Origin of the sequence: Burkholderia sp. AU38729 (assembly GCF_020419725.1) — a bacterium.
In the GTDB taxonomy this organism is placed as follows: domain Bacteria; phylum Pseudomonadota; class Gammaproteobacteria; order Burkholderiales; family Burkholderiaceae; genus Burkholderia.
The window spans coordinates 1-57671 of sequence record NZ_JAIZQO010000018.1 but is presented as its reverse complement, the minus strand read 5'-3'; the positions used below and the strand labels follow the sequence as shown (position 1 = coordinate 57671).

Here is a 57671-nt window from a genome sequence, read left to right as displayed (position 1 = left end):
CGAGGGACAAGGGACGAAGACGCCTTGGCTGCTACTTCTTGGCATGCCTGCCGGTTCTAAGCGCCTGTAGGCACCGGGAACACGCCACACGTTACAAGGAAAGTGATATGCCGATGTTAATCCAGCACATTGATGCAATTGCGCGCGCCATGAAGCGCGATGTCGTGTTTGCAACCTTTCCTGCATGCGGACTATCCCCGGAAGGGGAGACAAACGACTGGGAGAACTACGAACCACGCGAAGAACTCATTGCGTGGCTGGACGAAAACGGGATCAGTTGGATGCCGTGCGCATTCTTTGCGGATGAACGAACGCTGATCTTCCCGTATGACGGTCGAATCTACATTGACGTTCCGTACGATCTGCTAGACAGGAGCTATCAGAAGGTCTCAGCACACCTGGAAAATCCGGACGGCACACCCAGAATTGTTGGGGTAAGGTTCTGGTACGTGCCGATCGACATGGCGATGAAGAACAAACACCACGACGATCCCGGCTACTGGGAGAAGCGCGCGGAAGAGTGGTAACTCCATCGCTACATTGCCCGATGAACTGGGCATCAACGACGATGAACCAGCATAAGCAACGGGGCGATGACGCAGTGGCATCCCTCCGTACCGTCCATCCGGGCCGTGGCCGGTCTGGCAGCGCATCGCCAGCGCCGCCGCACGACATGCACCGAACTGACTTGTCCTATCGATCCTTCGGATATCCGGCCGAGCTCCCGGCCATCGTCCGGTCTTTTGCCGGTCTTCCCGGCCACCGCATAGCGTATTTTTACGCCACCTGACCAAGCCCCTGTCATTGATCGGGCCAGCATATCCAGCGCAGCGACGTGCAACCCGCTTACATACGGACTTCCACCGCCTGCCAAGGTGTGAACCTTAGCCCCCTATATTTCCTTGCTTTAATCTGCCCCTTATTTTTGCCTTACGTTCTCTTAATCCGTAGGTCGAGTGTTCGAGTCACTCACGCCCCACCAGGAATTCCGAAGCCCGGTTAGCGAAAGCTAACCGGGCTTTTTCCTTTTCCGCCGTCGCACGCGCAGCGCGCGCCCTGTCGCAGTACGCCACCACACGCCCGCTCCGCATCGTTTCCGCTAGAATCGTCCGACAAATATCACACGACCGGCGCAGGCACTGCCGTTTGCCCGCCGGCACTGAGAGAACATGGGACGTCAGACATGGAAGCATGTAACCGAGACGCGACCATTCAGAGGGCCTGGTTGCGCCGATATCGGCGAGTCCGTCGGGACACGCCGTTCCCAAGATCACACCGGCATCCGCAGTGCGACGCACGAACCGGATCCGGCCATGCCGGGTAAGGACGCGCTCGTCGCGCTGGCGCTCGGCGTCGTACTGCTCGTACTGGCAGGCGTAATCGCCGTCACGGCCGGCCAGGCGACCGGCCACCTCGTGCGCACGCCGGGCACGGTCGTCCGTATCGTGCAGGACAGCGACGCGATGCGCGCGTACCGGCCGATCGTCGCGTATCTCGCGAACGACGGCCAGCGCCGCGAGGTCGCCGGCAATACCGCGTCGACCATCCCCGCCTACGACATCGGCGAGAACGTCGACGTCCTGCTCGATCCCGTCCATCCCGAGCGCCCCGCGCTGATCGACGATTTCGCGCAACGCTGGTTTCCGGCGGCGGTGGCGGCGCTGCTCGCCGTCGCGTCGTTCGCGATCGGCGCCCTGCTGATCGCCGGCAAGCGCCACCGCATGCAATCCGATGCGCCGCCCACCCGCGCCGAGCGCAAGCAGGCGCGACGCCGCTGGGATATCGCGATCGTGCTGATTCCGATCACGATCGGCACGGGCTTCATTGCGGGTGCCGGTGCGGCCGGCCTGCGTCAGTGGCAGATCGCCCACCACTACGCGCGCTCGACCGGCCACGTCGTCGAGATCGCAAAAAATGCACGGTCAGCCCGCTCGCGCACGTCGCTGTATTCGGCGATCGTCGCCTTCACGACCGACAGCGGACGCCAGATCACGTTCGCCCAGGGCGCGGCGGCGTCGCATCCGGGCCTGCAGGAAGGCGAAGCGGTCAACGTGCTGTACGACCCCGTCACCCCCGAGCGCGCGGTCGTCGACCGCTTCTGGGATCGCTGGGGCCTCACAGCCATCCTGCTCGCAATCGGGGCGCCGTTCCTCGCGGCCGGGCTGTTCGTCGCCGCGACGCTGTGGCCGGACCATCGGTCGCACGAAGTCGCCCCATGACGCTCGCGCGCCGGCCGCGCATCGCCTGCCACGACAACCGGTACGGCGCGCGCGTCACCGCTCCCTGAACGCCTCCACCTTCGCGCGGTTCCCGCACGTGCGCATGTCGCACCAGCGGCGCCCGACGCCACGGCCGCGATCGACGAAGAACCACGTGCACCGGCCGCACTGCCTCACCCGCGCGAAATCGTCGCTGCGCAGCAGTTGCTCGAAGCCGAGTGCAGCCGCGTCGACCCAGCGCGACGCGGCGCGCGCGTCCGGCCGCCACGCGAACCGGCCGTCGACCGCCTCGAACGCGCTGCGCCCGATCGCCTCGCGAATCGCGACGGCGAGCCGGTCCGCCGCGCGCGCGCCGGCCGTGCCGCCGCCTCCGGCCGTCAGGTGCGAGATCGCCGTGTAGGCATCCTCGCGAAAGCGATGCAGCGCCGCCAGCGCGTCCGCGTCGTCCTGCCGCGCATGACGCAGCAGCCGCGCCAGATCGGCCGGCGCCAGCAGCCCCGATCGCTCCGCCCACGCGTGCACGGCCGGCCAGTCGACGAGCTTGTCCGCGTCGCGCGTCTTGCCCGTATCGGCCACCGTGTTGAGGAAATCGAGCGACGGATGGCCGCCGACGAAATCGCCTGAACCCCATGCGTGCGCGGCCCGCGCGGGCTCGTGTCGAGTAACCATTTATTTTCACCTATCGGTTTCACACCCGGACAATCGAGAGTAACCTGTTAACAACCAAAACAGGTTAGCACGGAGATGCCGATGCTCGAACTCGCCAATCACTTCATTTTCGAAGGCCACCGGATTGCCTGGGGAACGATCGGCGAAGGCCCGCCGCTCGTGCTCGTGCACGGCACGCCGTTTTCGTCGCAGGTGTGGCGCCGGATCGCACCGTGGCTCGCGCGGCGTCATCGCGTGTTCTTCTACGACCTGCTCGGTTACGGTCAGTCCGACATGCCGGACGCGGACGTGTCGCTCGGCCGCCAGAACCGGCTGTTCGGCGCGCTGCTCGACGAGTGGAACATCTCACGCCCCCGCGTACTTGCTCACGACTACGGCGGCGCAACCGTGCTGCGCGCGCACTTCCTCGACGGCGTCGCCTACGCGGATCTCACGCTCGTGAATCCGGTCGCAATCGCACCGCAGGGTTCGCCGTTCGTGCGTCATGTCGCGCAGCACGAAGCCGCATTCACCGGACTGCCTGCGTATGCGCATCACGCGCTCGTGTCGGTGTATCTCGGCAATGCCGTCGCGCGGCCGCTGAGCGACGACGCGCTGTCGATCTACCGCGCACCGTGGCTCACGCCCGACGGTCAGGCCGCCTTCTATCGCCAGATCGCGCAGATGCGCCAGCGCTACATCGAGGAAGCCGAGGCGCGTTACGCGCCGCCGGACTTTCCGGTGCGTATCGTGTGGGGCGAGGACGACGCGTGGATTCCGCTCGAACAGGGGCAGGCGCTCGCCGATCGCATCGCGAACGGCCGGCTGATCAGGGTGCCGCGCGCGGGCCACCTGGTGCAGGAAGATGCGCCGGAGGCGATCGTCGCGGCGGTGCTCGACGCATCCGGGCAAGATTGACGCCCGCTGTCGCGCATGTCGCATGTCGCGTGCCGCGTCAGAACACCGGCACGCCCTGCGCGAGCGTCGAGATGAACTTCGCGGTGCGCGGATCGCGCGGGTCGCCGAACAGGTCGCGCGACGCACCGGCTTCGACGATACGGCCTTCCGCGAGAAACACCGCGTCGTGTGCAATCGACGCGGCCAGGCGCAGGTCGTGCGTCGCCATCAGCATCGTCGTGCCTTCCCGTGCGAGCTGGCGCAGCACCTCGACCACTTCCACGGACAGTTCCGGATCGAGCGCCGACGTCGGCTCGTCGCACAACAGCACCTGCGGCGACGGCGCGAGCGCACGCGCGATCGCGACGCGTTGCTGCTGGCCGCCCGACAGCGTGCCGGGCCACGCGTCGGCCTTGTCCGCGATGCCGACCTTCTCGAGCAGCGCGAGCGCGCGTTCGCGGGCTCGCCCGCGCGGCCAGCGCTGCACGGTGACGAGCCCTTCCATCACGTTCTGCACGACACTCAGGTGCGGAAACAACTGGAAGTTCTGGAACACCATGCCGGTCTGGCGGCGCACCGCGAACACGGCGTCGCGCGCCGGCCGCTGCGCCGGCGAAAACTCGATGCGGGCGTCGCCGACCGTCAGCGTGCCCGCCTCGGGCACCTCGAGCAGGTTCACGCAACGCAGCAGCGTGCTCTTGCCGCTGCCGGACGGCCCGATCAGCGCCGTCACGCTGCCGGGCTGCAATGCGAGGTCGATTCCCTGCAGCACACGATGCGTGCCGAACGACTTGTCGATGCGTTCGAGCCTGATCATCGCAGTTCCGCCTGGAACAGCGCATGACGGCCGAAGCGGATTTCGAGGCGACGCTGCAGCGTGGACAGCACCGAACTGAGCAGCAGATAGACCAGCGCGGCTTCCGTATAGAGAATCATCGGCTCGTAGGTCACGGCCGCGATCCGCTGCGCGGCCTGGAAGATTTCCGGCACGGTCAGCACGGCCGCGAGCGACGTGTCCTTCACGAGCGAAATGAATGAATTCGACAGCGCCGGCAGCGCAACGCGCGCGGCCTGCGGCAGGATCGCGCGGCGCAGCGCCTGCGGGCGCGTCATCGCCATCGAGTACGCGGCTTCCCACTGCCCCTTCGGAATCGATTCGATCACGCCGCGGATCACCTCGGCGTTGTACGCGCCGACGTTCAGCGAGAAGCCAATCACCGCGGCCGTCAGCGGATCGAGCACGATGCCGACGCTCGGCAAACCGTAGAAGATCACGAACAGCTGCACGAGCAGCGGCGAACCGCGAAACAGCCAGATGTAGAAACGCACGGCGGCCTGCGCCCAGCGCGGCCCGAACAGCCGCGTGAGCGCCGCGCCGAAGGCGAGCAACAGGCCGATCGCGAACGACGCGAGCGTGAGCGGTACCGTAAACACGAGCCCCGCGACGAGCAGGGGCCGCAGCGATTCCGCCATCAGGTGAAGCCAGGCCGGCATCGTTCAGCCTCGCGTCACGGTTGCGACACGTCGCGGCCGAAATACTTCTGCGAGATCTTCGCGTAGGTGCCGTCGGCCTTGATGTCCGCGAGCGCCTTGTCGATCGCGGCCACCAGCGCGGGGCTGCCCTTGCGCAGCAGCACGCCCGATGCGTCGCTCGCGCCGCCCGTGTCGGTCGCCGCGATCTTCAGTTTCGCGTCCGGCTTGTGCTTGCGGAAATCGAGGTACGACAGCGAATCGTTGATCGTCGCATCGACGCGCCCCGAGCTCAGCAGGTCGATCGATTCGTTGAAGCCCTGCACGGGCACGACGTCCGCGCCGTGCGCGGCCGCGAGCTTGCCGAAATTGCTGGTCAGCGTGTTCGCGGATTTCTTGCCCTTGAGGTCGTCGAACGAGCGGATCGTCGTGTTGTCGGCGCGCACGATCAGCACCGCGCGCGACGTGATGTACGGCGTCGAGAAATCGTATTTCGCCTTGCGCGCGTCGGTGATCGACACTTCGTTGACGACCGCGTCGTAGCGGTTCACGTCGAGGCCGGCGATCAGCCCGTCCCACTTGCCTTCGACGAACTGCGGCTTCACGCCGAGGCGCTGCGCGATCGCGGTCGCGATGTCGACGTCGAAGCCCGTCAGCTTGCCGGTTTCGTCGTGGTACGTGAACGGCGCGTACGTGCCTTCGGTACCGACCCGGAACACGCCGGACGACTTGATCTGCGACAGGTCGTCGGCAGCCAGTGCGCTCGTGACCGAAACGGCCTGCAGCATGGCGACGACCAGGATGGAGCGAAGGAATTTCATGGTGCGGACCCCGAATGATTGGAGGGAATGATCCCGCGGCACACGCATGCCGTTCGAGAGGTCCGCGAATTCTACCGACGCGTCGATGCGCGGCAAAAACGCAAATCGGCTATCGATATGAGCCGATAGAATAACGCGCGCACCGGCCGCGAAACCGGTGCGCGCGGCTTACACGTCACTTACCACGGCAGCGAATACGTCTTCGTATTCGTGAAGCTCTTCATCGCTTCCTGCACGCCTTCCTTGTAACCGAGCCCCGAATCCTTCACGCCGCCGAACGGCGTCAATTCGAGCCGGTAGCCCGGCACCTCGCGCACGTTCACGCTGCCGACTTCCAGCTCGGTGATGAAGCGCGTGATGTGGTCGAAGCGGTTCGTGCAGACCGACGACGACAGCGCATAGTCGGTGCTGTTCGACATCCGGATCGCGTCGTCGATGTCGCGGAAACGCATGATCGGCGACACGGGGCCGAAGGTTTCGTATTTCACGAGCGGCATGTCGGGCGTCACGCGATCGATCACCGTCGGCGAATACAGCGCGCCGTTGCGGACGTTGCCGACCAGCAGCCGCGCACCGCGCGCGATCGCATCGTTCACCTGCTGCTCGCAGAACTTCGCGGCGGCCTCGTCGATCACCGTGCCCATGTCGACCGACGGATCGGACGGATTGCCGTACGACCACGCACGCGTTTTCTCGACCACCAGTTCCGTAAAGCGATCGGCCACCGCCTCGTGCACGAGCATCCGCTTGATTGCGGTACAGCGCTGGCCCGAATTCTTGTAGGAGCCCGACACCGCGAGCGTGCTCGCTTCGTCGAGATCGGCGTCTTCCATCACGATGATCGGATCATTGCCGCCGAGTTCGAGCACCGCGCGCCGGTAGCCCATCCGCGACGCGATCGATTTGCCGATCGACACACCGCCCGTGAACGTGATGAGATCGATCGCCGGGTTCGTGATCAGCTCGTCGGCGATCTCCTTCGGGTCGCCGGTGAGCACCTGCAGCATCTGCGGCGGCAGGCCGGCTTCGTACAGGATGTCCGCGAACAGGTAGCACGACAGCGGCACCTTCTCCGACGGCTTCACCACGATCCGGTTGTTGGTCGCCACCGACGGCACGATCTTGTGCGCGACCTGGTTCATCGGGTGATTGAACGGCGTGATCGCGGAAATCACGCCGAGCAGCGGATCGCGCTGCGTGTACACGCGGCGCTTTTTGCCGTGCGGAGTCAGATCGCACGAGAAGATCTGCCCGTCGTCCTTCAGCACTTCACCGGCACCGAACGTCAGCACGTCGGCCACGCGGCCGGCTTCGTACGTCGAATCCTTGATGCACAAGCCGGCCTCGGCCGTGATCAGCGCTGCAATCTCGGCGGTGCGCGAACGCACGATATCGGCCGCACGGCGCAGGATCGCCGCGCGATCGTGGCGCGTGAGCGTCGGCCGGTAGGCACGTGCGGCGGCAAACGCGCGCCGCACGTCGTCCAGCGTCGCCTTCGGCACGGTGCCGACCAGCGCGCCGTCGTACGGGTTGCGCACTTCGATTACCGCGTCCCGGTGAATCTGTTCCCCATCGATTCGCAGTGCTTCGCGACGAATCTCGCGGACGTCCGTCGATGCTGCAATGGCATTCATGAGTGTGTCCCCTTACGGATGCGTGCGCATCACTGCAGATGGTTGAGCGCGATGTCGATGATGTCGAAGTTGCGCAGCCGCGCGCGGCCCGAGACATCGCCGGCGACCGGCTTGCTGAAGATCAGCGGCACGATCTGCTCGGAGATCCCGCCGTGCGAGCGCAGCGGCACGTCGAGGCCCGACAGGTCGTGCTTGATGCGGCGCGTGCCGAGCACGACGTCCTGCTTCGAGATCACGATCAGGTCGCCCATCCGCGCCGGCGGCAGCTCGAAGCGCGCGCACCCCTCGACGCCCGTCAACACGACCTCGATGCCGTCGACCGCGGCGAGCCGTGCGCGCAGCGCTTCGGTATCGGCCGACGCCGGCACGTAGACGGTCGCGAACGAGCCGAGCGCGCCGTGGTGCACGACGTACGGATCGGTGATCGGCAGGATCACGCGCGCCGCGTCCTCGCCGAGCCACTCGTCGAACAGCTCCTGCAGGTAGATCACGTTCGGCTCGCCGGTTTCATCGTCGTGCTTCGCGTTCATCCCGTGGTCGGCCGTGATCGCGACGATCGCGCCGAGCGCGTCGAGGCGCTGCAGGTAGGTGTCCATCATCGCGTAGAACGCATTCGCGCCTTCCGTGCCGGGCGCGCACTTGTGCTGCACGTAGTCGGTGGTCGACAGGTACATCAGGTCGATCGGGCGCGTCTCGAGCAGGCGCACGCCGGCCGCGAACACGAATTCCGACAGGTCCGCGCTGTACACGCTCGGCGCCGGCTTGCCGACCAGCTCCAGCACGTTGTCGATGCCGTTTTCCTCGATGCTTGCCTCATCGGCCTTTTCCGACGAGAAGCAGATGCCCTTCAGCCCCTTGCCGAGCAGGCGGCGCAGCTTGTCCTTCGCGGTGACGACCGCGACTTTCGCCCCTTGCTCCGCGAAGGTCGCGAGCACGGTCGGTGCGACCAGGTACTTCGGATCGTTCATCAGCACTTCGGCGCCGGTGTCGCGATCGTAGAAGTAGTTGCCGCTTATCCCATGCACCGCCGGCGGCACGCCTGTCACGATCGACAGGTTGTTCGGGTTCGTGAAGCTCGGCACCACGCATTCGCCCTTGAGCGCCGTGCCCGGCTTCAGCAGCGTGCGCAGGAACGGCGCGACGCCGGCCTCGGCCGCTTCTTCCAGATATTCGTACGCGCAGCCATCGACGCACACGACCACCACGGGCCGGCTCATCCAGTTGTAGCGGCGGCCGTTCACTTCCACGGATACAGGCGTTTCATTCATGACGTTCATTCCTTTCAGGTCGAAGGGGTGAGCCGTCGGCGCCCGCGCCGCGCCGAAGGGAGGTGTTTTCCATGCTTGACATTAAAATTGATGATTTGTAGATTGTCAACAACATGCAGAGAACAGAAAGCAAAACAACGGTGCAGCAAGAGGGCTGGTCTCCACTCATCCGCCGCGTGCCGCGGCGCCACAGTCAAGGGGTCTGAAGATGAACGAAGTGCCGGTAAACAAGCGTTTGAACGCATGGGCGGCGGGCGCGGCCCGCTTCGCGCTGGCCGCAGCGGTCGCGCTCGGCGCGGTGCAGGCGGCGCACGCGAAGACGTCGCTGCTCGTCTATACCGCGCTGGAAGACGAGGCGATGAAGCCCTACAAGGACGCGTTCGAGAAAGCGAACCCCGATATCGAGATCCGCTGGGTGCGCGACTCGACCGGCTCGGTCACCGCGAAGCTGCTCGCGGAGAAGAACAACCCGCGCGCGGACGTCGTGCTCGGCCTCGCCGCGTCGAGCCTCACGCTGCTCGACCTGCAGGGCATGCTGATGCCCTACACGCCGAAGGACTTCGACCAGCTCACGCGCAAGTACAGCGACGCAAACACGCCGCCGCACTGGGTCGGCATGGACGTATGGGGCGCGACGATCTGCTACAACCGCGTCGCCGCGCAGGCGAAGGGCATCCCGAAGCCGACGTCGTGGGAAGACCTGACGAAGCCCGTCTATAAAGGCGCGATCGTGATGCCGAGCCCGGTTTCGTCCGGCACCGGCTACCTCGACGTGACCGCGTGGCTGCAGACCTTCGGCGACGACAAAGGCTGGAAATTCATGGACGCGCTCGACAAGAACGTCGCGCAGTACGTGCACTCGGGCTCGAAGCCGTGCACGCTCGCCGGCACCGGCGAATTCCCGATCGGCATCTCGTTCGAGTTCCGCGGCCACGAACTGCAGTCGCAGGGCGCGCCGATCGATCTCGTGTTCCCGAAGGAAGGGCTCGGCTGGGACATGGAAGGCACCGCGATCATGAAGACGACGAAGCAGCCCGACGCCGCGAAGAAGCTCGCCGACTTCATGGCGAGCAAGGAGGCGAACCAGATCACCGCGCGCTGGTGGGCGATCGTCGCGTACCCGGGAGTCGCGCGCAAGCTCGCCGGCATCCCCGACAACTACTCGGACCTGCTCGTGAAGAACGACTTCGTATGGTCGGCGAAGAACCGCCAGTCGATTCTCGATACGTGGCAGAAGCGCTACGGCGCGAAAGCGCAGCAGTAACGTCGCGACCCGCCGCGGGGCCGCGCCGCGCGCCGCCCCGCGCCACCCTTTCCATCGTCGAATCCGGCCCCCGGGCCGCCCCAGCATGGAGGCGCGCATGGCACCTTATCTGAGCGTAGAACGCATCGAGAAGCGGTACAACGACACGCAGGTCCTGACCGACATCAACCTGAGCGTGATGAAGGGCGAAATGATCTGCTTCCTGGGGCCGTCCGGCTGCGGGAAGACCACGCTGCTGCGGATCATCGCGGGGCTCGAGACGCAGAACGCCGGCCACATCACACAGGACGGCCGCGACATCTCGCGGCTGCCGCCGCAACTGCGCGACTACGGGATCGTGTTCCAGTCGTACGCGCTGTTCCCCAACCTCACGGTGTACGACAACGTCGCGTACGGGCTCGTGAACCGCAAGATGAAGCGCGACGCGATCCACGAGCGCGTGCACACGCTGCTCGCGCTGGTCGGCCTGCCCGACAGCCATCGCAAGCATCCGGGCCAGCTGTCCGGCGGCCAGCAGCAGCGCATCGCGCTGGCACGCGCGCTCGCCACCTCCCCCGGCCTGCTGCTGCTCGACGAGCCGCTGTCGGCACTCGACGCGCGGGTGCGCGTGCGGCTGCGCCAGGAGATCCGCGCGCTGCAGCAGCGGCTCGGCGTGACGACGATCATGGTCACGCACGATCAGGAAGAAGCGCTGTCGATGGCCGACCGCATCGTCGTGATGAACCACGGCGTGATCGAGCAGATCGGCACGCCGCTCGAAATCTACCGGCAGCCGGCGTCGCCGTTCGTCGCGGACTTCATCGGCCGCGTCAACACGATTCCCGCCGAAGTCGCGCAGGACGGCACGCTGCGTGCGGGCGCGGTCGGCCTCGACTGTCGCCATGGCACGGCACGCCCGGCGCAAGGCGCGGCGGTGTCGGTCTACGTGCGGCCCGAGGACCTGCGCATCCGCGTGCCGGGCGAGACGGCCGACAACGTGCTGGCCGGCCGCGTCGAGAAGCTCGAATTCCTCGGCGCGTTCTGCCGCGTGAGCTTCCGGATCGACGGGCTCGACGGCCAGGAGATCGTCGCCGATCTGTCGTATCACGACGTCGACCGCACCGGCGTGCAGGCCGGCGCGCGCATCGACCTCGCGCTCGATCGCGAGCATGTCCGCGTGTTCCCGAGCGCGAAGGAGCGACTGCAATGAGCACCGTCCTGACCGAGCGCCGCCGCGGCGCCTCCGCCCCCGCCGACGTGCGGCAGATCACGCACTGGCACGACCGCATCGCGCAGCTCGCGCTCGTCGCGATGGCCGCGCTGATGTCGATGTTCCTGCTGCTGCCGCTCGCGCTCGTCGTGCAGAAATGCTTCGTCGATGCGGACGGACGCTTCGTCGGCGCGCACAACTTCGTCGCGTATCTCGAGGACAGCGGCGTGCTGCGCTCGATGCTGCATTCGCTGACGGTCGGCGCCCTCGTCACGTCGATCGTCGTGCCGATGGCGTTCACGTTCGCGTATGCGCTGACCCGCTCGTGCATGCCGCTGAAGAACGCGGCGCGCACGATCGCGCTGTTGCCGCTGCTCGCGCCGACGCTGTTGTCCGCGGTGTCGTTCATCTACTGGTTCGGCAACGCGGGGCTGCTCAAGCCGCTGCTGCACGGCCATTCGATCTACGGGCTGCCGGGCATCGTGCTGAGCATGGTGTATGCGTCGTTCCCGCACGTGCTGATGATCCTCGTCACCGCGCTGTCGCTGGCCGACGGCCGGCTCTACGAGGCCGCCGACGCGATGGGCACGAGCCGCATCCGCAAGTTCTTCACGATCACGCTGCCGGGTGCGAAGTACGGCTTGATCAGCGCGACGATGGTGGCGTTCACGATGTGCATCAACGACTTCGGCGTGCCGGTCGTGATCGGCGGTTCGTACAACGTACTGTCGACCGACATCTACAAGCTGATCATCGGCCTGCAGGATTTCAACCGCAGCGCGGTCGTGAGCCTGATGCTGCTGTGCCCGGCGCTCGTCGCGTTCGGCGTCGACTTCTTCATCCGTCGCCGCCAGCAGTCGCAGCTCGGCGCGCGCTCGACGCCGTACCAGCCGAAGCCGTCGCGCGGCTTCGACGCCGCGATGCTCGCATACTGCGGCATCGTGTGCGCGTTCTTCATCGCGGTGGTCGGCATCTCGGTGTTCGCGTCGTTCGTGAAGTTCTGGCCGTACCAGATGACGCTCGGGCTGCAGCACTACGAGATGGGGCTGATCGGCGCGGGCATCTTCGACGCGTACAAGAACAGCCTGCGGATGGCCGCGACGGTGGCGCTCGGCGGCACGATCGTCGTGTTCGGCGGCGCCTACCTGATCGAGAAGACGCGCGGCGCGCGCTGGCTGCGCGGCTTCATCGCGCTGTGCGCGATCCTGCCGATGGGCGTGCCGGGGCTCGTGCTCGGCATCAGCTACATCTTCCTGTTCAACGCGCCCGGCAATCCGCTGAACGGGCTGTACGGGTCGCTGTGGCTGCTCGCGATCGTCACGGTGGTGCACTACTACGCGTCGAGCCACCTGACCGCCGTCACCGCGCTCCGGCAGATCGACAGCGAGTTCGAGGCCGTGTCCGCGTCGCTGAAGGTGCCGTTCTACAAGACCTTCGTGCGCGTGACCGTACCCGTGTGCCTGCCGGCGATCCTGCTGATCGCCCGCTACCTGTTCGTCAACGGGATGACGACGGTCTCGGCCGTCGCGTTCCTCTACTCGCCCGACACGCAGCCCGCGTCGGTCGCGATCCTGAACCTCGACGACGCGGGCCAGATGGGCCCGGCCGCCGCGATGGCCACGCTCGTGCTCGCGACCTCGTCGTTCGCGTGCGTGCTGTTCGCGTGCGTCTCGCATCGACTGTTGCGCCGTACGCAGGCGTGGCGCAATCCGCATCGCCGTTGATTCTTTGACCGTATTCACGTGACGTCCCGACTTCATCAAGGAGACACCATGACGCTCGCCGCCCAGCCCATCCTGCTCACCCCCGGCCCCCTGACGACCTCAGACACCACGCGCGACGCGATGCTGCGCGACTGGGGATCGTGGGACAGCGACTTCAACGCGATCACCGCGCGCTTGCGCGAACGCCTGCTGCAGATCGTGCACGGCGAAGGCACGCACGAATGCGTGCCGCTGCAAGGCAGCGGCACGTTCTCGGTCGAAGCGGCCCTCGGCACGCTCGTGCCGCGCGACGGCCACGTGCTCGTGCCGAACAACGGCGCGTACTGCCAGCGCATCGCGAAGATCTGCCGCGTGCTCGGCCGCCAGCTGACGACGATCGACTACAGCGAGGATCGCCGCGTCGATCCGGCCGACGTCGAGCGCGCGCTCGCCGCCGATCCGACCATCACGCACGTCGCGCTCGTGCACTGCGAAACCGGTGCCGGCGTGCTGAACCCGCTGCACGACATCGCGCAGGTCGTCGCGAAGCACGGCCGCGCGCTGATCGTCGATGCGATGAGTTCGTTCGGCGCGATCGACATCGATGCGCGCACGACGCCGTTCGACGCGGTGATCGCCGCATCCGGCAAATGCCTCGAAGGCGTGCCGGGGCTCGGCTTCGTGATCGCGAAGCGCAGTGCGCTCGAACGCTGCGAAGGCAACAGCCACTCGCTCGCGATGGACCTGTACGACCAGTGGGTCTACATGCAACGCACGACGCAGTGGCGCTTCACGCCGCCGACGCACGTGGTCGCGGCGCTCGATGCGGCCGTCGCGCAATACGTCGACGAAGGCGGGCTCGCGGCGCGCGGCGGCCGCTACCAGCGCAACTATCGCGCGCTGATCGACGGGATGCTCGCGCTCGGCTTCCGGCCGTTCCTCGATCCGGCGATCCAGGCGCCGATCATCGTCACGTTCCATGCACCGGACGATCCGAACTACGACTTCAAGCGGTTCTATCAGGAGGTCAAGCAGCGCGGCTACATCCTGTATCCGGGCAAGCTGACCGAGGTCGAGACGTTCCGGGTCGGCTGCATCGGCCACTTCGGCGAAGCCGGCATCCCGGGCGCGGTCGCCGCGATCGCCGACACGCTGAAGGCGATGGGCGTGCGTCGCGTGTCGGCGGAAGCGGCAGCGTGACGTGACGTGATGTAACCCGCCGCATGCACGTTCGCATGCGGCGGCCGTCATTTTTTCGGGCCGCGCGCGGCGCGCCCCTTTTCGACGAACCCTCCCATGCGACCCTTCTGGATCGAACAAGCGCTGTTCAACGACGGCGATCTCGCCCCCGCGCTGCAAGGTGCGACGCAGGCCGACGTGTGCATCGTCGGCGGCGGCTTCACCGGGCTCTGGACCGCGATCCAGGCGAAGCAGCAGAACCCCGCGCTCGACATCGCGATCGTCGAGGCCGACCTGTGCGGCGCGGGCGCGAGCGGTCGCAACGGCGGCTGCCTGCTCACGTGGTCCGCGAAATTCCTGACGCTTCGGCGGCTGTTCGGCGAAGCCGAGGCGATCCGGCTCGTGAAGGCATCCGAAGCGGCCGTGCAGCACATCGCCGATTTCTGCCGTGCGCACGACATCGATGCGGAGCTGCGGCTCGACGGCACGCTGTACACCGCGACGTCGCGTGCACAGGTCGGCACGCTCGCGCCGGTGCTCGACGCGCTCGCCGCGTGCGGCATCCACAGCTACGAACCGCTGCCGCCCGCCGAAGTCGCGCGCCGCTCGGGGTCCGCCCGCAACCTTGACGGCGTCTATTCGCCGATCGCCGCGACCGTGCATCCCGGCAAGCTCGTGCGCGGGCTGCGCCGCGTGGCGCTCGCGATGGGCATCCGGATCTACGAGCGCACGCCGATGCTCGACTTCACGCCCGGGCTGCCGGCCGTCGTGCGCACGCCGTCCGGCAGCGTGCGCGCGGGCAAGCTCGTGTTCGCGATCAACGCGTGGATGGCCAGCCGATTTCCGCAGTTCGAGCGCACGATCGCGGTCGTGTCGAGCGACATGGTCATCACCGAGAAATGCCCCGAGCTGCTCGAGAAAACCGGGCTCGCGGACGGCGTGTCGGTGCTCGATTCCCGGATCTTCGTCTACTACTACCGCACCACCGCCGACGGGCGGCTGATGCTCGGCAAGGGCGGCAACACGTTCTCGTGGCGCAGCCGCATCGCACCCGTGTTCGACCGGCGCTCGCCGTACGAGGCGCAACTCACGCAGAGCCTGCGCGAGTTCTTTCCGTCGCTCGCGGGCGTGCCGGTCACCGCGAGCTGGAACGGGCCGTCGGATCGCTCCGTCACCGGCTTCCCGTTCTTCGGCCGCCTCGACGACGCGCCAAACGTGTTCTACGGCTTCGGCTACTCGGGCAACGGCGTGGGGCCGACCTACATGGGCGGGCAGATCCTGTCGTCGCTCGTGCTCGGCCTCGACAACGCATGGACGCGCAGCCCGATCGTGCGCGGCCCGCTGGGTCATTTCCCGCCGGAGCCGATCCGCTATGTCGGCGCGCACGTCGTGCGCAATGCGATCCGCCGCAAGGAACGCGCGGAGGACGAGAGCCGGCCGCCGGCGGCCGTCGATACGTGGCTCGCGAAATTCGCGAGCGCGGCCGGGAAGGCTGACAAGGCGTGACGATGCGTTGACCTGCGGGATTTGAATGACCCGAAGCCGCAATGAAAAAGGGACGCTGCGAAGCGTCCCTTTTTCATTGCGCCGTACGCGGCAACCCGCGCGAGCGCCGCCGCGCACTTACGCGCGCACGGGCTTCTCCCGCGCCGACTTGCCGGTCGAGGGCAGCCCCTGCTCATGCGTGCGGCGCATGCGCGCGAGACCGTGCGACACGTGCTCGCGCACGAGCGCCACGGCCTGCTCCTCGTCACCGCCCGCGAGCGCCTGCACGATCTTGTCGTGCTCGGCCGCGGACACGGCGATCGCATCCTCCTCGGCCTCGATCGCCGCCTGGCGCAGCAGGCCGAGCTGGCGCACGAGCCGGCGGTAGGTATCGGTGAGATGCGTATTGCCGACGCCGACGACCATCGCGTCGTGGAACTGCACGTTCAGCTCGGTATAGCGCGTGACGTCGTGCGTCTTCGCGGCATCCTTCATCGACTGGATGATGCCCTTCAGCACCTTCAGCGTGTCGGGCGAGATGCGCTTCGCGAGCGCGCGCGCGACCGACTCGTCGAGCATCGCGCGCACTTCGTAGATCTCCTCGGCCTCGCGCAGCGGCACGACGCGCACCGTCACGCCGCGGTTCTTCTCGTTGCGCAGCAGGCCGGCCTGCTCGAGCGCGCGGAATGCCTCGCGCACGGGGCCGCGCGACACGTTCAGCTTGGTCGCGATCTCGACTTCGTTGAGCTTCTCGCCGGGCGCGTATTCGCCGGAGACGATCGCGCGCTCGAGCATGTCCTGGACGATCATCGCGAGCGACTGGCTTTGCAGGAGTTCGATGGCGCTGAGCGCGTTCGGGGCTGTCATGGTCGGGCAGGCAGCAGGGCTGCGGTAGAAAACGAGGGCGCCATATCGGCGAATGATCCTTGTATACCCTCGGCCCGACACATTGTCAACAGTTTTCAGTTTCCAAAAACCAATTCCGCCTGCCGGAATGCCTCCGAAGCGCGACCGGCAGGCAGCGCTCGCGCGGCGGGCTGACTTCGCCCGCCTCGCGCGACGCGTGGCGGCCGTCAGGCCGTCGGGTGCTTCACCGGCCCCGGATCGCTTTGGCTCGGCCGGCCCGTCTCGACGTGGCCCGCGAAGCGGCGCACGACCTTGTCGTCGCCGCCGCGCAGCGTCGTCGCGGTGATCGTCAGATCGTACCAGCCGTGGCTCGACGACAGCTCGAAGTGATCCTCGATGCGCTCGCCCGGCTCCAGCGTGTAGGTCCGCGCATGCTTGTGGCTGTATGCGTTGTCGACCGTCACGCGGCACGTCGCGCGCCCGCTGTTGCGCAGTTGCAGGTACACGTGGCGGTTACGCACGTCGTAGCCGATCCGCGCTTCGGGGTTCGCATGGCGGCCGTCCGCCGCGAGCCGCGTGTTGCCCTGGAACTCGCACAGATAGCCGTTCGGGCCATACGCCGCGAGATGGTAATCGCCGCGCGCGGCCGACGTGTTCCACGTGTCGACGAAGCGGTCGTGCGCGGACACCGCATAGCGGCGCGGGGGCGTCGTCGGGTTGCGGCGGTCGTACACGTAGAACGCGGCGCCTGCATCACCGGTGTTCGCGAAGTCGAGCGACACGCTGTCGTCGTGCCCGCTCACGCGGCTGTGCACGAACAGCTCGTACGGCAGCGCACGTGCCGGACGCGTGCCCGGCTCCTGCGTCGGCATCGACTGCTGCGCGGGCACCTGGTACGCCTGGCCGGCCGTCGCGATGTGCTGCGGCACCGTGAAGCTCACCGTGCGCGTGTCGGGGCGCGCGGAGAAGTCGAATGCCGACGTGAGGTCGCCGCAGATCGACCGGCGCCATGCGCTGATGTTCGGCTCCTTCACGCCGAAACGCGCTTCGAGGAAACGCAGCACCGACGTATGGTCGAACGTCTCCGAGCACACCCAGCCGCCCTTCGTCCACGGCGAGATGATGATCAGCGGCACGCGCGGCCCGAGGCCGATCGGCTGGATGCCGCCCGGGTCGGCGCCCGGCACGAGCGGGCTCATTTCGCCCGGGTACTTGTTCAGGTCGAGCAACTCGTCGCCGAGATTCGACAGCAGGTTCGACGACACGATGCCCTGGCCGCCCACGCCGCTCGTGACCGGCGGCACCGGTGGCACGACGTGGTCGAACAGCCCGTCGTTCTCGTCGTAGTTCAGGATGAACACCGTCTTCGCCCACACTTCCGGGTTCGACGTGAGCGCCTCGAGCACCATGTTGATGTAGAACGCGCCGTCCGTCGGCGATGCCTGCGGGTGCTCGCTGTACTTGTACGGCGATACGATCCACGACACCTGCGGCAGCCGGTTCGCCTGCACGTCGGCCTTCAGCTCGGCGAGCGTGTGGTCCGACGCGCCCTTGTCGACCAGCGGGCCGCTCGCGCCTTCCTTCACCTGGAAGCGCTTGAAGAACATCAGCGAGTTGTCGGTGTAGTTGTCGGTCGGGTCGCCCGGAATGCCCGTGCCGCCCTGGTACACCTTCCAGCTGATCTTCGCGTTCTCGAGGCGTTCCGCGTAGGTCGTCCACGTGTAGCCGTTCACGTCGTCGCGCTCGCCGATGCCCGGGCCGTTCGGCGGGTTGCCGTAGATGTTGCGCGGGTCGACCGTGCCGGTCCACAAGTAGATGCGGTTCGGCGCGGTGTCGGCATGCGCGGAGCAGAAGTACGAATCGCAGATCGTGAACGCGTCGGCCAATGCGTAGTGGTACGTGAGATCCTGGCGCTTCAGGTAGCCCATCGTCAGCACGTCCTGCTTCTGGTTCACCCACTGGTCCCACTGGCCGTTGTTCCAGGACAGGTGGCCGCTGCTCCAGCCGTGGTTGGTGCCCGGCTGGAATTCGGTCGTCTGCTTCGGATCGAGGTAGAACGGCAGCACGTACGGCGCCGACGGATCGAGGCCGCGCGAATGGTAGTTCTTCGTGAACACCGAAGCCGGCGGCTGCTGCCACACCGGCGCACCGCTCGGCAGCAGGTGCGGGCGCGGGTCGTTGAAGCCGCGCACGCCGCGCAGCCCGCCGAAATAGTGGTCGAACGAACGGTTTTCCTGCATGAAGATCACGACGTGTTCGACGTCGCGGATCGTGCCCGTGCGATAGGCGGCCGGCATCGCCAGCGCATTGCGGATCGCGGGCGGGAAGCCCGCGTAGGCGGCCATCGCGCCGGCCGACTGCGCGGCGAGGCGCAGGAAATCGCGTCGATTGTTCGAGGACATGAAGAGAACCCTGTTGTCGGTAGGAGTGGGGCGCCGGTCGAGCGGGGCCGGCGGTGGTGCGTTGCCGTTATTACCCCGCATCGGCGTGTCCCGGCCGTGACCGGTTACCGCAGGTTTCTTTGGGTTACCCCCAGGAATTTTTTCGAAGCGGCGCACGACGCGTCTTTCATCCGGCCGACATACGCGTGCGCTACGCTGACGCGCGATACAGAGGGGAGAAGCCGAGTCGTGTTCGATCAGCTGAAGGCGTTCCACGCGACCGTCCGGCAGGGCAGCATCACGCGCGCCGCGCGCCACCTGGGCGTGAGCCAGCCGACGATCGCCGCGCAGATCCGGCAGGTCGAGCAGGTGTACGGCGTCGAGCTGTTCTACCGCAGCGGCCGCAAGCTCGAGGTCACCGAGACGGGCATCGAGCTGCTGCCGCTCGTCGAAAAGATGATCGCGCTCGAGGCGCAGGCCGACATCATGCTGCGCAACGTCGGCGGCCTGTTCGAAGGCCACCTGCGGATCGGCGCGACGGGGCCGTACTACATCATGGACGCGGTCGGCCGCTTCTCGAACGCGCATCCGTCGATCGCGCTCACGTGCCGGATCGGCAACTCCGAGGAGATCCTGCAGGCGCTGCAGGAATTCCGCATCGATCTCGCCGTCTCGTCGCAGCGCAACGATGCCGACGGCCTCGAACGCAAGGTGATCTCGACCGACCCGCTCGTGCTCGTCGTGCATCGCAATCATCCGCTCGCGCGCTTCGACGCGATCGATCCGGCGCAACTCGCCGACGTGCGGCTGCTGATTCGCGAGGAAGGCTCGGTCACGCGCCGCTGCACGGAGGCGATTCTCGACGCGGCCGGTGTCGCGGCCGTCTCGGTGGCCGAGATCGGCAGCCGCGAAGCGATCCGCGAGGCGATCCTGCACGGCGTGGGCGGCAGCCTGTTTCCGCTCGGCGAGGCCGAACGTCATCCGGATTTGCGCGTGATCGCGCTGCGCGGCGTCGACACGACGATCGACGAATACGTGTACTACCTGAAGGCGCGCCGCCAGAGCCCGGCGATCGACGCGTTCCTCGCGTGCATCCTGCCCGCCGGTGACGACGCGGCCGGAACGGATGAAGCAGGACGAACGGCGCGGCGGGCGAACGCACGCTGAACTGCCGCGCGTTCGCCGGTTCCGCACACTACTGGCGCTTTTCTCGCGCCTTCCCTCGCTTTTTCCTCGTGCCTTCCTTCTGTCGTCGCGCTCACCTCACTTCGGCAGCGCCGGAATCATCCACGTCAGCACGTGCTGCTGCATGAACACCAGCACACCGAGCAACAGCGTGAGAATCACGCTGTGCCAGAAGGTGCGCGCGAACACGACACCTTCCTGTCCTTTCAGGTCCGTCGTCGATACGCCCGTCGCGATGTTCTGCGGCGAGATCATCTTGCCCATCACGCCGCCCGACGAGTTGGTCGCGGCCATCAGCACCGGATCGAGGCCGAGCTGCCGCGCGGCGACCACCTGCAGGTTGCCGAACAGCGCATTGCCCGACGTGTCGCTGCCGGACAGGAACACGGCGATCCAGCCGAGCGACGCGGACACCAGCGGGAACAGCGCGCCGGTCGACGCGACGCCGGTGCCGAGCGTGTAGCTGATCCCCGAGTAGTTCAGCAGGTACGCGAGCCCGACGATCATCATCACCGTGACGATCGCGATCCACGTCTGCCGCCAGGTCTTGACCACGCAATCGAAGAAATCGCCCACGCCGGTGCGCGTCAGCGCGGCCGTGATGATCGCCGAGAGCAGGATCGCGGTGCCCGTGCCGAGCGGCTGGAAGTCCCAGATCGCCGCATACGGCTTGTGATACAGCGACACGAACACCGCGTTGTGCAGGCCCGGCCACTTGATCTTCACGTCGCCGACCGCCGCGACGTTCGCGTGCACCCACACGATCACGACCACCGACACGACGAGCCACGGCAGCCAGCCGCCGAAGCCCGCACGCGCGGCGCCGGCCGTTGCCGGCACGCTGCGCGCGAGCGCGTATTGCGGATCGGGCTGCGGCTTCCACACCTGCAGGAAGCCGATCGTGACGATCAGCGACGTGAGCGACGACAGCACGTCGGTGAGCTGGTAGCCGAGGAAGTTCGACGTGACGAACTGCGCGATCGCGAAACTGCCGCCCGACACGAGCAGCGCGGGCCACAGCTTCGAGATCGAGCGCAGCCCGCCGTATGCACCGACCACGTAGAACGGCAGCAGCAGCGCGAAGAACGGCAACTGGCGGCCGACCATCTGCGCGAGCGTCGCGGGCGGCAGCGACGTGACCGCGCCGAGCACGGTGATCGGCACGCCGAGCGCGCCGAACGCAACCGGCGCCGTGTTGAACAGCAGCGTGTAGGTGAGCGCTTCGAGCGCGGGGAAGCCGAGCGCGATCAGGAGGGCGCTCGTGATCGCGACCGGCGTGCCGAATCCCGAGATCCCTTCGAGCAGGCAGCCGAACGAGAACGCGACGACGAGCAGCACGAGGCGGCGATCGTCGGGCAGGTTGTCGAGCATCCACTGCCGGAACTGGTCGAAGCGGCCCGACTTCACCGCGATGTTGTACAGCAGCAGCGCGTTGAAGACGATCCACATCACCGGCACGACCGCGAGCGCCATGCCCGCGCCGACCGCGTTGAACGCGAGCCCCGCCGGCATCCCCCATGCGCCTATCGCGACCGCGAGGCCCGCGACGAGCCCGGCGAGCGACGCCTGCCACGCGGGGCGGCGCAGCACGCCGAGCGCGATCAGCGCGACTGCGATCGGGATCGCGGCGACGAGGAAGGACAGCAGCAGAGAGTTGGCGACCGGCGTCAGCGGCTGTGCGAAGACGATGCCGGGCGGTAGGGCGTCGGTGGGGTTCATCGTGTCTCCAGATGTCGACCCGAGTTGGCGCTTTAGCGCTTACTCGGGTCCCATGCCTTGCGCTGACGACCCGAGCTGGCAACGGGATGCCCCGGGTTCGGTACAAGGCGATGTCCTGCGGTCACGACAACGATCAGGCGCTTGCGCACGCAACGACGTTGCACGGCCAACCGATCAGTCGCTTAAAAGAGGTTAGGAGGCGCGCGGCGCTTCTACAAGGAGGACAAGCCCGATCCGTGCCGACCCGATACGCCTGCGCCGCCGCCCGCTGACCGGGAGCAGGCAGCCCGCTGTCGTATTCGACAGAAAGCCCGCCGCGCAATGTTGCACATGCGGCAAAGGTGCCTGACGACGCGCGGGATGTTTCGTTGGGCGTCCGAAGCCTAGACTGGTCGCATCGATTCCGCCCGCGCCGGCCATAGCAGGCACGGCACCGGAACCTCATGGAGTGAACACGATGAAGACGATGAAACGGGCGGCATGCGCCTGTGTGCTGATCGGCGCGGCCTTCGCCGCTCACGCGCAGGCCGCGTCGACGCTGACGCGCGCCCAGGTCCGCCAGGAACTCGTGGAATTGCAGGCCGCCGGCTACCGGACGAGCCTCGCGAGCAGTCCCGACTTTCCGGACCACATGCAGGCGATCATGCGCCGCGCCGCGCAGGCGCGCGGCGAGGACACCGGCTACGGCAGCGCAGGCGGGGCAAACGTGGCATCGGGCAAGCCGGCGCTGCCGCACGCGATCGACCGCGGCACGTACGCGCATCACTGACGGCAGATTCAACCGGATCGAGCGCACCACGGTGCGCGCTGACCGGCGACGGAGAGACGCATCGCGCACCGCGCCGACCGGCGCGATGCACGTGCGCAGACATCACACGCTGAAGCGGTTCAGCGTGTAGGCGCGGTAGGCCGCGACGAACGCGTCGAACGATCCGGCCTCCTTCGCTTCGAGCTCGGCCTGCTCGGCCAGCGATTTCGCGGCGAGCGCCTGCTCGGTGCGCAGCGTCTCCGCCGACGGCGGATTCGCGCGGAAATGCGCGGCATGCGCTTCGCTCTGCGCCAGCGCGAACCCGAGGAACGACTGGCCGCGCTCGCGCATCGTGCGCAGCACGCGCGCGGACGGCGTGCGCTCCGGATCGGCGAGCTTCTCGCGTTGCGCGGCGATTGCGCGCACATGCTCGTCGCCGCCGCGGATCTCGTCGAGACGGCGCCCGACGGTTTCGATATCGGCCATCAGGTCGTCCGCCCATGCCTGCAGCGTGACCGGCTGGCCGTCGCGCTGCAGCGTGAGCCCCGGCTTGCGTCCTTCCATCGTCACGCTGCCGAAGTTCGCGTTTGCTTCCTTGTACGCGGGGCAGTCGAGCGCCGGGCTCTCGTCGAGCGCGCACGCGAGCAGGAAGGCATCGATGAAGCGCGCGGTTTCCAGTGCGATGCCGGTCGGCTCGAACGGATCGATGTCGAGACAGCGCACCTCGATGTACTGCACGCCGCGCGACGCGAGCGCATGCAGCGGCCGCTCGCCCGAATACGTGACGCGCTTCGGCCGGATCGTCGAGTAGAACTCGTTCTCGATCTGCAGCACGTTCGTGTTGATCTGGATCCACTCGCCGTCGCGATGCGTGCCGATCGCCTCATACGCCGGATACGGCTCGCTCACGGCTTTCGACAGCGCGTCGAGATAGCCGGGCAGCGTGTTGTAGTCGACGTGCAGCGCGGCCTGGGCGGTCGTGTTCGAGTAGCCGAGATCGCTCATCCGCAGGCTCGTCGCATGCGGCAGGTACAGCGTATCGGCATCGAACGCGTCGAGCCTGTGCGGCTTGCCGCGCAGGAACTTCGTGTCGAGCGCGGGCGACGCGCCGAACAGGTACATCAGCAGCCAGCTGCGGCGGCGGAAGTTGCGGATCTGCGCGAGATAGCGCTCCGACTGGTAATCGACGAGCGTGGCCGTCGAGCCCTCGTCCGCATGCAGGCGCCGCCACACTTCCTCGTGCAGCGAGTAGTTGTAGTGGATGCCGGCAATGCACTGCATCGTGCGGCCGTAGCGATACGCGAGGCCGCGCCGGTACACCGTCTTCAGGCGGCCGATGTTCGACGTACCGTAGTTGGCGATCGGGATCTGGTCGTCGGCCGGCAGCAGGCCGGGCATCGAGTCGTTCCACAGGATCTCGTCGCCGAGCGACGCATAGACGTAGCGATGCAGATCGTCGAGGCGTTCGAGCGTGATCGCGGCGTCGCCTTCCGCGGGCGTGATCAGCTCGATCAGCGCTTCGGAGTAGTCGGTCGTCAGCGACGGGTGCGTGAGCGCCGAACCGAGCGCGCGCGGATGCGGCGTGAATGCGATCATCCCGTCGCGCGTCACGCGCAGGCTTTCCTTTTCGATGCCGCGCAGGCCGTCGGGCAGATGCTGCCGCGTCGGGCCCGAGCTCAGCGCGTCGAGGCGATTCAGCAGCAGTTCGGACTGGCGGTGAGTCATGGTGTTCGACATGGAGACGCAAGTGCGTGACGGCCGCGCGCAGAACGCCGCGCGCGGCCGGCTGGATTGTTGGTCGCTTCGTTGGTAGCGGGCACTTTAACATCTCGCCGAAACACGCGCTTGAGGTGGCGCCGGGCACGGTGCGCGGGCCGGAGCGGGCCGCCGGACGGGCCGGTCGCGGCGGTCGCCACCTCTGCGACCGGTTCCATGCGGCGCCAACGGGCACGCCGGTTACGCGAATTCGTCGGACGGAACGTGATGCGCGAACGGGTGGCGGCAGGTGCAACCCTGCCGCTGAACCGATCGCGGAAAGCGCGGTAAGTGGGCATCGCGCACCCGGCATCCGGCCGACGACGGATGCGCGGAATTGCCGTGACGGCCGGTGTCCGGTGTCCGGTGTCCGGTGTCCGGTGTCCGGTGTCCGGTGTCCGGTGTCCGGCGGTCAGCCTACGCAGGTCGGCATGACCTGCGCAACGGGTTGCATCGCGGCCTCGCCAGGTCGCACCCGGCCGCAGGCCACCGCGATCACCCGCCGCGCGCGCCGCCCGCCCGGTCGGCCACCTCATTCCACAAATGCAGCGCCGCGTACGCGCGCCACGGCCGCCAGCCTTCGGTGCGGTGCTTCTGGGTCGCGAGCCGGTCGAGCGCCGGATCTCGTGCGGAGATCGACTGCATCAGCACGAGATCGGAGGCCGGCCAGGCGTCCGGATCGCGCCATGCGCGCATCGCGATGTATTCGACGGTCCACGGGCCGATGCCGGGCAGATCGAGCCACGCGCTGCGCAGCGTCGCGAGATCGGCGTGCTCGCGATCGACCGGCACGTCGCCAGCCGCCACCGCGCGCGCCACGCCCGTCAGTGCCGCCACCCGCTTGCCCGGCATCCCGATCTTGTCGAGATCGCAGGCGCCCAGCGCGTCGGGCGTCGGGAAACGCCACGCGGGCATGCCATCGTCCTCCTGAACCACACGCTCGCCGGCCCGTTCGACGAGCCGGCCGACGATCGTCGTCGCGGCCTTCACGCTCACCTGCTGGCCGACGATCGCCCGCACGGCCAGCTCGAACCCCGACCATGCGCCCGGCACACGCAGCCCCGGCGCGGCCTCGACGAGCGGCGCAAACCACGGATCGCGCGCGAGCCCGCTGCCGATGGCGGCCGGATCGGCGCCGAGGTCGAACATCGTCGCGACGCGCATGGCGAACGCATCATCGACATGACGCGCGACCGCGCCTTCTACCGTCGCGACCAGGCAGTGCTTGCGCGGATGTTTCGCGACCGTGAGCCGGCCGGCATCGCCGTGCAGGTCGACGATGCGGCGATACACGCCGTCCGCCACCTGCTCGACACCCGGAATCGCGCGCCCGCTGAAAAAGCGCAGCACGCGCGCCCAGTCGTAAGGCGCATTGAAGCGCAGCTCCATTTGCGCGGACGGCGGCACATGGCCGCCGTTCACGATGGAAGTGATGGTTGTTTTTGCGATGCTCAAACTGCGCTGCCCTCCGCAACGGATTCGGTTTGATCGTCGTGCACATGACGCGCTTCGGATGCGAGCAGCGTCGCCTTGCGGCGCACGCCCCAACGATACCCGGAAAGCGCGCCACCCTTCTGTACGACCCGGTGGCACGGGATCGCGAGCGCGACCGGATTCGACGCACACGCGGACGCGACGGCGCGCACCGCGCGCGGCGCACCCAGCGCCTCGGCAATCTCCGAGTAGCTGCGTGTTTCGCCGTACGGAATATGCGTCAGCGCCTCCCACACGCGCTGCTGGAATGCGGTCGGCGCGATGTCGAGCGGCAGGTCGAACGCGTGCCGTGTGCCATCCAGATACGCGCGGATTTGCGCGACGAACGGCTCAAGCCGTGTCGACGCTTCGACCAGTTCGGCACGCGCGAACGCATCCTTCAACTCGCCGACGAGCGCGGCCGGCTCGTCGCCGAACGCGATCCGGCAGATGCCCAGCCCGGTCGCGGCGACGAGCACGGTGCCGAGCGACGTCGATGCGGTCGCATAGTCGATCCGCAGCCCCGCGCCCTGCCGGCGAAACGCCGACGGCGCCATCCCGAGCTCGCGCGGCACCGACGCATAGAGCCGCGACGGCGAGTTGAAGCCCGCGTCGACGGCCGCCTGCGTGACCGGCTGCCCGCTTTGCAGCGCCTGCCGCAGCGCGGCGCCGCGCTGCGCGGCCTGGTACTGCCGCGGCGACACGCCGACCACGCGCTTGAAGAGCCGCTGAAGGTGAAACGGGCTCACGTGCACGGCGTCGCTCAGTTGCTGCAGCGTGAGCCGTTCGGCCTGCGCGTCGAGCACCGCGCACGCGCGGTTGACGATCTCGAGCTCGCGCGGCAGCCCTTCCGGCTGGCAGCGCTTGCAGGGCCGGAAGCCAGCCGCACGCGCAGCGGCCGTATCGGCGTAGAAGGACACATTTTCGCGACGCGGCAGCCGCGACGCGCAGGTCGGGCGGCAGAACACGCCGGTCGTGCTTACGGCGTAGAAGAACGCGCCGTCCGCATGCGGATCGCGCTCGGTGACGGCGCCCCAGCGGGCATCATCGGTCGGATAGGCGGTTTTCATCTGAACCTCGCACTCTCTAGTGTAGATGGTGCCTACTCTAGACATCGGCACGTGCCGTCGCGCCCTGAATCTTGCTCTGTGATTCGGGCCCGATAATCGGGGGCGAATCGACTGAAAATAAATCCGACAAACCGCGCGCGCCGGCTGTTCCGGCGCGGTTTTCGTCATTGTCCCGTCACCATTTTGCTGCAGTGCGGATGCGACAAATCGCCGTCCTGACGTTTTTTTGCATTCGGAATATTGCGTCGCACCATCGCCGTGTGTATAGTTGGAACTGTCTCCTCCATGTCTCCTCCTGATATGGATTAAGCCCGTTCCGCTCTGCGTGAACGGGCTTTTTTTCGTCCGCCGATTGTGCCGCGTTCCGGCCGGCGGCGCAGGCGCGATGCGTCTACACTCGATGCTCGTGGACTGCGAAGGAGAGCCTTGCCCATGAAACCGACCATCCGCGCGATCGATCACATCGTGCTGCGCGTGACCGACATGGCCACGATGACGCGCTTTTACTGCGACGCCGTCGGCTGCCATGTGGAGAAGGAACAGCCCGATCTGGGCCTCGTGCAACTGCGCGCCGGCGACGCGCTGATCGACCTGCTGTCGGTCGGCGGCCCGATCGACCGTCCCGACAGCGGTACGCCCGGCACGGGACGCAATCTCGATCACCTGTGCCTGCGCGTCGAGCCGTTCGATCCCGACGCGTTGATCGCCCATTTCGCCGCGCATGGCGCGCGGCCGGGCGCGCCCGCGGAGCGCTACGGCGCCGGCGGCTACGGGCCGTCGATCTACCTGTTCGACCCGGAAGGCAACATGCTCGAATTCAAGGGGCCACCGGCCGCGGTCGGCTGAACGCGGCCGGTACGCGGGCCGTCACGCGTCCGCGCGCGCCTTCAGCACCGTCCACTCGACCGCCACCGGATCGTGGTCGGCGCTCGAGATCCATGCGGCGCCGTCCTGCACCGTGCATTGCAGGCGCATCGTGCGCTCCGCGAGTTTCCCGAGCGCGGCCGCGACACCGTCGTTCAGCGACAGCACCTGCACGTTGCGCAGGCGCTCGACCTTGCTGCGCACGCCCTGCCACCAGATATCCGACGTCTTCCCGCCGTATGCGATCACCGTGACCTGCCCGGCGCGGCCGGCCGCCTTCGAGATGCGCCGCTCGTCGGGCTGGCCGGCTTCGATCCAGACGTCGATCGCGCCAGTCAGGTCCTTCTGCCACAGGTCGGGCTCGTCGACGTCCGACAGCCCCTTGCAGAATTCGAGCCGCTCGTGCGCGAACAGCGCGAACGCGACGATGCGCACCATCATCCGATCGTCGGTTTCGGACGGATGGCGCGCCACCGTCAGCGCGTGATCGGCGTAGTAATGCCGATCCATGTCGGCGATTTGCAGTTCGGCTTTGTAGATCGTGGATTTCAGCGCCATGCGGAGTCGGCCCGGGCGGGCATTCGGTTCGGTCGGGCCGTGATGATACCGAATGCGGGCCGTCCGGCGCGTGTCATGCGCCACCCACAGCGCAACGGCCCGGCATGGGCCGGGCCGTGTTCGGTTCGCGCCGCCGGCTCATCTGGCCGGCGCGCTCGCGCGTCGTGTGACGGCGCGGTGAATGAGCGGTTACTGCTTGACGAAGCGCGAATCGGTCCAGAGACCCTGCTGATCGCTGTTGTCGGCGCTGACGAACTGCACGTCGCCCTGGTCGACCGACACCACGCGGAAGCGCTGGCCTTCCGGCACCGACAGGCAACGATAGTCGTCGAAGTATTGCTGCTTCGCCTGCGACTTGCCGTCACGCTCGTGACTCAGTACGGAGTCCAGATTGTCTTTCGACAGGCAGCCCCATGCGTTCTTCGTCAACTGGATTTCCTGCTTCGGCTTGACGGCCGAATCGCCGCCGGCTTGGGCAATCGACACCGCGCAAAATGCGCCGACGAGGGCAAAAAGGATACCGGTACGTTTCATCATGTTCTGTCTCCAGGCTTGCGGGCACCAGGCTTGGGTTAGCTATGTGTTTAAAGGTGATCGTGAACCCGCGTTTTTCACTTTAGAAGACCGGCAAGCGATAGCAAGCACATTTGTTGTGCGACCGCAATAGCGGCGGATTGTCGCACCCCGTGCGCAGCCTGTTTTTCTCACCCTGCGTAGACACGACGACGCGCACCGCCCGACGAACAGGCTCGCGCCGCCGGGCGGAAAGCGTTACTCAGCAAGACTTTCATCAAAGTTACAATGCGGCGATTGAACGGTTTGGATAATCCATTTCGCTATCCGGATCATTTTGATGCGCCGCACATAAAGTCATCCGAAACGATTCGACTTTACCGCAACGCGGAATCGCATTTACCTGATACAAGAAAAATGCCAGGTATAAGCGCATCCGTATTTATCCGTACTTCGCCGCATGGTTTCAGCGCCCGCGAAAGCCCCGCCGCAAGCGCATTTGGCCAGCGTGTTTACCCTGCCTTATTCTGGGTAGCTTGCTGGCGTTCGAAATAATCGCGCTGAAAAATGCACATGCGATAAGCGTTGTGATACGCGCCGTTTCCGAAAAATTCTTCCTTCAATTCGGCCTCGTGCTGGAATCCGCATTTCTCATACACGTGAATCGCCGCCGCATTCGACGTATCGACGATCAGGTACAGCTTGCGCATGTTCAGCACCTTGAACGCGTACTCGATCGCAAGACGCGTCGCCTGGCCCGCATAGCCGCGCCCCTGGCGTTGCGGCGCGATGATGATCTGGAATTCGCCGCGGCGATGGATGTAGTCGAGCTCGATCAGCTCGACGAGGCCGACCAGTTCGTCTTGCGCATCGACCGCGACGAAACGGCGCTCGCGCTGGTCGTGCACGTGGCGGTCGTACAGTTGTGACAGTTCCGAGAAGGTTTCGTACGGCTCCTCGAACCAGTAGCGCATGATCTTTGCGTCGTTGTTCAGCTCGTGGACGAAGCGCAGGTCCTGGCGCTCCAGGGGCCGCAGCGCGAGCGTGTTGGTATCGTTCTGGAGTTGCATGTTCATGTCCTTTTTGATGCCGGCGCACGTGCGGCAAGGCCGCATCCGGGCCTGTTTCGCACTGTAAGAAATTGAACGCGGGCGAAGTTCAGAGCCTAGAATGGGAGCAAGGGTTCCTGCCACCGCAAGGAGGCTATCGTGTTCGAGCAAGTCATACTCGGAATATTCCTCGTGCTGCCGCTCGTGATCGTCGCGGCGCTGTTTTCCGACGAACTTTGGCAGGAACATCGGCGCCAGCATCCGCGCGACGAAAACGCACCGCACATCGACTGGAAGCATCCGTGGCGCCGCGTGCGACGCGGGCATTGAGTCGATTGCCGTTCATCCGCGGGGCGTGCCGGCCCGGCCGCCCTGGCATGTGAACGCGTGACGCGCGCTGTTAAGCCCCCGAATTTCGCCTCGATCCGATTCCCACTTGATCCGCTCACTCCGCGAGACGCCGCCGTGAACGACCAGCCCGCCCAACCTCCGCACGACATTCCCAGCGAAACGATCGACCTGCAGATCGCCGACGTGCTGGCGGCCGTCCACTACCCGGCCAACAAGGATGCGATCGTCGATGCCGCACGCGACGCCGGCGCCAGCAACGAGGTGCTGGCGATGCTCGACGGCCTGCCCGAACAGGACTACGCGGACGTGAATGCCGTCACCCAGTGGGTCGCCGGCAACTTCGGTCCCGGCCTCGGGGTTTGAGCGCGCACCCATAACGCGATAGGATCAGGCCGCACCGGTCGCGCAGCGGCCGGTTGCCTGTCGCCCGGCGCAAGACCGGGTGTTTCCGCCTACGTGCCCGGGGAACTCCATGGAAGGCATCCTGATCCAGCACACGACACGCCGTCAGCTCTGGTTCGGCGCCCTGACGGCGCTCGTCATCGTGCTCGCGCTCGGGATCGCCGCGCCGCACGCGAACGTCGAGCTGCCGGCCGTCGAGCCGTTCATGCCGATGTGCGCGCTCACCGTGTTCACCACCGCGAGCATCGCGGCGTTCTTTCTCGGCGCGCAGTTCACCGTGACGCGCCAGCCGGTGCTCGGCGCGCTCGGCGGCGCCTACGCGTTCACTGCGCTCGCCGTCGCATTGCAGCTGCTCACCTTTCCCGGCGTGTTCGCGCCGCACGGGCTGTTCGGCGCGCAACCGCAAAGCGCCGCGTGGATGTGGATCTTCTGGCATGCCGGCTTCCCCGGTTTCGTGATGGTCGCGCTGCTCGCGCGCGAGCGGCTGGCGCGCGCCCCGATCGGCGCGCAGCAGACACGCAGGTGGACGGTCGCGCTGATCGGCGGGCCGGCTGTCGTCGCCGGGGTGCTGTGCCTGTTTGCACTGAACGTGTCGCTGCCGCCCGCGTTTCATCCGCCGGGCGACGCGGCCGTGCTGCCCGTCAATGTCGTCGCGCTGATCGTGTGGCTGCTCAATGCGCTGGCGCTCGTGGCCGTGCTGGCCACCGGCCGGCTGCGTACGACGCTCGACCTGTGGCTCGCGATCGCGGTGCTCGCGTGCCTCACCGACACGACGCTGAACCTGATGAGCACCCATCGCTTCACGGTCGGCTGGTATCTCGCGCGCGTGTTCAGCATGTTCACGCCCGGCGTGCTCGTGTGCGTGCTCGCGTGGGAAGTGACGATGCTGTACCAGCGGCTGTTCGAGGCGCACGCGACGCTGATCCGTTCGTCCGCACGCGACGGCCTGACGGGCGCCTTCAACCGCATGCACTTTAACGATCATTTCCACACGCTGTTCCTGCAGGCGCGACGGCAAGGCGAACCGCTGTCGCTGCTGATGGTCGACGTCGATCGCTTCAAGGCGTACAACGACGCGTTCGGCCACGTGAAGGGCGACGCGTGCCTGATCGCGGTCGCGAATGCGCTGGCCGGCGCGGTGCGGCGGCCGGCGGACATGGTCGCGCGTTACGGCGGCGAGGAGTTCGCGATCGTGCTGCCGAACACGGGGGCGCGCGGTGCGCGGCTGGTCGCCGAGGAGGCGCGCGAAGCGGTACTGCGGCTCGATCTCGCGATGCCGACCGCACCCGCCGGACGCGTGAGCGTGAGCGTCGGCTGCGCGACCGTGTCGCCCGACGATCTGTCGACGCCCGATGCGTTGATCGAAGCCGCCGATGCCGCGCTGTATCGTGCGAAGGATACGGGGCGAAACAGGGTCGTCACCGCCTGATAACGTCTGCGGTTTCAGGGATTCTTCGGGGATTTGTTACGGTCATTGTGACCGGAATAATCCGCCGTTACGGATTGCTGACCAGGGAAACGATCGCTTACAGCCGGTGTTGCGGGCGCTCGCTATGCTGGGTTTCATATTGAACCCATGCAGGTGAACGCGATGAAGAAGACCCTTTTGCTGATTGCCGGCGTCGCCGTGCTGTTGAGCGGCTGTATCGTGGTGCCTGATGGTGGCGGGTATTACGGCGACGGGTATTACCACCATCATCGTCATTGGGACTGATGTGGGTGAGGGTCCGGATGGGGCGAGCCGGCCCCTCTCGCGCGATCAGGCCGGCTTGGTCAGCTCAGCATGCGTCAGAAATATCTGTAGCGCTGCTCGCGTTTCGTAGTGGAGACGCTCGAGGCGCGCGTCCTTTTCAGCGTCTTCGATCAGATTGCGTTCGGTGTCGAACTGGTAGGGCTCGCCCAGTAGTTCGGCCATGTCGATCTGGATGTACGTGCACTCCCCGTACGGCCGCTTGCCGTCGATGTAGGACAGCGGCCAGAAGTCATCCATCTCCAACACCGCGTCGATCGAGTAATCGTCGAGCGTCCTCCAGATGGTTCCCTGCAGGATCGCGAGATGCTCGGCGCGAAAATCGAAACGCCCCGACGCATCGACACCGCTTTCCGGGTAATCGAACGCATCGCGCAATTCCTCGGGGATCGCGTATTGTCCCGGCGCCAACTCGCCCACGGCCGTGACGAATTCGGGTAAGACGTGGCCGAGTTCTGCCAGCGTGCGAATGGCCAGCACGTCATCGTCGGTTTCGAGGATCGCCTTTGCAACATCGATTGTCGCGCCGTCTCCCGTCAGCGGCTGTTCGGGAACGATGGCCGGCGCGCCCGATTCGACCGGCAGCCACCCGACGCGCAACTTTCTCATCAGCGCGACGTGACGGGGCGTCAGGTCGGGATACGGCGCGTCGTCGGCAAAGACGGCGCGAAGAAGGGCGTTGCGTTCAGTCGGATTGATTGACATGGGAGCCCTCGGCGTAGTGCGCACGGCCAGTGTCGGCAGCGCGACGGGATTCAATCAAAAACGAATGACGAGCCACGAAGGGCTGTCGAACTGCAAATGCGCGGGCATTACTTGCCAATACAAAACCTGCTGAAAATCACCCCCAGCAGATCATCCGAAGTGAATTCCCCGGTAATCGCATTGAGCTGCTCCTGTGCGAGCCGCAGTTCCTCGGCAAACAGATCGAGCGACTGCGCCCTCTGCTCCGCATGATCCGCCGCCTGCGCGAGATGCTCCTGCGCAGCCCGCAGCGCAATCAGATGCCGCTCGCGCGCGAGATACACCCCTTCCGCCCCCGCCTGCCACCCTGCAATCCGCAGCAACTCCGCGCGCAGCATGTCGATCCCGTCGCCGCGCTTCGCCGACAGATGCACCTCGGTCAGATCGCCTTCCGCAGCCGGATGCTCGACACACGCCGCCACACCGGTCAGATCCGTCTTGTTCAGCACGCGCACCACCGGCACGCCGCCCGGAAACCGCGCGGCGATCACTTCGTCATCCGCCGTCATCCCGGTGCGCGAATCCAGCAGATGCAGCACGACATCCGCCCGCTCGATCTCGCTCCACGTCCGCGCGATACCGATCCGCTCGACCTCGTCCTCGGTCTCGCGCAACCCGGCCGTATCGATGATGTGCAGCGGAATCCCTTCGACCTGGATCGTCTGCGCGACCTTGTCGCGCGTCGTGCCCGCGATCGGCGTGACGATCGCCAGCTCCGCGCCGGCCAGCGCATTCAGCAACGACGACTTGCCGACGTTCGGCTGCCCCGCCAGCACGACCGACAGCCCTTCGCGCAGCAGCGCCCCCTGCCGCGCGTCGCCCAGCACCTGCGCGAGCTGCGCGCGGATCTTCGCGAGCTTGCCGCGCGCGTCGGCCGCTTCCAGGAAATCGATCTCTTCTTCCGGAAAATCGAGCGTCGCCTCGACCAGCATCCGCAGCGTGATCACGTCGTCGACGAGCGCATGGATCTGCCGCGAGAACGCGCCGTCGAGCGAACGCCCGGCCGAACGCGCGGCGGCTTCGGTGCTCGCCTCGATCAGGTCGGCGACGGCCTCGGCCTGCGCGAGGTCGAGCTTGTCATTCAGGAACGCGCGCCGCGTGAATTCGCCGGGCTCCGCGAGCCGCAGCCCGAAACCGCGCCCCACATCGAGGCAACGCTGCAGCAGCAACTGCATCACGATCGGCCCGCCGTGCCCCTGCAGCTCGAGCACGTGCTCGCCGGTGTACGAATGCGGCGCCGGGAAGTACAGCGCGATCCCGCGGTCGAGCGGCGCGCCGTGCTCGTCGAGGAACGGCACGTAGCTCGCGTGGCGCGGGGCGAGCTTCTGCCCGCACAACGCGTCGATCAGCGGCAACGCGGCCGCCTCGCCGCCGCGCCCGAACGACACGCGGACGACCCCGATGCCACCCCGGCCGGCAGCAGTGGCAATGGCGACGATCGGATCGGAATCGGTAGCGAGCATGGGAATCGAATGAATGGGATGAATCGGGTGATCAGTGAATATGGTGCGCCCGCGCAACACTTCGGGCGTCGGAACGCCGGCATTGTAGCGTGCCGGCACACACGTCACCGGCCGCCGCGCAGGATTCGGACACGCTCGAATTTATCCCGCCGGGGATAAGCCGAGTATCAGCCCGGCGCCATGTCGCAGCCACCGTTTCGGACGAGTATGCCTGCTGGAGGGGCCTAACGCTGCGGCCCTCAATTCCACCACCCACCCCGATCAAGACCGGGATTCATCTGAACGAGCTATGTTTATCCTGAATGGTTGTCTGGGACACGACGGTGGAATTGCACAATCTCCCCCATGCCGACATCCGAAGAAAAAGCCGCGTTCTCGGAACGCCTGAAATTCGCCCTGCGGCGCAGCCCGGAGAAGGTCACCGGTGCGACGGAGCTGGCGAACCGATTCAATCTGCGTCACCGCGGAGCACAGCCCGTTTCGCCGCAAACCGCGCATAAGTGGCTGACGGGCCGCACGATCCCGACGTCGGACAAACTCGTCACGCTCGCCGAATGGCTGCGCGTCGAAGTCCACTGGCTGCATTACGGCCCGTCGCCGAGCGTGATCGAACACCCGACGCCGCAACCGCTGCCGCGCGACGAGCGCTATCCGCCGACGCCCGAGACGATCGAACTCGCGTCGAAGATCGAAGCACTGTCGCCGCACCACCGCTACCTCGTGCAGGAACTGGTCGAGCAGTTCTACGGCGACTCGGGCGAAGCGAAGAAGGGCTGAACCCCCGCTACCGGACCCGCAAAAAGCAAAAAGCCGCATGGGCGAACCATGCGGCTTTTTTCGTGCCTCGCGGGGCGAACGCGCCGCCCCGCGTGTGCAACGGGCGTCAGGCCGGTTTCTTCTTGGCCCCGCCGAGCTTGCGCGTGATGTAGTACTGCTGTGCGATCGACAGCACGTTGTTCACGACGTAGTACAGCACGAGGCCGGCCGGGAAGAAGAAGAACATCACCGAGAACGCGATCGGCATGAACTTCATCATCTTTGCCTGGACCGGATCCGGCGGCGTCGGGTTCAGGCTCGTCTGCACGTACATCGAGACAGCCATCAGCACCGGCAGGATGAAGAACGGATCGCGCTGCGACAGGTCGTGAATCCACAGCACCCACGGCGCGCCGCGCATTTCGACCGACGCGAGCAGCACCCAGTACAGCGAGATGAACACCGGGATCTGGATCACGACCGGCAGGCAGCCGCCGAACGGATTGACCTTCTCGGTCTTGTACAGCTCCATCAGCGCGGCGTTCATCTTCTGCGGATCGCTCTTGAAGCGTTCGCGCAGCGCCTGCATGCGCGGCGTGATTTCCTTCATGCGCGCCATCGACTTGTAGCTCGCCGCCGACAGCGGGAAGAACACGGCCTTGATCAGGATCGTCAGCAGCACGATCGACCAGCCCCAGTTGCCGATGTAGCCGTGGATCTTCTCGAGCAGCCAGAACAGCGGCTTCGCGATGATCGTCACCCAGCCGTAGTCCTTCACGAGTTCCAGGCCCGGCGCGATGCCTTCGAGCATGCGCTCTTCTTCCGGACCGGCGAACAGGCGGGCCTGCACGTCGGCCGACTGGCCGGGCGCGATCGCGGCGACCGGCTGCTTCACGCCGACGCGGTACAGCGTCGGGTCGATCTTTTCAGCGTAGATGTCGCGCTTCACGCCCTGCTGCGGAATCCAGGCCGACGCGAAGTAGTGCTGCACCATCGCGACCCAGCCGTTGTCGGCGGAGGTCACGTAGTCGGCCTTGTTCTTGTCGAGGTCGCTGAAGTTGATCTTCTGGAAGTGCTTCGCGTCCGTGTAGACCGCCGGCCCGAGGAACGTGTGCGAGAACATCGGCGTTTCGACGGCCGTGTTGTCGCGCACCAGTTCCATGTAGACCGTCGGCGTGACCGGTGCCGTGCCGACGTTGTCGATCTTGGTGTCGACGCCGATCACGTAGCTGCCGCGCGTGAACGTGTAGGTCTTCACGACCTTCACGCCGCCCTTCACCGGCGATTCGAACGACAGCTTCAGCGCGTTCTGATCACCCGTCAGCGACGTCGTGCCCGGATTCAGCTGCGTGTAGACGTCGTTGTGGTTCGGGAAATCGCCGCCGAGCAGGCCCGAGCGTGCGAGATACGTGTGGCCGGCCGTGTGGTCGAACAGCGTGATGTACAGGTCGGGCTGCTTGCCGTCGCCCTGCTTCTTCAGCGTCAGCTTCGCGAGCGTGCCGCCGCGCGTGTCGATTTCGCCGTCATACACGTCGGTCGAGAACTTCACGAGCTGCGCCTGGGCGGCCGGTGCCGTCGTCGACGGTGCGGCGCCGGCTGCGGCGGCAGGCACTTCACCTGCGGTCGTCGTCGTCGCGCCCGTGCCCGATGCACCGCCGGCAGCGGCCGCGGGGGCCGTCTGCGTGGCGCTCGGGAAGAACATCGACGGGCGTCCATGGTCCCGCTGCCAGTTGTCGTACAGCATGACAGCTGACATGAAGAAGATCACCCATAGGACGGTGCGTTTGATATCCATGCGTTGTCTCAGAGTCGATGGGACCGCGCGTCGGCTTCGCCGCGAGCGCGAGTGTCGGAGTTGGGCGGCGGGACGAGGTCGATGCCGCCCGCGGAAAACGGATGGCATCGGCACACGCGCCTGACGGCGAGATACGTGCCGCGCGCGGCGCCATGATACTGGATTGCCTCGCGCGCGTAATCCGAACAGGAAGGATAAAAACGGCAACGGTTGCCGAGCATCGGGCTCACGGCAACCTTGTAGAAGCGCAGCAAGGCGATCAATACCGTTTCCATACCTTGGGCGACGCCGTTCGGCGCCGCGTCAAAACCGGCCGGGCAGGCGCGAACGCCGCACCGGGCACGGATGCGTCACTCGGACGCGGGCTTCGACGCACGGCGGGCGATCTCCCGGACTGCCCTGTCGAGCAGTTCGCGAATCTCGGCCGCACACATCGCCGCGAGCGGGGCGGAAGCCGCGCTCGGCAGCGCTTTCTTGTCGAAGCGCGTGTGCTGCCGCAGCAGCAGGTCGTAACCGGCGAATTCGGCCCGGCGCAGGCGAAACTGATCGCGCGCCAGCCGCTTCACGAGGTTACGTGTTACTGCACGCGGCGCATACTTCTTGCCGACGACGAGCCCCAGACGCGCGGGCTGACCGGTCGGCTTGCCGTAAATCACGAAGTGCGCGGAGCGCCGCCAGGGGCGCAAACGAAAAACGGATGAAAATTCATCCGTTTTCAGAAGTCGCGCAGCTTTCGGGAAGGCGGCTTTCGTCTGCGACGGATTCGCACCCGGCTCGACGGCACCTTCCGCAGGACTGCGGACGGCGGACACAGCGCGCAACCTGCCTTAGATGGCGAGGCGCTTGCGGCCCTTCGCGCGGCGAGCGTTGATGACCTTGCGGCCACCTGCCGTCTTCATGCGGACACGGAAGCCATGGGTGCGCTTGCGGCGCGTCACGGACGGTTGGTAAGTACGTTTCATGATGTTCTCACTTGTTCGAGAATGTCGAAATTCAGGGGACCGCGTGCCCTTAACCGTAGGCATTCGGGCGAACGCAATCGCCGGGAATACAGGATTGGTTTTCGCGGAACCCGCTATTTAAACCGTTTTTCCGTTGACGGTCAATACTTTAGGAGTCGATTGCCTGTGCCCACCCCGAGCGATCCGGCCCCGCGCATCACACAACCGGCCTGTGGATAACTCGCTCTGTGGCCGCGTTTGGCGGTAGAATCTCGCCTTATCTCCAAGAATCCCGCACGCCGCTTCGGCCCGCGCCTGCCCCTCCAACACTGTGACGCAGGCGTCCGAGGCACGCTCGCACGACCGCTTCGGGCCTTGTTGCGCTACCGCGACAAGGGCGCCGGCGAGCCGCGCTGTGCACGCAAAAAACGACAGTTACTTGATGAACGATTTCTGGCAACACTGTTCCGCACTGCTGGAGCGCGAGCTGACGCCCCAGCAGTACGTGACGTGGATCAAACCCTTGGCCCCGGTGGCCTTCGATGCGTCGGCGAACACGCTGTCCATCGCCGCGCCGAACCGCTTCAAGCTGGACTGGGTCAAGAGCCAGTTTTCGGGGCGGATCAGCGATCTGGCCCGCGAATTCTGGAACACGCCGATCGAAGTCCAGTTCGTCCTCGATCCCAAGGCAGGCATGCGCAGCGCCGCCGCCGGCGCAGCACCGGCCGCCCCGCGCGCGCCGCTGGCCCCGACCGGCCCCGCCGCGACGGTGGCCGCGATCGCCGCCAACCTGACTGCGAATGCTTCGGCAGCGCCCGCCGCGCCGGCCGACGTGCCGATGACGCCGTCGGCAGCCGCCGCGCATCACCTGAACGCCGACGACGCCGACATCGACCTGCCGAGCCTGCCCGCGCACGAAGCGGCCGCCGGCCGCCGCACGTGGCGCCCGGGCCCCGGCGCCGCGCCGGCCAACGGCGGCGAAGCCGATTCGATGTACGAGCGCTCGAAGCTGAACCCCGTGCTCACGTTCGACAACTTCGTGACCGGTAAGGCGAACCAGCTCGCGCGCGCCGCCGCGATCCAGGTCGCGGACAACCCGGGCATCTCGTACAACCCGCTGTTCCTGTACGGCGGCGTCGGCCTCGGCAAGACCCACCTGATCCACGCGATCGGTAACCAGCTGCTGCTCGACAAGGCCGGCGCGCGGATCCGCTACATCCACGCCGAGCAATACGTGTCGGACGTGGTGAAGGCGTACCAGCGCAAGGCGTTCGACGACTTCAAGCGCTACTACCATTCGCTCGACCTGCTGCTGATCGACGATATCCAGTTCTTCTCCGGCAAGTCGCGCACGCAAGAGGAGTTCTTCTACGCGTTCGAGGCGCTGGTCGCGAACAAGGCGCAGGTGATCATCACCAGCGACACGTATCCGAAGGAGATTTCGGGCATCGACGATCGCCTGATCTCGCGCTTCGACTCGGGCCTCACCGTCGCGATCGAGCCGCCCGAGCTTGAGATGCGCGTCGCGATCCTGATGCGCAAGGCGCAGTCGGAAGGCGTGAACCTGTCGGAAGACGTCGCGTTCTTCGTCGCGAAGCATCTGCGCTCGAACGTGCGCGAACTCGAAGGCGCGCTGCGCAAGATCCTCGCGTATTCGAAGTTCCACGGCCGCGAGATCTCGATCGAGCTGACCAAGGAAGCGCTGAAGGACCTGCTGACCGTGCAGAACCGGCAGATTTCGGTCGAGAACATCCAGAAGACCGTCGCCGACTTCTACAACATCAAGGTCGCCGACATGTATTCGAAGAAGCGCCCCGCGAACATCGCGCGGCCGCGGCAGATCGCGATGTATCTCGCGAAGGAACTCACGCAGAAGAGCCTGCCGGAAATCGGCGAGCTGTTCGGCGGGCGCGATCACACCACCGTGCTGCACGCGGTGCGCAAGATCGCCGACGAACGCAGCAAGGACGCGCAGCTCAACCACGAGCTGCACGTGCTGGAACAGACGCTGAAGGGCTGAGCGCGACGCGCGCTTGATAATTCGGCCTCCGCCCCAATTTAAGGGGGGCGGTTCGGTTTTGAGGCACAATACTGGTTTGACCGCCCCGGTGGTGGCGGGCCAAGAGCCCGGCCGGCGGGGCGCTGCGAGGCTGCTGCGCTGCAGGCCGTTACTCAACGAAGGAACTCTATGCAACTGGTCAAGACCGAACGAGACACCCTCCTCAGGCCGCTGCAAACGGTCAGCGGCATCGTCGAACGCCGCCATACGTTGCCGATCCTCGCCAACCTGCTGATCACCAAGAACGGCTCGGACGTTTCGTTCCTGTCGACCGACCTGGAGCTGCAGATCACCACGCGCGCCGATTTCGGCGTCGGCGGCGACCAGGTTGCGACCACCGTCGCGGCGCGCAAGCTGCTCGACATCCTGCGCGCGATGCCTGACGGCCAGGTCACGCTGTCGCTCGCCGACAAGCGCCTCACCGTTCAATCGGGCAAGAGCCGTTTCGCACTGCAGACGCTGGCGGCCGACGAGTTCCCGACCGTCGCGCAGGCGAAGGATTTCGGCGCAACCCTGACCGTCCCGCAGAAGTCGTTCCGCCAGCTGCTCGGCATGGTGCACTTCGCGATGGCGCAGCAGGACATCCGCTACTACCTGAACGGCATGCTGCTCGTCGTCGACGGCGACCAGCTGATGGCCGTGGCCACCGACGGCCACCGCCTCGCGTTCTCGTCGATGAAGCTCGAAGGCGGCACGTTCGGCCGCCAGGAAGTCATCGTGCCGCGCAAGACGATTCTCGAGCTGCAACGCCTGCTCGAAGACATCGACGACACCGTCACCATCGACATCGCGCAAACCCAGGCCAAGTTCACGTTCGGCCAGGTCGAGCTCGTGTCGAAACTCGTCGAGGGCAAGTTCCCCGACTTCCAGCGCGTGATCCCGAAGGCGCACAAGAACACGTTCGAAATCGGCCGTGAAGAGCTGCAGCGTTCGCTGCAACGCGCGGCCATTCTGACCTCGGACAAGTTCAAGGGCGTGCGCTGCATCATCGCGCCGGGCCAGCTGAAGATCATGTCGACCAACGCCGATCAGGAAGAAGCGCAGGAAGAACTGGAAATCGCCTACCAGGGCGATACCGTCGACATCGGCTTCAACGTCACGTATCTGCTCGACGTGCTCGCGAACCTGAAGGTCGACACCGTGCAGGTGAGCCTCGGCGACGCCAGCTCGAGCGCGCTGATTACCGTGCCCGAGAACGACGAGTTCAAGTATGTCGTGATGCCGATGCGCATCTGACGCGCTCGACATCGCGACACACACCAGGGGGCGGCAAGCCCCTTTGGCGTTTTTATGGCGAACCGACAACCCGTCCCTTTGGTGCCCTAACGGCGCCTCGGTCGGGCCAGGAAAACTGGAGCGGCCCGGCGTTTTCGCAAGGAAACGCACCGCGCCGCCGCTTGAGTGGCCTCGCAGAACCGGAAGATATCCATGAGTGAACAGCACAATTCGCAACCCGATAACAGCAGCTACGGCGCCTCGTCGATCCAGATCCTCGAAGGTCTGGAAGCAGTGCGCAAGCGCCCCGGGATGTACATCGGCGACACGTCGGACGGCACCGGTCTGCACCACCTCGTGTTCGAGGTGCTCGACAACTCGATCGACGAAGCGTTGGCCGGGTACTGCAACGACATCCACGTGACGATTCACGCCGACAACTCGATTTCCGTGACCGACAACGGCCGCGGGATTCCGACCGACGTGAAGATGAACGACAAGCACGAGCCGAAGCGCAGCGCCGCGGAAATCGTGATGACCGAGCTGCATGCCGGCGGCAAGTTCGACCAGAACAGCTACAAGGTGTCCGGCGGCCTGCACGGCGTGGGTGTGTCGTGCGTGAACGCGCTGTCGAGCTGGCTGCGCCTCACGGTGCGCCGCGACGGCAAGAAGCGGTTCATGGAGTTCCATCGCGGCGTCGCGCAGGATCGCGTGCTCGAGGTCGTCGATGGTGTCGAAGTGTCGCCGATGCTGGTGACGGGTGACACCGAGAACCGCGGCACCGAAGTGCACTTCATGGCCGATCCGACGATTTTCGGCACGGTCGAATATCACTACGACATCCTCGCGAAGCGGATGCGCGAGCTTTCGTTCCTGAACAACGGTGTGCGGATTCGCCTCACCGACTTGCGTTCGGGCAAGGAAGACGATTTCGCGTTCGCCGGCGGTGTGAAGGGCTTCGTCGAGTACATCAACAAGACGAAGACCAACCTGCACCCGACGGTGTTCTTCGCCAACGGCGAGAAGGATGGCGTGGGCGTTGAAGTCGCGATGCAGTGGAACGACAGCTACAACGAAAACGTGCTGTGCTTCACGAACAACATTCCGCAGCGCGACGGCGGCACGCACTTGACCGGCCTGCGGGCCGCGATGACGCGCGTCATCAACAAGTACATCACCGACAACGAAATCGCGAAGAAGGCGAAGGTCGAGACGACCGGCGACGACATGCGCGAAGGTTTGTCGTGCGTGCTGTCCGTGAAGGTGCCGGAGCCGAAGTTCAGCTCGCAGACGAAGGACAAGCTGGTTTCTTCCGAGGTTCGTGCGCCGGTTGAAGAAGTTGTGGCGAAGGCGCTGGAAGAATTCCTTTTGGAAACGCCGATCGACGCGAAGATCATCTGCGGCAAGATCGTTGAAGCGGCTCGTGCGCGTGATGCTGCGCGGAAGGCTCGCGAAATGACGCGCCGCAAGGGCGTGCTCGACGGCGTCGGCCTGCCCGGCAAGCTCGCGGACTGCCAGGAGAAAGACCCGGCGAAGTGCGAAATCTACATCGTCGAGGGTGACTCGGCAGGTGGGTCGGCGAAGCAAGGGCGTGACCGGAAGTTCCAGGCGATCCTGCCGCTGCGCGGCAAGGTGCTGAACGTCGAGAAGGCGCGCTACGACAAGCTGCTGTCGTCGGAGCAGATCGTCACGCTCGTGACCGCGCTTGGGTGCGGGATCGGCAAAGAGGATTACAACCTCGACAAGCTGCGCTATCACCGCATCATCATCATGACCGACGCGGACGTCGACGGTGCGCACATCCGGACGCTGCTGCTCACGTTCCTCTATCGCCAGATGCCGGACATGATCGAGCGCGGCTATGTGTATATCGCGCAGCCGCCGCTTTACAAGATCAAGGCGGGCAAGGACGAGCGGTATCTGAAGGATGACGTGGAACTCAACGCGCACATGCTGCGGTTGGCGCTGCAAGGGTCGGAGCTGGTGCCGGGTGAGAACGCGGCGGCGATTTCGGGCGATGCGCTTGGGGAGCTCGCGCGGTCGTATCTGCTGTCGCAGAGCGTGATCGAGCGGTTGAGCCGGTTGTATGACCCGGCCGCGCTGGAAGCGGTCATGGACGGCGTGGTGATCGATCTTTCCAACGAAGAGTCGACCGAGGCTTCGGCGAAGGCGCTGCACGCTGCGTTGCATGATGAAGCGCTGAAGAACGAAGTGCGCGTGGTGCCTTCGTATGACCCGGTTCGCGAACAGCGCGCGCTGCATGTCGAGCGGACGCATCACGGCAACGTGCGCGTTTCGGTCATCGACCAGGAATTCCAGCACACGGCGGATTATCAGCAGCTCGTGACCACCGCGAATACGTTCAAGGGGCTGATTGGGGAAGGTGCGGTCATCAAGCGCGGTGAGCGCAGCATGGCCGTGGCGGACTTCAAGAGCGCGATGAAGTGGCTGCTGGCGGATGCGGAACGGAACGTTTCGAAGCAGCGGTATAAGGGGCTCGGCGAGATGAACCCCGAGCAGCTGTGGGAAACGACGATGGATCCGGCAGTGCGGCGTCTGCTGCGTGTGCAGATCGAAGACGCGATTGCTGCGGATGGGATCTTTACTACCCTCATGGGGGATGATGTGGAGCCGCGGCGGGCGTTTATTGAGTCGAATGCGTTGCGGGCGGGGAATATCGACGTTTGAGCGGTGATCGCACGCGTAGGGCGCCAGAGTAAGTGTGGCTGGCGCCACCGTTGTGCGATTCGGCGACAAAGTTTTTGCGACTGCCCTACACGTAGTGAAATCCGGCTCGTTACCAGTCTTCTAGATCTTGATCCGTGGTGTCGGCGCCATAAACAGGTGAAAATCGCACCCAAGGATCATGGCAGGCCCTGATTGCTCATAGAGCACAAACGCCCGGCACGACCGGGCCCCTCTTCGATGAGACACTACACGACACGGCCGCGCACCTTTGCCGAGGACACTTACTGTGAAGTGAGAGCACTCGCGGTGTTGTTGCCTTGTGATATTATCAGTATCCGATATCATGGGGAGATACCGTATGAGGACTGTGGTTGGAATTCGCGCCTCTGAGCCCAAGATACAAGTCGAAAGTCTCAACGAATCGCCAACTATTTGGTTTGATTCTTGGCGTCAGCTTGCCGGCGTTTTGTCTGATGAGAATCGGGCATTGCTGCGCACCATGAAAGAGCATCAGCCTCGAACCGTGCTCGAGTTATCTACTCTTTCCGGCCGTGCTCCAAGCAACCTTTCTCGTACATTGAAAACGCTTGAAGGGCATGGACTTGTGCGATTGCATCGCTCGGCTGCGTCGCGAGCTATCAGACCGGAGGCCATGTCGACCGAGTTTCTTGTGGTGCTCGACTAGTCCCGCTTGTTCGTACAACAACACCACCAGTGGGCAAGGATGGACAAGAAGGAACTCAGCGAGCGCGACATCTGCACGAAATATATTACCCCTGCCATTCAGCAAGCTGGATGGCAGATGCACCAATTCCGCGAGGAAGTCAACCTCACTGACGGTCGTGTCGTGGTGCGAGGCAAGCTCGCTGCGCGAGTGAAGAACCCTACAGCTAAGGGCGGCCCTAAGCGCGCTGATTTTGTACTTTATGCCCGGCCCAATGTCCCGATTGCCGTCATAGAAGCTAAGCAAGCCAAGTTTTCTGTCGGCCACGGCATGCAACAAGCTCTAGCCTACGCTGAGATGTTGGACGCGCCGTTCGCCATCAGCAGCAACGGCGATGGGTTTTTGTTACACGACCGCACAGGACTGACACAACCCGTCGAGCGCGAACTGTCGCTCGCCCAGTTCCCTGCGCTCGTTGAACTCTGGCCCGTGTACCAGCAATGGAAAGGGCTCACCGATTTAGCCAGTATCAAGCTGGTCGAACAACCGTTTTACGCCGATGGTAGCGACAAGGAACCGCGCTACTACCAGTGCGTTGCCGTCAACCGTGTGATTGAGGCCATTGCCAAAGGCCAACAGCGAGTGTTGCTGGTCATGGCTACCGGCACGGGCAAGACCTACACGGCCTTTCAGATCATCTGGCGGCTTTGGAAGGCCAAGGCCAAGAAACGCATCCTGTTTCTGGCAGATCGCAATATCCTGGTCGATCAAACCATGCAGCAGGACTTCGCTCCCTTCGGCGAAGTAATGCACAAGATCACCAATCGCGAAGTCAAGAAGCATTATGAGATCTATCTGGCGCTCTACCAGGCTGTGACTGGCCGCGAGGAATGGAAGCAGATCTACCGTCAGTTCCCGGTGGACTTCTTTGACCTGATCGTAATTGACGAATGCCACCGCGGTAGCGCCGCCGACGATTCTGCCTGGCGAGAAGTGTTGGACTACTTTAGCGGCTCCACCCACCTTGGCCTAACGGCCACGCCCAAGGAAACCAAGGAGACTAGCAACATCGCTTACTTTGGTGATCCGGTTTACACCTATTCACTCAAGCAAGGCATCGAAGATGGGTTCCTTGCCCCGTACAAAGTGATCCGCATTGCCACTGACGTCGACGCCGTGGGTTACACCCCAGTGAAAGGCAAGATCGACAAACTGGGGCAGGCTGTCGCACTGCGGCAATACAACACGAAAGACTTCGACCGCAACCTGGTGTTGGAAAAGCGCACCCGGCTGGTTGCCCGCAAGGTTTGGGAATACCTTCAAGCCACGGACCCTCTGGCCAAAACCATCATCTTCTGCGACGACCAGGATCATGCTGAACGCCTTCGTCAAGAGCTCGTGAAGCTTATCCCGGCCGCTGCCAGTAATCGCCGGTACGTGATGCGAATCACTGGCGATGATGACGAGGGCAAAGCTCAGCTTTCCTACTTTATCGACAACGATGAACCTTACCCCGTCATAGCCACCACCTCGAAGCTGCTCACGACTGGCGTCGATGCCAAGACGTGCAAGCTTATCGTGCTGGACCAGAACATCAATTCGATGACCGAGTTCAAGCAGATCATCGGTCGCGGCACCCGCTTGCGCGAGGACTATCAGAAGCTCTACTTCACCATCATGGATTTCAAGGGTGCCACGCGCCTATTCGCCGATCCCGACTTCGACGGTGAACCCGTTGCTATCTACGAACCTGAACCGGACGAACCAGTCGTGCCGCCGGATACAGTCACACTGCCCGGCCCCTCCGAGATGGACGCGCGCCCCTATGGCTCTGGTTCAGTAGGCGACGACGACAACACACCTGACGGAGATGCAGGTGAAAGCGAAGGTCGCGTTAGGTATGTCATCGACGACGTAAACGTGAGGGTGGCCGTAGAGCGCTCTCAATACCTAGACGCTAACGGCAAGCTTATTACTGAAGACTACCGCGTCTTGCTCAAAGACGACATCAGGAAAGCTTTGCAGGCCGAGTTCGGCAGTCTCACCGAATTCTTGCGCCGCTGGAACCGTGCGGAGCGCAAGCAGGCCGTGCTGGAGGAGTTGGCGGAGCACGGAATCCCGCTGGAGATATTGCAACATGCCGTGCCCAACGGGGTTGAGTTCGATGTCTTCGATCTAGTTGCCCACGTTGCCTTTGAACAGACCCCGCTGACCCGTCGAGAGCGAGCCAACAACGTCAAGAAGCGCAACGTGTTTGGCCAGTACGGCGACCAAGCCCGCGCCGTGCTCGAAGCCTTGCTCGACAAGTTTGCAGACCACGGCGTGCAGGACATTGAGGATACCAAGGTATTGGAGCTGCCGCCTTTCGACCAATTTGGCAGCAAGACGCACATCCGGCGCAGCATCTTCGGCGGTGTCGCGCAATACAGCCAAGCCGTGCAAGCGCTCGAACAGGCGCTGTACGACGTTCCCGAACAAAAGCAGGCTTGAAGACCTCAGGCCATTTGATAGAGAACTATGCGATGAATCTCAGCAGTACCATTAAATCCATCCAGGACATCATGCGCAAAGACGATGGTGTTGATGGCGACGCTCAGCGTCTCGGCCAGCTCACTTGGATGCTTTTTCTGAAGGTTTTTGACCAGCGTGAACTGGAATGGGAAGACGATGATCCGAATTACCGATCGCCTATTCCCGAGTGTCTGCGCTGGCGCAATTGGGCAGCCTACAAGATTGATGACGCCGGCAAAAAGCAGCACAAGATCGATCCCAGTGCGGTGATCAGCTTCGTTAACAACGAGCTGTTTCCGACGCTGAAAGAAACCGACCCTAGTCTGAGTCGCCAACACAAAGTCATCAAACAGGTTTTTGAGGACTCCAATAATTTCATGAAGTCGGGCCCGCAAATGCTGGCCGTAATCGGGAAGCTTGAAGACGCAATTGACTTCAACAATTTCAAGACCCGTGCCAGCTTAGGGGACGTGTATGAGCAAATGCTCAACGACCTGCGCGGTGCGGGCAATGCTGGCGAATTCTATACGCCGCGCGCCATCACGGCCTTCATGGTCGCGCAGATAAACCCAAGTCTGAAAAGACGCGAGTCAGTGTTGGACCCGGCATGTGGCACGGGCGGCTTTCTGACAGCTGCCATCGATCACTTCCGCAATGAGCTGAAGCGAATGAAATCCCCGCGTCCTGACGACAAACGGGCCATCGAGAATTTGATCCGTGGCATCGAAAAAAAGCAATTGCCACACCTGCTGTGCGTCACCAACATGCTGCTGCATGAGATTGACGTGCCAGATCAGATCGAGCATAAGAATACGCTCAGCATTGGATGGAACGAATGGCGAGCTGATCAGCGCGCTCACTGCATCATCACCAACCCACCCTTTGGCGGCTATGAAGATGACCGCGTCGGGGCCGGTTATCATCATCCCACCAAAGAAACTGCCGACCTGTTCATGCAGCTTATTATCAAGCTATTGGAGGAGAATGGCCGTGCCGCCGTAGTGCTGCCTGATGGATTCCTGTTTGGAGAAGGCATCAAGGGTGAAATCAAACGCCGACTAATGCAACAATGCAAGTTGCACACCATCATCCGCCTACCCAAAGGCGTGTTCGCGCCTTATACCTCGATCAAAACCAATTTGCTGTTCTTCACCAAAGGCAACCGAGTCGATGACGGCAGCGAGCACTTCCATACCGATGCCATATGGTTCTACGAACACCCCTACCCGCCGGGCTACAAGAGCTATTCCAAGACCAAGCCTATCCAGCTTGAAGAATTCAAGCCCGAGCAGGAGTGGTGGGGAAGCGAGGCCAACGACTTCGCAGATCGAGTGGAAAACGAATTCGCATGGAAGGTGGACTTCAAGGCCCTGCGCGAGCAGGCTGAAGCCGCTGCCGCACCGCACTGGCAACGCGCTGAAAGTCTGAACAACCAGTCTGCCACACTTGAAAGTGATGCCACGGACCTGCGCAAGAGCCTGGCGGGCTGTACCGATACAGCGTACCGCGAAAAAGTTGAAGCCGAGATTGCGGAGCTGCGAGCTCGCGCCGAGTCCCTGCGTCTGCAAGCCCGGGATGCTCAAGCGGCGGGCGACCGCCTGTACTGGCCCATCTACAACTTGGACATCAAGAACCCCAATGCGCCAGAAGCGGAATCTCACGACCCTGATCTGCTGTTGGGAAAGTACATAAAACTACTCAGCGATATCGAAGAAACCGAAAATCGGCTCAAGAGCGAGCTGGCTGGCGCACTAGCGCATCACTTCAGAACCGATACTGTGGCAGCAAGCGGTGTAGCCGACGTAGCCGAACAGGCACAAGGGAAGCGGGAATGAGCCGGCACGACGGAGGGAAGGTCTGATGGATGCACAGCAGTTCTTGGCAGCGTTTGGGCATGTGGCGAACGCACCTGGAGGGATTGGTCAACTTCGAGAGCTGGTCTTGCATTTGGCTGTATCTGGAGACTTGACTTATGGCGATTCTCCTGTCGACGCGTCGCCATTGCTCGACAGCATTGATGAACGCAAGCGGAATCATCCCGACAAAAAGAAGGTCGTCGCAAAACAGGCACCGATTTCTCGTACGAGTATCAATGCACCATCGCATTGGGCCGTTTGTCGACTGGGTGATATCGCGCTGACCATTACGGGAGGCGGAACGCCGTCAAAGAGTCACCCTGAGTACTGGGGTGGAGACATTCCGTGGGCGAGCGTCAAGGATTTGAAGGACCTGAAATTCCTCGATACCACTGCAGATCACATCACAGAAAAAGGGCTGACACACAGCGCGTCCAACCTCATCCCCCCCGGCCGGGTCATCGTTTGCACACGAATGGGGCTCGGCAAGGCTGTGATCAACCGCGTTGCGCTGGCTATCAATCAAGATTTGAAAGCACTGGAATTGCCTCCTGAGGTTAGTGCCGACTTTTTCTTGATTCTCTACAAAACGCGCCATTTGAAAGGGACTGGAACGACCGTCTCCGGCATCAAACAGGATGACCTTCTGGCACTACCAGTGGTATTACCCTCTGTCACGGAGCAAGTCCACATCGTCCATCAAGTCAATGCCCTGATGGAATTGTGCGACAAGCTGGAAGCACAGCAACAAGCACGCCGAACACTGCAGAACACCCTACGTCAGGCCAGCTTGCAAGCCGTCGCCATTGCCAGCAGCTCAAACGAGCTGCAAGCCACCTGGACACGTCTGGCCGTGAACTTCGGCCGGCTATTTCACGCACCGGAAGATGTCGTGGCATTCAAAGGGGCCATCCTGGACCTTGCTATGTCTGGACAGTTGGTCAACCCTGAGCATCATCAGGCGTCGAGTGGCACGGAGCTGATCGAAAAAATCGCGGCCAAGCGGATTGCGTGGTCACAGACTGCGGCGGGGCAAGAGCAGAAAGAAGCTTTGTCGATGTTGAAAAAGCTTCGAATCCAAAACGCGCCCGAGCCTGATGTCACGTTGCCAGATCGTTGGGTATGGGCCACGTTGCTGCAAACGGCAAAAGTGATCATAGACTGCGACCACAAGACGCCCAGTTACTCAGCAACCGGCATCCATCTCATCCGTACAACAGACATTCGCAATGGACGCATGCACCTTCATGCAACCAAGAAGGTGACAACAGAAAGTCACCTCACCCGGTCTAAGCGACTGACACCAGAACCTGGCGACATCTTCTTCACCCGCGAAGCGCCGATGGGTGAAGCGGCTATTGTGCCGAACGGGCAGACTGTTTGCCTCGGCCAAAGGCTCATGCTCGTCAGGTTATTTGGCGATCTCTTCAATAACCGCTTCCTGGTCTACGCGATCCAAAGTCCCTCTTTCCAGAAGCGCATGCAAACGGCTGCGATTGGTATGGCAGTAAAACATATTAACGTCGGTGATGTTGAGAATTTGATGATTCCCGTGCCTCCGCGCATTGAACAGGATCGGATCGTATCGGCCGTCGATGCACTGTTTGCCTTGTGCGATCACTACGCAGATCAATTGTCCGGAAAGCTGCGAATGGCCAGCCATCTGGCCACCAGTACCGTCGCTAAACTAACTGGCGCTACCCCAACCGAAGAACCCATGAAGGCCCCTCAAACTGAACTGATCGCCCGACTGTGCCAGGGCAACACGCCTGACCTCAAGGCTCAGGCTCCTTTGGCCACCATCCTCGCCCGCCATCAAGGTGAGATGCCCGCCAAAGACCTTTGGCAACGCTTTGGGGGCGAGATCGATGCTTTCTACGCGCAGCTCAAGACTGAGGTAGCCCAAGGCTGGATCTTGGAGCCTACCGTGGGCGAGGTGCGCGAAGTGCAACCAGCATCGGCAGGAGTTTAAGATGCAGTTGCAGCGCCTGTGCCTGCCGCACTTCCGCAATCTGCGCGGGTTGGACGTCAGCTTTGCCTCACACCTTCCGCCCGCCGAAGGTTCAGCACTGGATACTCCGCCCCGCCCCATCCGCAGCTATGCAATGATCGGCCAGAACGGCACGGGCAAATCCAACCTGATCGAAGCGCTGATCACCATCTTCCGCGACATCGATCTCGACCGGCCCCAAGCACCGTTCGACTACGAGCTTGCCTACAGTGTTCGTGGCCACCAGGTGCGCATTGTGGCCGACAGTACGCGCCAGAAGCTGCCATTCGTATGGGTGAACGGTAAGTCCGAGTCCCAGGGCTTTTTGGTCAAGCACGCGCGTGAGTATCTGCCGTCGCATGTGTTTGCCTACTACTCGGGCAAGAACGAACGCATGGAAGCGCTGTTTCGCACGCATCAAGATCGCTACAAGCAACTGCTGCGACAAGATGGCGATGATCTGGTGCGTCGCTTGTTTTACTGCCGTAGTGGCCACAGCCAGCTAGTGCTGTTGGCTTGTTTGCTGTCTGACGACCCCATGTTCAAGAAATTGCTGGGCAAGTTGAACATCGAAGCCATCGAATCCGCGCTGTTCGTGCTGAAGAAGCCATATGCCGCTCGCGATCTGGACGAGCAAGACATCGCGGAGGGCGACCCGCGTTTTTGGTATCAGCGCGGCACAGTGGTAAACGACTTTCTGGATAAACTGTGGCAGGTGGCGTGGGCGCCTGTACAGGAAACCCGACAGGTCGTCACCGACTTCCGTCGCCGGCCCGAAAAGCAGGAGCTGCTTTATCTGTTCGTGCCCGATCAGGCTCGCTTGAAGGACCTAGGCGAGAAAATTGGCACACCTGAGAGATTCTTCCGATATGCCGAGGCCGCCTACATCGGTGACCTCCTGGAAGAGGTACGTATCACCGTGAAAAAGCGCACCGGCCATGGCGGTGATGTGGAGTTTAAGCAATTGTCAGAAGGTGAGCTGCAGATGCTCACTGTGCTGGGCCTGATGCGCGTCACGCGTGAGGATCATTGCCTGTTCCTACTGGACGAACCCGATACCCACCTGAACCCGTTGTGGAAGCTGCGCTACTTCGATGACATCGAAAGTGTGCTGCAACCCGGTGACGGCGCGTTGCAGGGTGAATCTCAAATCGTTATCACCACCCATGACCCGATGATGGTGGGCAGCCTGCGGCGCGAGCAAGTGCACATCTTGCGGCGTGAGGGAGAAAAGAGCGTGGTAGACGTGCCTCACGAGCACCCGCAAGGCATGGGCGTGGCTGGCCTATTGAAGAGCGAGCTGTTTGGGTTGCCTTCGACCCTGGACCAGCAAACACTAGACGATCTGCAACGGCGTAACGAACTGTTGGCCAGGCAAAACAACGAGCGTTTGACCCCCGCCGAAGAAGAAGAACTTGAGCGCCTGCGTCACTATTTGGAAGAGCTAGGCTTCTCACGCGAGTACCGCGACCCGATGTACAAGTTGTTTGTACAGAAGATGTACGAGGCCAAGTCGCAGCCCATCAACAAGCTATTGACGCCCGAAGAGCTGGCCGAGCAAGAGGCCCTCGCATCCGCCATCATCAAGGAGCTGGTCGCCAAGGAGCGCAAGGGCGAGCTAGCAGAGCTGGCCAAGCTTTTGAAGCACGGGGGAGAATGAATCATGCGCAAAATCGTGATTCTCCCTGGACAGATACCTCCGCAAGACTGGCTGGACGAGGCACACCAAGTGACCGATGCTCTGGCCGCTGCGCAAAGTGATGACGAGCGCAATGCACTCATCGAAAAGCACGCCAAGCTGTGGCGCGATGAGCGCATCCGCGGATGGCTGCTGAGCCTATTTCACAATAAATGCTGGTACACGGAGGCGCAGGAGACTGTTTCGTCCTACCATGTTGACCACTATCGCCCTAAAGGCCAGGTGACCGACATTGGGCGCACCAAACCTGAAGCTGGCTACTGGTGGCTCGCGTTTGATTGGCATAACTACCGTATCTGCGGCCAACTCATCAATGTCAAGAAGAGCGATGTATTTCCGCTTGTGAATGGGCATCGAGCCACGCATGGCGAGGACGGCAGCCTACGACTGGAGGCACCAACCTTAATCGATCCTACCACCGATGATGCCAGGCTCATTAGTTTTGAAATGGACGAGGACGGCTGCAGGGCTGTGCCCATGCCTGGCGCTGACCATGACGATTGCGCGCGTGTAGAGGCAACTATCGAGATCATTGGGCTCAACCGCCTAGACAAACTGAATCAGAAAAGAGCAGATGTTTGGCGGGATTGCCAGGAAAAGTTGACCAGTTACGAAGTTGCTGCGCAAGAGCCGCCTGCGCTGAAGAAACTACGGCGCGCACTCATCCTCGATGACCTAAAAAAACGGGTGCGGTATGAAAGCGAGCTGTCGTCCGTCGCGGAAGCATGTATCCGGAAATTGGGAACCGATCTTGTTAAAGCGCAGGTTTATGGCTGATACCCGCCCGTCAGTGCGAACAATGACAGCCGCGTCTTCCTACTCGTTAGCGCGTGCTATGTGACCTGCCCCCTACAAACAGGGCTAGCCGGAGTCTAGTAAAGTTCGTTCTCGGAGACGAAGACGAACATGAAGAAGCGCTTTACGGAGCTGTGAACGCTCGACCTTGCCATTGAGGTGTGGCGAGCGTGGCGGGATCGGTCGGAATTTGATGCATTCGCTCATCAAGCGCCGCTGCACCGACTCGGCGAAAAACTCACCGCCTCGGTCTGGATACGCTGGATCGGGAACGGCATCTCCTCAATGACGCGATCAAGAAAAAGCAGCGTATTGCGGGCATTTCTACGTCGGTATATCGCCAGTACCCGGAATCTCGAACAGTCGTCGATCGCCGTGTATTGGTACGCACCTCGAGCGATTTTCATCGTGTCCATCTGGACGCGGTCTCCAGGCACCGGCCGGCAATAGCGTTTCGGCTGCGCCGGTCGCCTAGATCGAATCAACGGCTTTACACCCACCTCGCTCAAGATCTTGTGAATGGTCGCGAGAGATAGTTCTCGTTGCTGGTGCAGCCGCAAATCACTCTGGATTCGCCGTGCGCCTTTGCGTTCGGCACGCAATCGGAGGATCGTCGCCCGATCAGCCGCGGAAACCTTCTGGTTTGGGCTGCGGAGTGGACGCCGGCTTCGAGACTGGAGTCCCGCCTCTCCAGCTTCCTGGTAGCGGCGTAGCCATTTGCGAAGTGTCGGTCGAGATATGCCACATCGCGCGCACACGAGGCCGGCATTGCCGGTCTCGCGATACATGCGTACCCAACGTAATTGCGCTGCGATTTCTCGGTCCATCGCTTCATTTTAGTTGAAACGATGTCTATGAATCACATAGCTAACAACCCCATCACCATCGGTCCTCAGCTCCCCTCAGCCGATCTCGATAGCGAATATCCCTCGTCCGAATCGCATCGAGCCACTCCGCCCACTGCTCTCCACTCAAATAGGCACTCGTCGGCGGTCGTCGCCTATCAATAAAGGTGTCCTGCTCAGCCAAACTCAGACGCTCCCAATACCGATCCCATACATTCTCATACCAATACTGCGCATCTCCCTGCAGGTTGTATATCAACGGCCCGAGCTCGTACCACGCCAGCCACGGCGGTGGCGGATTGAATCCGGATGCCGAAACTGAGCGAACAAGCTCGACATCGTTCGTCAGCAAACTGACCTGCTTCCCGGAGAAGCGATCAACACTGGAAAAGAATGTGTGCTGCGTCGCATCTCGCGCGAACTGTCTCGGCCCCACCCGCTCGCTGCCCGCTGCCACAAGATTGACGTAGACCGGGAACTGTTCGACTTCGACATCCTGCGTCACGCAGAACGCTTTGACGCCAAGGTCTCCCATCCATACTGCACCTGGATAGTCAGGAAACGACTCTGATCGCAGTGCCGTCGACGTTCCCGCAAACGTCTCGCGCAAATACGCAAGATCCGCCTCAAAAAGCTGCTCGATCGCCACCTGTTGCTGCTCGAACAACTCTCGCGACGCACGCCTGCGTTGGCGCGCCTCAACGAAATCGCCAAGCATTCTCTTCAAGGTCGACACATCCTCACCCCTTCATTCGCCGACGACCTCGTCGGCAGCAAGACCGCCCCCGAAATACCCGATGGAGCCAAAAACAACGCCACCGACGAGCCCGGTTATCACGGCACCCGGTCCAGTCTCGATACCGACCAGCGCCCCAGCAGCCGCGCCTATCTTCCAACCGGCAATGGCGCCACCCCAACCGCCCATTTGACGAATCACCTCTTTCTCAATTGGCTTCACGGACTTCGCCCGGAACGACTGGTTCGTTGCAACGGCCAGATCGTACGCGGTGAATCCGATCCCGACGACTTGAACCACACGCGCGAATTTAACCAGCCCGAGTGTCACCGCCAGCCCGCGCTCGGTGTAAATCCCTGACGGCGGAACCATCGGATTCGGCTTAATGAGAACCTCCTTGTCGAGCCCCTCCGCGTAGCTCTTGATCCGGGCAATCCTGTTTTTCAGGTGAGGGTACTCTGCCGCATATCTATCCAGCTCCAGCTTGATCTCCTGCGTCGTTACGAGCTTGGCGCCTGCCCGCTTGGCCTGGGCGATATCGACGTAAAGCACCTTGCCCTTGAATCGATCGGCTCCTCCAGGAAAGTCGCTGCTGGTAGAGATGTAGCTCGTCAACTTGTCATAGCCCATGACGTGTTCGGCAACGCTGGCGGTCGAACCCGGCCCCTTGGGCCACAGCCCGTATTTCTCGGGATGCACCTCCCGCATCGCCTCGATCGGCCTCAGCTGAAGAGATTGCAAGTATGGATCGTGAATGGTCGTGTAGCAGCGCCGAACGAGGAATCCATCTTTACCAGGCTCATCCACCACCACCAGCACGAATACGCGAGCAGGCATCAAATGCCCGAGGACGTCGTACTGCGATCCCGATCGATCGTTTGTCGGCGTTCGATAGATGTAGTCGCTCATCGCTCCCACCTTTCCAGCGCCTGAATGCCCACCGCGATGTCGAGTTGCTGAGGATTCTCCGTGTATACGCGCCGACAGCATCCCTGACTGTCGGTCAGCCCTTTGTATGTCGCACCAGATGCAGAACGAATGTGATACGGAACACCGGATATTGGATTACCGGCACGATCTACGACTCGCACCTGTTCGTCATGCGAATCTCGGCAATGTTGAGGTAGTGGATTTCCTCCGGGACCAAAACCCATCTCGGCAAGTTCGCCTGCCGTGAAATTCATAGACGCCGTCTTTTGAGAAGCGTGCATGACAGGGCTGGGGTGGCAGCGGCAAGCACATCGATCACCATCAAGCGCAGCATGCTTGCCCATGATCGCGTCGTGCCGCCGCGGTCCGTGAGCGACGACGACACCTATTGAATCGCACGCGGAGCAGTAAACCTCCGCGCCTAGAAATGTCACCGGAGTGCCATGATGTACGAAGAACGTCATGCCCTCCAAAACGACCCCGCCGTTCGACGACCGGTCTCCTTTCTTGAGATAGAACCGTCTCATTTCTCTTCGCCTTATTTTATTAGGTATGCGAAGTCATATCATGGCCTTCATCAGCAAACCATTGGACGCGTACGAAACTCTTTTCGGAAGTGGAAGCGCATCATTCCGATGCATCTGCCGCTCGGCTAGTTCGTTTGCAACACTGATTTATGAGATGCGATACGCACTAAACTTCTTATTGCTTCACCGATACGGAGAAGCGATCTGCTCCACAGCGCGAATCGGAAGAGAGGCTGGCACGAGCAAAGCTGTAAAAGCGCGGGCCGCATGGGCTGCCACCCATACGACCCGCTGACCTCAACCAACTCATCACAGGAGTCGGAAGATGGCTAACGCCTATAGTAAGTCACGTCCCAAGAAGCTCAAACAGTATCCCGAGGTTGAGCTGACCCTCGGCAACAAGCCGGACCTTCCCCAGGATGGCCAACCGTACATGCCATGGATGCGCGCCATCGACGCGCATTTCGAGATGTTCGGATTCAAACCGGGTGATCGCGTCTATCTCCGGTTCAGCTTTGCTTCCCGAAGGGTCATCATCACGCCCGACTACAGCGCGCTGAACTGGCGAGAGCAGTCCTATGGTGCAGCTGCCCAAGAAGAGGATAAGGAAGAGGAATACACAGCGCTGGCCGCTTTGCGCAACTCTACTGCCTGGTGACGGCTCGGCGTGAGGCACTTCGGAACACGCCTTGATGCAAATGGTCTGCGGCGGCGCTGCAAGTAACTTCAACAACCGTCACAACAGACGAAAAGTTGCGTTCCGCTCTCTCGGCATTCGCCGGCATCGCAAGCATCAGCGCATGCAGCACGACAAGCATCCATGCCGAGTACTCCGCGCACATTTCCGCTGCGCCAATGCAAAAACCCCCGCCTTTCGGGCGGGGGTTTCTGGCTTAGGGAGCCTGACGATTACCTACTTTCACACGGGAATCCGCACTATCATCGGCGTAGAGTCGTTTCACGGTCCTGTTCGGGATGGGAAGGGGTGGGACCGACTCGCTATGGTCATCAGGCAA

Annotated in this window: 51 protein-coding genes, 1 rRNA gene and 1 pseudogene (1 of these 53 running past the window's edge); 27 read left to right on the top strand and 26 right to left on the bottom strand. The window is 63.8% G+C overall.

The annotated features are described in order from the left end of the window. The 3 genes from LGM56_RS36895 to LGM56_RS34095 all read left to right on the top strand — a co-directional run. Positions 1 to 60: the end of a tyrosine-type recombinase/integrase gene (locus tag LGM56_RS36895; RefSeq protein WP_264171067.1), read on the top strand. Its footprint begins 183 nt before the window's first position; the window shows 60 of its 243 coding nt (coding positions 184–243); the start codon falls outside the window, past its left edge; it ends in the stop codon at positions 58 to 60. A gap of 47 nt (positions 61 to 107) precedes the next feature. Further along, a complete protein-coding gene (locus LGM56_RS34100) occupies positions 108 to 527 on the top strand; it encodes a hypothetical protein (RefSeq protein ID WP_226207976.1) in 420 nt (139 codons plus the stop codon). A 642-nt stretch (positions 528 to 1169) separates the two neighbouring features. Continuing rightward, positions 1170 to 2219, top strand: a complete 1050-nt coding sequence (locus LGM56_RS34095; protein ID WP_089495857.1) for a DUF3592 domain-containing protein — start codon at positions 1170 to 1172, stop codon at positions 2217 to 2219. A gap of 54 nt (positions 2220 to 2273) precedes the next feature. On the opposite strand, the gene LGM56_RS34090 is transcribed toward LGM56_RS34095, so the two are convergent. After that, positions 2274 to 2888, bottom strand: coding sequence for a CGNR zinc finger domain-containing protein (locus LGM56_RS34090; protein WP_226207975.1), 615 nt, complete (start codon positions 2886 to 2888; stop codon positions 2274 to 2276). 81 nt (positions 2889 to 2969) lie between these two features. Between LGM56_RS34090 and LGM56_RS34085 the strand changes: the two genes are divergently transcribed. Beyond that, on the top strand, positions 2970 to 3785 hold the full coding sequence (locus tag LGM56_RS34085; RefSeq protein ID WP_226207974.1) for an alpha/beta fold hydrolase: 816 nt from the start codon (positions 2970 to 2972) through the stop codon (positions 3783 to 3785). A gap of 37 nt (positions 3786 to 3822) precedes the next feature. Here LGM56_RS34085 and LGM56_RS34080 read toward each other — a convergent pair whose 3' ends face one another. The 5 genes from LGM56_RS34080 to phnA all read right to left on the bottom strand — a co-directional run bounded on the left by LGM56_RS34080 (position 3823) and on the right by phnA (position 8957). Further along, positions 3823 to 4581, bottom strand: coding sequence for an amino acid ABC transporter ATP-binding protein (locus tag LGM56_RS34080; RefSeq protein WP_226207973.1), 759 nt, complete (start codon positions 4579 to 4581; stop codon positions 3823 to 3825). Next, positions 4578 to 5258 carry an amino acid ABC transporter permease gene (locus LGM56_RS34075; protein WP_089426605.1) on the bottom strand — a complete coding sequence of 227 codons (681 nt, stop codon included), beginning with the start codon at positions 5256 to 5258 and terminating at the stop codon, positions 4578 to 4580. Before LGM56_RS34075 ends, LGM56_RS34080 begins: the two co-directional genes overlap by 4 nt. Before the next feature lie 14 nt (positions 5259 to 5272). After that, entirely contained in the window at positions 5273 to 6055 is a 783-nt protein-coding gene (locus LGM56_RS34070; protein ID WP_043185191.1) for an amino acid ABC transporter substrate-binding protein, read from the bottom strand. Positions 6056 to 6234: 179 nt separating this feature from the next. Continuing rightward, a complete protein-coding gene (phnY, locus tag LGM56_RS34065; protein WP_226207972.1) occupies positions 6235 to 7689 on the bottom strand; it encodes a phosphonoacetaldehyde dehydrogenase in 1455 nt (484 codons plus the stop codon). 29 nt (positions 7690 to 7718) lie between these two features. Continuing rightward, entirely contained in the window at positions 7719 to 8957 is a 1239-nt protein-coding gene (gene phnA, locus LGM56_RS34060; RefSeq protein WP_226207971.1) for a phosphonoacetate hydrolase, read from the bottom strand. A gap of 208 nt (positions 8958 to 9165) precedes the next feature. Between phnA and LGM56_RS34055 the strand changes: the two genes are divergently transcribed. From LGM56_RS34055 to LGM56_RS34035, 5 genes are all read left to right on the top strand, one after another. Further along, positions 9166 to 10221 carry a putative 2-aminoethylphosphonate ABC transporter substrate-binding protein gene (locus LGM56_RS34055; protein WP_089441287.1) on the top strand — a complete coding sequence of 352 codons (1056 nt, stop codon included), beginning with the start codon at positions 9166 to 9168 and terminating at the stop codon, positions 10219 to 10221. A 97-nt stretch (positions 10222 to 10318) separates the two neighbouring features. After that, entirely contained in the window at positions 10319 to 11410 is a 1092-nt protein-coding gene (locus LGM56_RS34050) for a putative 2-aminoethylphosphonate ABC transporter ATP-binding protein (protein ID WP_226207970.1), read from the top strand. Beyond that, positions 11407 to 13134 (top strand): putative 2-aminoethylphosphonate ABC transporter permease subunit, encoded by a 1728-nt coding sequence (locus LGM56_RS34045; RefSeq protein ID WP_226207969.1) that lies wholly within the window; start codon positions 11407 to 11409, stop codon positions 13132 to 13134. The genes LGM56_RS34050 and LGM56_RS34045 overlap by 4 nt, the downstream gene beginning before the upstream one ends. Before the next feature lie 48 nt (positions 13135 to 13182). Then, entirely contained in the window at positions 13183 to 14313 is a 1131-nt protein-coding gene (locus LGM56_RS34040; RefSeq protein WP_089441289.1) for a 2-aminoethylphosphonate--pyruvate transaminase, read from the top strand. Between the two features lie 96 nt (positions 14314 to 14409). Further along, positions 14410 to 15798, top strand: coding sequence for an FAD-dependent oxidoreductase (locus LGM56_RS34035; RefSeq protein ID WP_226207968.1), 1389 nt, complete (start codon positions 14410 to 14412; stop codon positions 15796 to 15798). A 117-nt stretch (positions 15799 to 15915) separates the two neighbouring features. On the opposite strand, the gene LGM56_RS34030 is transcribed toward LGM56_RS34035, so the two are convergent. Together LGM56_RS34030 and LGM56_RS34025 are read right to left on the bottom strand one after the other, a co-directional pair. Further along, the gene (locus tag LGM56_RS34030; RefSeq protein WP_226207967.1) at positions 15916 to 16644 is read right to left on the bottom strand and encodes a phosphonate utilization associated transcriptional regulator; all 729 of its coding nucleotides are present in this window, start codon (positions 16642 to 16644) and stop codon (positions 15916 to 15918) included. Between the two features lie 206 nt (positions 16645 to 16850). After that, complete coding sequence (locus LGM56_RS34025; RefSeq protein ID WP_089431859.1) at positions 16851 to 19025, bottom strand: phosphocholine-specific phospholipase C; 2175 nt, start codon at positions 19023 to 19025, stop codon at positions 16851 to 16853. A 228-nt stretch (positions 19026 to 19253) separates the two neighbouring features. On the opposite strand from LGM56_RS34025, the gene LGM56_RS34020 reads away from it, so the two are divergent. Continuing rightward, a complete protein-coding gene (locus tag LGM56_RS34020) occupies positions 19254 to 20171 on the top strand; it encodes a LysR family transcriptional regulator (protein ID WP_226207966.1) in 918 nt (305 codons plus the stop codon). 96 nt (positions 20172 to 20267) lie between these two features. Here the strand turns inward: LGM56_RS34020 and LGM56_RS34015 are convergent, their stop codons facing one another. Beyond that, entirely contained in the window at positions 20268 to 21908 is a 1641-nt protein-coding gene (locus tag LGM56_RS34015; protein ID WP_226207965.1) for an L-lactate permease, read from the bottom strand. Between the two features lie 457 nt (positions 21909 to 22365). Here LGM56_RS34015 and LGM56_RS34010 point away from each other — a divergent pair, with 457 nt between their 5' ends. After that, the gene (locus tag LGM56_RS34010; protein ID WP_226207964.1) at positions 22366 to 22677 is read left to right on the top strand and encodes a DUF4148 domain-containing protein; all 312 of its coding nucleotides are present in this window, start codon (positions 22366 to 22368) and stop codon (positions 22675 to 22677) included. Between the two features lie 102 nt (positions 22678 to 22779). On the opposite strand, the gene gshA is transcribed toward LGM56_RS34010, so the two are convergent. The 3 genes from gshA to ada all read right to left on the bottom strand — a co-directional run bounded on the left by gshA (position 22780) and on the right by ada (position 26954). Next, positions 22780 to 24393: a glutamate--cysteine ligase gene (gshA, locus tag LGM56_RS34005; RefSeq protein ID WP_226207963.1), complete on the bottom strand. Its 1614-nt coding sequence runs from the start codon at positions 24391 to 24393 to the stop codon at positions 22780 to 22782. Between the two features lie 513 nt (positions 24394 to 24906). Then, positions 24907 to 25866, bottom strand: a complete 960-nt coding sequence (locus tag LGM56_RS34000) for a DNA-3-methyladenine glycosylase family protein (protein ID WP_226207962.1) — start codon at positions 25864 to 25866, stop codon at positions 24907 to 24909. Beyond that, positions 25863 to 26954, bottom strand: coding sequence for a bifunctional DNA-binding transcriptional regulator/O6-methylguanine-DNA methyltransferase Ada (gene ada / locus LGM56_RS33995; protein WP_226207961.1), 1092 nt, complete (start codon positions 26952 to 26954; stop codon positions 25863 to 25865). Before ada ends, LGM56_RS34000 begins: the two co-directional genes overlap by 4 nt. A gap of 432 nt (positions 26955 to 27386) precedes the next feature. On the opposite strand from ada, the gene LGM56_RS33990 reads away from it, so the two are divergent. Beyond that, entirely contained in the window at positions 27387 to 27800 is a 414-nt protein-coding gene (locus LGM56_RS33990; protein WP_226207960.1) for a VOC family protein, read from the top strand. A gap of 21 nt (positions 27801 to 27821) precedes the next feature. Here the strand turns inward: LGM56_RS33990 and LGM56_RS33985 are convergent, their stop codons facing one another. From LGM56_RS33985 to speG, 3 genes are all read right to left on the bottom strand, one after another. Then, positions 27822 to 28376, bottom strand: coding sequence for a YaeQ family protein (locus LGM56_RS33985; RefSeq protein ID WP_039364653.1), 555 nt, complete (start codon positions 28374 to 28376; stop codon positions 27822 to 27824). Positions 28377 to 28565: 189 nt separating this feature from the next. Continuing rightward, positions 28566 to 28913, bottom strand: coding sequence for a surface attachment protein Sap1 (gene sap1 / locus LGM56_RS33980; RefSeq protein ID WP_011353606.1), 348 nt, complete (start codon positions 28911 to 28913; stop codon positions 28566 to 28568). Positions 28914 to 29401: 488 nt separating this feature from the next. Further along, positions 29402 to 29959: a spermidine N1-acetyltransferase gene (gene speG, locus LGM56_RS33975; protein WP_089426678.1), complete on the bottom strand. Its 558-nt coding sequence runs from the start codon at positions 29957 to 29959 to the stop codon at positions 29402 to 29404. Positions 29960 to 30097: 138 nt separating this feature from the next. On the opposite strand from speG, the gene LGM56_RS33970 reads away from it, so the two are divergent. The 4 genes from LGM56_RS33970 to LGM56_RS36890 all read left to right on the top strand — a co-directional run bounded on the left by LGM56_RS33970 (position 30098) and on the right by LGM56_RS36890 (position 32405). Then, complete coding sequence (locus tag LGM56_RS33970) at positions 30098 to 30268, top strand: hypothetical protein (protein ID WP_039364617.1); 171 nt, start codon at positions 30098 to 30100, stop codon at positions 30266 to 30268. A gap of 135 nt (positions 30269 to 30403) precedes the next feature. After that, positions 30404 to 30652, top strand: a complete 249-nt coding sequence (locus LGM56_RS33965) for a DUF2795 domain-containing protein (protein WP_226207959.1) — start codon at positions 30404 to 30406, stop codon at positions 30650 to 30652. 109 nt (positions 30653 to 30761) lie between these two features. After that, positions 30762 to 32120: a sensor domain-containing diguanylate cyclase gene (locus LGM56_RS33960; RefSeq protein WP_226207958.1), complete on the top strand. Its 1359-nt coding sequence runs from the start codon at positions 30762 to 30764 to the stop codon at positions 32118 to 32120. 162 nt (positions 32121 to 32282) lie between these two features. After that, on the top strand, positions 32283 to 32405 hold the full coding sequence (locus LGM56_RS36890) for a hypothetical protein (RefSeq protein WP_256976788.1): 123 nt from the start codon (positions 32283 to 32285) through the stop codon (positions 32403 to 32405). 45 nt (positions 32406 to 32450) lie between these two features. On the opposite strand, the gene LGM56_RS33955 is transcribed toward LGM56_RS36890, so the two are convergent. Together LGM56_RS33955 and mnmE are read right to left on the bottom strand one after the other, a co-directional pair. Further along, positions 32451 to 33146: a hypothetical protein gene (locus tag LGM56_RS33955; RefSeq protein ID WP_226207957.1), complete on the bottom strand. Its 696-nt coding sequence runs from the start codon at positions 33144 to 33146 to the stop codon at positions 32451 to 32453. A gap of 107 nt (positions 33147 to 33253) precedes the next feature. Beyond that, positions 33254 to 34648, bottom strand: coding sequence for a tRNA uridine-5-carboxymethylaminomethyl(34) synthesis GTPase MnmE (gene mnmE / locus LGM56_RS33950; protein WP_226207956.1), 1395 nt, complete (start codon positions 34646 to 34648; stop codon positions 33254 to 33256). 345 nt (positions 34649 to 34993) lie between these two features. On the opposite strand from mnmE, the gene LGM56_RS33945 reads away from it, so the two are divergent. Then, positions 34994 to 35425, top strand: a complete 432-nt coding sequence (locus LGM56_RS33945; RefSeq protein WP_089426622.1) for a helix-turn-helix domain-containing protein — start codon at positions 34994 to 34996, stop codon at positions 35423 to 35425. A 106-nt stretch (positions 35426 to 35531) separates the two neighbouring features. Here the strand turns inward: LGM56_RS33945 and yidC are convergent, their stop codons facing one another. From yidC to rpmH, 4 genes are all read right to left on the bottom strand, one after another. Beyond that, on the bottom strand, positions 35532 to 37199 hold the full coding sequence (gene yidC, locus LGM56_RS33940) for a membrane protein insertase YidC (protein ID WP_206148517.1): 1668 nt from the start codon (positions 37197 to 37199) through the stop codon (positions 35532 to 35534). An 8-nt stretch (positions 37200 to 37207) separates the two neighbouring features. Beyond that, positions 37208 to 37474, bottom strand: coding sequence for a membrane protein insertion efficiency factor YidD (yidD, locus tag LGM56_RS33935; protein ID WP_006750110.1), 267 nt, complete (start codon positions 37472 to 37474; stop codon positions 37208 to 37210). 75 nt (positions 37475 to 37549) lie between these two features. Beyond that, complete coding sequence (gene rnpA, locus LGM56_RS33930) at positions 37550 to 38011, bottom strand: ribonuclease P protein component (protein WP_039364627.1); 462 nt, start codon at positions 38009 to 38011, stop codon at positions 37550 to 37552. 15 nt (positions 38012 to 38026) lie between these two features. Continuing rightward, positions 38027 to 38161 carry a 50S ribosomal protein L34 gene (gene rpmH, locus LGM56_RS33925; protein WP_004198824.1) on the bottom strand — a complete coding sequence of 45 codons (135 nt, stop codon included), beginning with the start codon at positions 38159 to 38161 and terminating at the stop codon, positions 38027 to 38029. 421 nt (positions 38162 to 38582) lie between these two features. Here rpmH and dnaA point away from each other — a divergent pair, with 421 nt between their 5' ends. The 9 genes from dnaA (at position 38583) to LGM56_RS33880 (ending at position 53599) form a co-directional block, all read left to right on the top strand. Further along, positions 38583 to 40160, top strand: coding sequence for a chromosomal replication initiator protein DnaA (gene dnaA / locus LGM56_RS33920; RefSeq protein ID WP_089460201.1), 1578 nt, complete (start codon positions 38583 to 38585; stop codon positions 40158 to 40160). 168 nt (positions 40161 to 40328) lie between these two features. Then, entirely contained in the window at positions 40329 to 41435 is a 1107-nt protein-coding gene (gene dnaN, locus LGM56_RS33915) for a DNA polymerase III subunit beta (protein ID WP_039364632.1), read from the top strand. A gap of 192 nt (positions 41436 to 41627) precedes the next feature. Beyond that, complete coding sequence (gene gyrB / locus LGM56_RS33910) at positions 41628 to 44102, top strand: DNA topoisomerase (ATP-hydrolyzing) subunit B (RefSeq protein WP_039364634.1); 2475 nt, start codon at positions 41628 to 41630, stop codon at positions 44100 to 44102. A gap of 343 nt (positions 44103 to 44445) precedes the next feature. Next, a complete protein-coding gene (locus LGM56_RS33905) occupies positions 44446 to 44787 on the top strand; it encodes a helix-turn-helix domain-containing protein (RefSeq protein WP_319000789.1) in 342 nt (113 codons plus the stop codon). Between the two features lie 39 nt (positions 44788 to 44826). Further along, a complete protein-coding gene (gene hsdR, locus LGM56_RS33900; protein WP_226207954.1) occupies positions 44827 to 47256 on the top strand; it encodes an EcoAI/FtnUII family type I restriction enzme subunit R in 2430 nt (809 codons plus the stop codon). 32 nt (positions 47257 to 47288) lie between these two features. Continuing rightward, entirely contained in the window at positions 47289 to 49112 is a 1824-nt protein-coding gene (locus LGM56_RS33895; RefSeq protein ID WP_226207953.1) for an N-6 DNA methylase, read from the top strand. A 25-nt stretch (positions 49113 to 49137) separates the two neighbouring features. Further along, positions 49138 to 51105, top strand: a complete 1968-nt coding sequence (locus tag LGM56_RS33890) for a restriction endonuclease subunit S (RefSeq protein ID WP_226207952.1) — start codon at positions 49138 to 49140, stop codon at positions 51103 to 51105. Position 51106: 1 nt separating this feature from the next. Further along, positions 51107 to 52783, top strand: a complete 1677-nt coding sequence (locus LGM56_RS33885) for an AAA family ATPase (RefSeq protein ID WP_226207951.1) — start codon at positions 51107 to 51109, stop codon at positions 52781 to 52783. A 3-nt stretch (positions 52784 to 52786) separates the two neighbouring features. Next, a complete protein-coding gene (locus tag LGM56_RS33880) occupies positions 52787 to 53599 on the top strand; it encodes a hypothetical protein (protein WP_226207950.1) in 813 nt (270 codons plus the stop codon). Positions 53600 to 53749: 150 nt separating this feature from the next. Here the strand turns inward: LGM56_RS33880 and LGM56_RS33875 are convergent. The 4 genes and pseudogenes from LGM56_RS33875 to LGM56_RS37065 all read right to left on the bottom strand — a co-directional run. Then, positions 53750 to 54444, bottom strand: a pseudogene (locus LGM56_RS33875) (helix-turn-helix domain-containing protein); the annotation flags it as partial. A gap of 52 nt (positions 54445 to 54496) precedes the next feature. After that, positions 54497 to 55189, bottom strand: a complete 693-nt coding sequence (locus LGM56_RS33870) for a hypothetical protein (RefSeq protein WP_226207949.1) — start codon at positions 55187 to 55189, stop codon at positions 54497 to 54499. A 21-nt stretch (positions 55190 to 55210) separates the two neighbouring features. Then, positions 55211 to 56107, bottom strand: coding sequence for a glycine zipper family protein (locus tag LGM56_RS33865; RefSeq protein WP_226207948.1), 897 nt, complete (start codon positions 56105 to 56107; stop codon positions 55211 to 55213). Next, positions 56104 to 56655, bottom strand: coding sequence for a PAAR domain-containing protein (locus tag LGM56_RS37065; RefSeq protein ID WP_226207947.1), 552 nt, complete (start codon positions 56653 to 56655; stop codon positions 56104 to 56106). Before LGM56_RS37065 ends, LGM56_RS33865 begins: the two co-directional genes overlap by 4 nt. A 325-nt stretch (positions 56656 to 56980) precedes the next feature. On the opposite strand from LGM56_RS37065, the gene LGM56_RS33855 reads away from it, so the two are divergent. Then, positions 56981 to 57313 (top strand): hypothetical protein, encoded by a 333-nt coding sequence (locus LGM56_RS33855; protein WP_226207946.1) that lies wholly within the window; start codon positions 56981 to 56983, stop codon positions 57311 to 57313. A 242-nt stretch (positions 57314 to 57555) separates the two neighbouring features. Here LGM56_RS33855 and rrf read toward each other — a convergent pair. Further along, positions 57556 to 57668, bottom strand: a 5S ribosomal RNA gene (gene rrf, locus LGM56_RS33850). Between the last annotated feature and the right edge of the window lie 3 nt (positions 57669 to 57671).

Coding starts and splice junctions, on each gene's coding strand:
- LGM56_RS34100 (WP_226207976.1), top strand. CDS start 108: ATGCCGATGTTAATCCAGCACATTGATGCAATTGCGCGCGCCATGAAG.
- LGM56_RS34095 (WP_089495857.1), top strand. CDS start 1,170: ATGGGACGTCAGACATGGAAGCATGTAACCGAGACGCGACCATTCAGA.
- LGM56_RS34090 (WP_226207975.1), bottom strand. CDS start 2,888: ATGGTTACTCGACACGAGCCCGCGCGGGCCGCGCACGCATGGGGTTCA.
- LGM56_RS34085 (WP_226207974.1), top strand. CDS start 2,970: ATGCTCGAACTCGCCAATCACTTCATTTTCGAAGGCCACCGGATTGCC.
- LGM56_RS34080 (WP_226207973.1), bottom strand. CDS start 4,581: ATGATCAGGCTCGAACGCATCGACAAGTCGTTCGGCACGCATCGTGTG.
- LGM56_RS34075 (WP_089426605.1), bottom strand. CDS start 5,258: ATGCCGGCCTGGCTTCACCTGATGGCGGAATCGCTGCGGCCCCTGCTC.
- LGM56_RS34070 (WP_043185191.1), bottom strand. CDS start 6,055: ATGAAATTCCTTCGCTCCATCCTGGTCGTCGCCATGCTGCAGGCCGTT.
- phnY (WP_226207972.1), bottom strand. CDS start 7,689: ATGAATGCCATTGCAGCATCGACGGACGTCCGCGAGATTCGTCGCGAA.
- phnA (WP_226207971.1), bottom strand. CDS start 8,957: ATGAATGAAACGCCTGTATCCGTGGAAGTGAACGGCCGCCGCTACAAC.
- LGM56_RS34055 (WP_089441287.1), top strand. CDS start 9,166: ATGAACGAAGTGCCGGTAAACAAGCGTTTGAACGCATGGGCGGCGGGC.
- LGM56_RS34050 (WP_226207970.1), top strand. CDS start 10,319: ATGGCACCTTATCTGAGCGTAGAACGCATCGAGAAGCGGTACAACGAC.
- LGM56_RS34045 (WP_226207969.1), top strand. CDS start 11,407: ATGAGCACCGTCCTGACCGAGCGCCGCCGCGGCGCCTCCGCCCCCGCC.
- LGM56_RS34040 (WP_089441289.1), top strand. CDS start 13,183: ATGACGCTCGCCGCCCAGCCCATCCTGCTCACCCCCGGCCCCCTGACG.
- LGM56_RS34035 (WP_226207968.1), top strand. CDS start 14,410: ATGCGACCCTTCTGGATCGAACAAGCGCTGTTCAACGACGGCGATCTC.
- LGM56_RS34030 (WP_226207967.1), bottom strand. CDS start 16,644: ATGACAGCCCCGAACGCGCTCAGCGCCATCGAACTCCTGCAAAGCCAG.
- LGM56_RS34025 (WP_089431859.1), bottom strand. CDS start 19,025: ATGTCCTCGAACAATCGACGCGATTTCCTGCGCCTCGCCGCGCAGTCG.
- LGM56_RS34015 (WP_226207965.1), bottom strand. CDS start 21,908: ATGAACCCCACCGACGCCCTACCGCCCGGCATCGTCTTCGCACAGCCG.
- LGM56_RS34010 (WP_226207964.1), top strand. CDS start 22,366: ATGAAGACGATGAAACGGGCGGCATGCGCCTGTGTGCTGATCGGCGCG.
- gshA (WP_226207963.1), bottom strand. CDS start 24,393: ATGTCGAACACCATGACTCACCGCCAGTCCGAACTGCTGCTGAATCGC.
- ada (WP_226207961.1), bottom strand. CDS start 26,954: ATGAAAACCGCCTATCCGACCGATGATGCCCGCTGGGGCGCCGTCACC.
- LGM56_RS33990 (WP_226207960.1), top strand. CDS start 27,387: ATGAAACCGACCATCCGCGCGATCGATCACATCGTGCTGCGCGTGACC.
- LGM56_RS33985 (WP_039364653.1), bottom strand. CDS start 28,376: ATGGCGCTGAAATCCACGATCTACAAAGCCGAACTGCAAATCGCCGAC.
- sap1 (WP_011353606.1), bottom strand. CDS start 28,913: ATGATGAAACGTACCGGTATCCTTTTTGCCCTCGTCGGCGCATTTTGC.
- speG (WP_089426678.1), bottom strand. CDS start 29,959: ATGCAACTCCAGAACGATACCAACACGCTCGCGCTGCGGCCCCTGGAG.
- LGM56_RS33960 (WP_226207958.1), top strand. CDS start 30,762: ATGGAAGGCATCCTGATCCAGCACACGACACGCCGTCAGCTCTGGTTC.
- LGM56_RS36890 (WP_256976788.1), top strand. CDS start 32,283: ATGAAGAAGACCCTTTTGCTGATTGCCGGCGTCGCCGTGCTGTTGAGC.
- LGM56_RS33955 (WP_226207957.1), bottom strand. CDS start 33,146: ATGTCAATCAATCCGACTGAACGCAACGCCCTTCTTCGCGCCGTCTTT.
- mnmE (WP_226207956.1), bottom strand. CDS start 34,648: ATGCTCGCTACCGATTCCGATCCGATCGTCGCCATTGCCACTGCTGCC.
- LGM56_RS33945 (WP_089426622.1), top strand. CDS start 34,994: ATGCCGACATCCGAAGAAAAAGCCGCGTTCTCGGAACGCCTGAAATTC.
- yidC (WP_206148517.1), bottom strand. CDS start 37,199: ATGGATATCAAACGCACCGTCCTATGGGTGATCTTCTTCATGTCAGCT.
- yidD (WP_006750110.1), bottom strand. CDS start 37,474: ATGGAAACGGTATTGATCGCCTTGCTGCGCTTCTACAAGGTTGCCGTG.
- rpmH (WP_004198824.1), bottom strand. CDS start 38,161: ATGAAACGTACTTACCAACCGTCCGTGACGCGCCGCAAGCGCACCCAT.
- dnaA (WP_089460201.1), top strand. CDS start 38,583: ATGAACGATTTCTGGCAACACTGTTCCGCACTGCTGGAGCGCGAGCTG.
- dnaN (WP_039364632.1), top strand. CDS start 40,329: ATGCAACTGGTCAAGACCGAACGAGACACCCTCCTCAGGCCGCTGCAA.
- gyrB (WP_039364634.1), top strand. CDS start 41,628: ATGAGTGAACAGCACAATTCGCAACCCGATAACAGCAGCTACGGCGCC.
- LGM56_RS33905 (WP_319000789.1), top strand. CDS start 44,446: ATGGGGAGATACCGTATGAGGACTGTGGTTGGAATTCGCGCCTCTGAG.
- hsdR (WP_226207954.1), top strand. CDS start 44,827: ATGGACAAGAAGGAACTCAGCGAGCGCGACATCTGCACGAAATATATT.
- LGM56_RS33895 (WP_226207953.1), top strand. CDS start 47,289: ATGAATCTCAGCAGTACCATTAAATCCATCCAGGACATCATGCGCAAA.
- LGM56_RS33890 (WP_226207952.1), top strand. CDS start 49,138: ATGGATGCACAGCAGTTCTTGGCAGCGTTTGGGCATGTGGCGAACGCA.
- LGM56_RS33885 (WP_226207951.1), top strand. CDS start 51,107: ATGCAGTTGCAGCGCCTGTGCCTGCCGCACTTCCGCAATCTGCGCGGG.
- LGM56_RS33880 (WP_226207950.1), top strand. CDS start 52,787: ATGCGCAAAATCGTGATTCTCCCTGGACAGATACCTCCGCAAGACTGG.
- LGM56_RS33865 (WP_226207948.1), bottom strand. CDS start 56,107: ATGAGCGACTACATCTATCGAACGCCGACAAACGATCGATCGGGATCG.
- LGM56_RS37065 (WP_226207947.1), bottom strand. CDS start 56,655: ATGAGACGGTTCTATCTCAAGAAAGGAGACCGGTCGTCGAACGGCGGG.
- LGM56_RS33855 (WP_226207946.1), top strand. CDS start 56,981: ATGGCTAACGCCTATAGTAAGTCACGTCCCAAGAAGCTCAAACAGTAT.